A 56,535-nucleotide genomic window follows, 5' to 3' on the forward strand; every position below is an offset into this window, starting at 1 on the left:
CCTTGATGGTTTTTTCTGTCCACTTAAATGTTCAACTTAAATTTTACAATCTGCCTAATACAAATCGGTAAATGTTACTTATTAGGCAAGAATGAACGGACGATTTTAAAAACTATATATAGTACACAAACACCACAAATGGCATTTGTAGAAATCCAGATAATACTTTCAATCAGTGTTAGACTTCTGGGCAACTGGAAAGTCCATACTATTAAAACGACACCAGCGAGTATTCCTTCCCAGTTTTGAGATTTTTTGTGACTGTCATTAATTATTGCTTTTCTAAGATCCTCTATTTTTGAAAGATCTCTAAGCGAAATAAAGTTCGTAACTAAAAAGATCAGAAATAGTAATATTTTAATAGGAGCTTTCATGTCAAGAAAGAAGGTTGCCCCAGCTGACACTATGCCACTAGCTAACAAAAAGAAAATGTATCTTATTGATACGACCATGATTTATATTTCCCACCTCTAAAATGAAAAATACGACCGTACTTAAACTTCTTCTGAACACCTGTAAATACATGACCTAAAACACTTTTTAATCCCTGTTGTACCAATCTTCCAATTGTTCCGCCAATGGCACCTAAGGGTAACAAACAGATTTGAGCCAATACATTAAATCCCTGCTGTTTTGCTTCATTGAGCATCCAAGCGCTAATGTAAACGTCAACGTTTCCTTTTTTAGCCGCACCATGCCATACCAACTTGGTTGTTCCCGATTTTGCTCTCTCCTGGAAAACGCTGGTATTCGGTGCAATTACACTCATGATAGCAGTTTGGGCAACATCATCATCAATACTTACGGTCGTCTCATCACCGTTAACTGTCGTTCTAACGGAGGATGCTACTTTTTGTTGGATAGCCTCTAATTGTTGATCATTTGCTGTAGACAAGTAATCATTAATAATCTCGTCCGCTTTATCTTGAGAAACAAATTTCGGATAGGATTTTACCTGTGAGCCTGAATTTGAAACATTTTCTGTAGAATCCGCATGTGCAACTGTAGTAGCCACACCAGATTCAATAAGTACTGCCCCTGCCATAGCAGTCGCTAGAATAACGGATGTTCCCTTAAGTAGTTTTTTCATTATTTAGAATCCTTGATGTAATAGTTTTCCAATACGTATTGGCTTTAATTCGTTAATAAATGTACAATATTCCTTATCTTTTACCAGGTCAAGCCTGACCGTAAATAGTATTGTTTAGTATTCAATAAGTATAAGGAATGTTTTGGTATATATAATTTACGACGTATAATCCTTTCAAAGGCTGGTTCGTTTCTAGGCAAATGTAGAAAAGAATTCATTTCATCTACACAAATAGGAATTATAGTGTTGAAATATTTTTTGCTTAATAAAAGGTCTTAACGCAAAACATTTTTTCAAAATTGAAAATTTAATTTTATAAATTAGTTGAAACGTTAATCCAGGACCATTTAACCATTCGCATAAAAAAGGCTTAGCATCCCCCAGTAGGGAAAGTGCCAAGTCCTTTGTGTGTCTAATTCAGGTCTTTTAGCGTTAGATGATTGAAAAATCGAACGAAAGCATTGTGCTTCTTTTGATTCTTCTTACCAATTTCTGCTAATTTTTTCTTATCAATTACGTCAGTTAGAATTGGGCCATTCTCTTTTTCTAATTCTTCGGTAATTCTAGCATAAGCTTCATCAAAGGATTTAGTACCCTTGGGAATTGCTTCCTCAATTGCTTTTCTAATTCGAGGAGGCAACTTCAAATAACCATCATCCAATTCTTTTGGGAAGCCATCATGAAAGCCTACTTCACTCATTATTAGAACCTCTTTCATGAAGATCTATTATATATTAGTTAACTCACCTGGCACTCACTGTATTACCAATTAAATGGAATTGTAGTTTGTCTCAAAAACAATTGCTTCTGGTACTTACATATTCGTCATGCAAAAAACACCAATCCCGCGGGATTGGTGTTTTTTATGATGGTTATGACTAGTTGCGACGGCGTTCTGGAATCCGAGCAGCCTTACCATTCCGGTCACGCAAGTAGTAGAGCTTAGCCCGACGTACCCGACCTTGGCGGATAACGTCGATCTTAGCAACTCGTGGGGAGTGTAATGGGAAGATCCGTTCCACACCGACACCGTTACTGATCTTACGTACCGTGTAAGTTGCTTGCACACCGGCACCCTTACGCTTGATAACGACACCCTCGAACAATTGGATCCGTTCGCGAGTCCCTTCAACGATCCGGGCGTGAACCCGAACAGTATCCCCAGCACGGAAGTCTGGTAAGTCGTCACGTAATTGAGCTTGGTTGATCTTGGCAATTAATTGATTTTGGCGCATATTGTATTCTTTCCTTTCGCCAGCATTCATTCTCAGTTTCGACAGCGGAATGTTGTTTTTAGTGGCTAAACAGCCAAAAATAAGTGTAACATACCGGCTAACCTCTGTAAAGGTTATTTTCTTGACTGCTGGTCACGGCGTTCCTCTTCTTCGATCCGCACGTCCGCCAGCAGGTGCTTCTGTTGCGTCGTGAGCTGTTGATGGTCGATCAGGTCCGGCCGGCGCAGGTAGGTCCGGCGCAGGGCCTCCTTTTGCCGCCACTCGTCGATCTTCTGGTGGTTACCGCTGATCAAAACATCGGGCACGGTCATCCCCCGGAACTCGGCCGGCCGCGTGTATTGCGGGTACTCCAGCAGCCCCGTTGAGAACGAATCCCCAGGGGCCGATTCGGCGTTGCCCAAGACCCCGGGCAGTAAGCGCACCGTGGCGTCGATCATCACCATGGTCGGCAGTTCGCCCCCGGTCAGCACGAAGTCGCCCAGCGACACCTCGTCGGTCACCAGGTGACGAATCCGTTCGTCGTAGCCCTCATAGTGGCCACACAGAAACGTCAGGTGCTCCTCGTGGGCGAACGTCTCGGCCACGTGCTGGTCGAAGGTCACGCCGGCCGGATCGGTCAAAATGACCCGCCCCTTGGGGAGACCCTCGGCCGCCGCCTGCTCCTGGGTCGCGGCGAGCGCGTCAAAGATCGGTTGGGGCTGCAACAACATCCCCGCTCCGCCCCCAAAGGGGTAATCGTCGACGTTGCCGTGCTTATTCGTCGAGTAATCCCGAAAGTTCGTGACCGGCATGGTCAGATGCCCGTTTTCGATGGCCTTCCCCACGATGGAATCGTGCATCGGCCCACTGAACATATCGGGAAACAAACTTAAAACATCAATCCGCATTAGTCGAGTCCCTCCATTAATTCCACGATGACCTGGTGGTGCGCCAGGTCGACCTGCTTAATGACCTGGTCGATTTTCGGCAATAACAGGTCGGACTTCCCCGGCCGGGCCACGACCCAGACGTCGTTGGCACCCGGTGACAGGATCTCCTTGATCTGACCCAGCGGTTCCCCGTCCACGGTCACGACGTCCAGGCCAACGATTTGATGGTAATAGTATTCCCCCGGCTGCAGGTCGCTTTGATCGAGTTGGTCATCGGCGATCTTCAGCGTGGCGGTCTTGAGCCCCTCGACGTCGTTGATCGACGGCCGGTCGGGAAAGCTCAGGAGGTAAAAGCTCTTGTGCTTGCGGACCGTGCCCACCTTCAGGGTCACGGGCGTCGTCTGATGGGGTAAAAAGGCATAGAGGGTCGCGCCCACCGCAAACCGCTTGGTCGGAAAGTCGGTCGTTGCGACGACCCGGACTTCTCCACGAATCCCGTGTGTATTGACAATAGTTCCCACCGTATAGTATGCCATGCTGTGCTCCTTTTCATATTGAACGTTATTTTTAGGTTGCTCTTCAAGAACGTGGTTAAAACAAAAAAACTCGAGGAAACGTCGCCGCTTCACTCGAGAGTCTTTGCCGGGTGGTCATCAATGATGAGCCGCACCCGTTTATTTCCCTGTACGCGCACGCTATAGACGATTGTCCGAATAGCTTGTGCAACACGGCCTTGCTTACCGATGACCCGACCAACGTCGTCCGGGTGAACGGCCAACCGATACTCATAGAATCGGTCAGTCTCCGTCATGGAGACGGCTAAATCGTCCGGATGTTCGACGAGCGGGCTGACAATTGCAAGAATTAATGCCTTAAAATCGGTCATGGCTAATCACTACTTTTTAGTGTACTTAGCTTCGTGGTATTGCTTCATGATTCCGGCGTTCGAGAGTAAGTTCTTAACCGTATCTGAAGGTTGAGCACCATTGTTCAACCAGTTCATGATCGATTCTTCGTTTAACTTAACTTGGGCTGGAGTCGTCACTGGGTTGTAAGTCCCAACGTTTTCGATAAACCGGCCATCCCGTGGGCTCCGTGAATCGGCAACCACGATTCGGTAGAATGGGCGCTTCTTAGAACCCATCCGCTTCAGACGAATCTTTACTGACATGTAGACACCTCCTGTATTTCTTTCAACGTGTAATAATATACCAGTTTCTAGATATGATGTAAAGAGTTTTTTCTTTACACCTTAAAATTAATCGAACGGACGGCGTAACCAGGCGATCACATCGGGGGTCAGCGCCGCTTGGTGGGTGCTGATCCACTCGGAGACCGCGCGATAATCCGTGAAGTCTAAGACCGGCGCGTGAAACCCCACCGCCTGCAAATGCGCCACGAACCGGAGATCGGCGATGCTCATCGGCGCCTGGTACAGCGGGTTCTCCTGGGCGTGGCTCCCCCACTCGTCGTTTAAAATCGCCAGGGCGTTACGGTACGCCGGCGTTTGTAAGAGGACCGCGCGAAGTTCGTCGGCCGTTAAAACTGTCTTCATGTCAGATTCCCCCTGATCACTTGAAGTTGTGGGTCTTCGGCCAGGCTGATCACCCGGCCGGGCGCGGGCTGCACCGAAAATTGCGCCACGGGACTGGTCAGTAACCAGATGACGTCGAGGGCCAGCGGACAGGTCACCCGCTCTTCCCCGTAGCCGTCGGTCAACAGAATCGCCAGTTGCCCTGGTTGGCCGGCCATCAACCGGGGCAACGCGTCAAAGACCGCCTGAAACCGCGTCCCGCCCCCACCAACGCGCTGCAGGTCGGGCAGCCGTCCGGTCAGAGTGAAGCTCTGGCGCTCGTGAACCACGGTGTCGAACGGGTAGACCCGGATGCTGGCCGGATAGATCGCCAGTAACCGCGTCAATTGGCCCAGCAGGTAGGCGATCTCCTGGTTGCCCATCGAGCCCGACTCGTCCACGAAGATGCGGATGGTCTGCCAGGTCTGCACCGTTTGACCCGGCAACTCCATGCGTTGCGGTTGCCGGCGGTTGAACCGCCCGTACGCCGGTTGCCGTCCCGCCGGCACCTGGCCTAATTGACGCTGGAGCAGCCCCTGCCAGTTCAACGGGTGGGTCGGCGGCGTCGGGGTCAAGGCCGCCTGGACCTTGCCCGGTAAGGTGCCGCGTTGCTTGGCGCTGAGCGTTTCGGCTGTGGTGGTCAACACTTGCTGACGCCACTGGTCCCTGGCGGCTTGATCCTGTCGTTGGCCGGTTGTCCAGCCCCGGTGACCGTCGCGTTGACCGGGCAGCGGTGTCGCCGTGGCCAGTTGTTCTGTCGGCCGCTTCCCCGTGTGTTGGTTGGGCACCGCGTGGGGGGTGGTCGCTGCTCCGTCCGCCTGCTGGGCCTGCCACTGGCGCAATAGCTGCCAATAGACGGCCGAATCCTGTTTCGCCGCTACCGGTTGATCCAGTAACGTGTGTAACGTGCGGCTGGTCACGGCCCCGGCCGGCAGATCGTCGAGGTAGTCGTTGACCGCCGCGTCGGTGGCCCACCGCACCAGCGGCGCCTGCTGGGGCGATCGTAACGCCGCGGCGTAACGGTCCGGGTGATCCCAGACCAAGTGCAATACCACGTGGCGTAACATCGCCAACCACTGGGCGCCCGTCCAGGCCGTTTGCGCCAGCGCCCCGGGACTGACCACCAATTGCCAATCCGTGGGGCGGGCCCGCAAACCCAGCGGCGTGGGACGGGCCTGTAAGGTCGTGGCCAGCTGACTGAGCACCCGGCCGTAAAACGGGTCGTGTTGGAGCAGGTACATCACGCTGGCTTGCAGGAGCTCCCGCGTCGCTGGGGCCTGCTGGTCGGCCGGCAGGGTCGTTAGCCGGCTTAATCGCGTCGAAAGACTCAACATCGCCTACACCTCGATTTGACTGCCGCGTTGACCGATCTGGGTCAAGTCCGCGTAAAGCTGACTCACGGCCGGCGTGGTCTGGACCTGCTGGTACAAAGCCTCCAAGAGCCCCGGTTGCTGGGCCAGGGTCCGGGCCACCGCGAACTGGCCGTCCGGCGCGCACAGCGTCAGCAGCTGGGTAAACCGTTCGGCGTTGGCCGCACGGGTCAGCGGCCAGGTGTCAACGGCTTGGAGGCACTGGGTCAGCAGGCGTTGCTGCTGGGCCGGGTTCAACGTTTGAAAGGTCGTCACCGCCGCGTCTTGCGTGTAGAGTTGCGGCACGGTCAGCGTGGGCCGCTTGGTCTGCACGTAACCGGCAAAGGCCGTCCCGACCGTGGCCCCCAGGTTTCCCACCAGCAGCTCGCGGACCACGGCGGTCGTACCGAGCAGGTCTTGGTGCTCGAGTTCGCGCAATAACCGTGAGACCCGCGCCCAGGCCCGCGGCGTCGGCTGCAGGTCGGCGTCTTCCTGGTCGCTCGTTGGGGCCGTGAACAGGTCCCCGGGGTTTTCCGTCAGGTAGTCGGTCACCAGCGAACTGATCCGTGCTTGCCCATTGACCGGCGCTTGGGCCCAGGCCAACCAGGTCGGCGAGTCGGCCTGCAGGACCAGGCGGGTGGTCCGGTCGGCGATGGCCGCATCCCCGGGCGTCACGCCGTAGTGGCTACTGGCAAACCCCTGCATGGTGGCGTCCGGGTTTTCCGCTAAGATCAAGTGGACCTGTTGTGGCAAGATAAGGCTATTGATCTGCCGCTGTAAGACCAGGTTCATCAGCTCGCTCTGCACCGCCTGGGTCCCCCGGTTGAACTCGTCGAGAAACCAGATGATCTCCTGGTCGGGATGGGCCTCGGCGTACTGGATCAGACTCACCAGGGTGTGCGAATAGCCGAATTGTACGTCGGCCAAGCGTCCGTAGTGGGCCGTTTGGATAAACGAGTCGCTGGTCAGTGGCGGCACGGGGATCACCAGGTCCCCCTTTTCCACCAGGCTGACCACCGTGGTGAAGAGCTTGGCGTGGCGCTGCTGGGCCACATCGGCCACCAGCGCGGACTTGCCGATGCCGGCTTCCCCCACGAGGGTGGGCACGCTGCCGCTCGCCAGGACCACCTGCACCGCTTGTAAACATTGTTGGTAGGTTAAAGCCACCTTATCCGACTCCTTTCGTCAATTTGTTTCAAATTAAAAGACCTTGTGTTGGTTAGCCGGGATTCCCCTCAAGCACCCCGCCATCCTCCGCTTTTCAACCTGTATCAGTTGCTCTCCCAGCTTACGGCGTCTGATGGCGCTGGCCGCTAATCGGGTTAGTCATCGCAGGTCCGCCCGCTCACAGAACGTCAAAAGACCGGGAAATTAAAGTTATCTCCATCCATTTTACTATACTCGACGCCAAGAAAGGGCGCCCAAAGATCGATAACTGACCAGCCTTTCTCTCAAATAACGCTCCCACCCGCCAAAGCGACCCGCTTCCTGCGCCTTAACGGGCTAAAGTTAACTCGCGACCATGATTACGGCAACTGGCGTGAAGTCCCGTTGCCAGTCCCGATTATACTGGGGTTTGATAAATGGAAACGGTTACAATGAGAAAGAGGCAAGGTTTTATGGCTTTAATGACTTTAAATTATTATTCAAATATTTTAGGCCGGGACACCGACGTGCGCGTCGCCATCCCCGACGAGAAGACGTTGATGCGCTTTTCTTTGGCCGCACACCCCCGGCGCTATCCGGTGCTTTATCTCTTACACGGCGTCGGTGATAACGCCAGCGGTTGGACGCGCCTCACCAACGTGGAGCGCTACGCCAGCGCTGCCCACTTTATTGTGGTCATGCCCACGGCCGAACAAAGTTTTTACCGCAATGCCGTTGATGGTCCCCGCTGGTACGATTACTTTCAAGAGGAACTCCCCTACCGCATGGCCAGTTGGTTGCCCATTGATCCCACCCACCAATATATTGCCGGCATCTCGATGGGGGGTTACGGGGCCTGGTTACTAGGGTTAAGCGAACCGGATAAGTATCGGGGCATCGCCGGCATTTCTAGCGTGTGTTCCCTGGAACACCTGAAGGTCGAAGCCCCCGCCGACATGCGCGGAATGTTTAGCCAAATCTATCGCAACGTTTTTGGCACCGCTGATCCCCAAGACGCGCAATACGGCGTGGCCACCCTGATCACCGACCAGCCCTGTGTCCGGGCCGACCACTTACCCCTCCTCTTACAATACGAGGGGCAACAGGACTTCATGTACGACGATAATCAGGCGTTCAAACGGCTCATGTTGGCCCACCATTTGCCAGTCCATTACGCCGAATGGCCCGGTGCGCACGACTGGCGTTTCTGGGACAGTGCCATTCAGCGAGTTCTTAAAGTTTTTCACGAAAGGGAGCAATGATTATGGACGTCGCTACCAAGCATCCGTTATTTGAAAAGGGCATTCAGTTTATCGCGGCCATTTTTGGCCCGGTCGTGAACGTCCTTTGCGCCGTGGGCCTCTTAAAGGGGGCCCTGACCATCTGTACCACGCTGCACTGGTTAGCCCCCAGTAACAGTACCTACCAGGTGTTGTGGCTGCTGTCAAACGTGTTCTTCAGTTTCCTGCCCATCTTCTTAGCCTTTACGAGTGCCCAGGTGCTCAGGACGAACCCGTTCACCGCCGTGCTCATCGCGGCCTTTCTGGTGCAACCGCAACTCACCACATTGTTGACCCACCAGGCCACCTTATTTGGGGTCACGCTGCCCAACACCCGTTACGACTCAACGGTTCTGCCCATCATCTTTGCGGTCATTTTGCTCCACTTTGTCGAAAGCGCCCTGAAGCGCTACCTCCCAGAAGTGATCCAGTCAATGTTCGTCCCCCTATTGAGTTTATTAATTGTCTTGCCAGTGACGCTGTTTCTACTGGGTCCCATCGGCAACCTGTTGGCGAAAGGCGTTACGCTGGGGTACAACAATACGATGGCCATTAGCCCCATTATCGCCATGGCGATCCTTTCCGGACTGTTTCCGGCCTTTATCATGGTCGAAATCAGTACCGCGTTAGCGCCAGTGGTCATCAACAATATTGCCGTTAAGGGGGATGACACGATTTTGATTTCACTTGGAATATGTCTTTTTTCATTGGCTGGGATGTCGTTAGCCGTCTACTTGCAGGCCCAGCCTGGCAGTAAGACCCGTGCGGCGGCCCTTTCGGGAATCGTGACGGCGTTACTGGGTGTCGGCGAACCCGCGGTCTTCGGCGTGGGTCTGAACCATCGGCGGCAGTTTGCGGGCAGCATGTTAGCGGCGGCCATTGGTGGCCTGATCGTGGGCGCCTTTCAAACCAAAGTCACCGCATTCATCATTCCCAGCATCGTGACGATTCCGGCCTACATTGGCCAACCCGGTTACTTGGGAATCCTGATCGGGGCCCCGGTCGCCTTTTTCCTCAGCCTCGCCTTCAACAGTCTGGCGATTCAGCCGGTGTCCCATGTCAGTGCCTAATTACGAGCGGGTGCGCCTCAACGCCCGGTTCCCCGCCATGTTGCTCCTGCAGAATTTGACCGGTCAGGCCCGCACGATTCCCCTGCATTGGCACCGTAGCCTCGAACTAGATCTCCTGACGGCTGGCAGCTTAGACGTGACGGTCGCTGGCCAGACCACCACGCTGACCGCTCCGGCCGTCCTGGTGATCAATACGGCGACGTTACACGCGATGACGCCCAACACCGCCCGCATTCAGGCCATCACCTTGCTCATCTCTTATGATTTCATCAAACAGGCGCTCCCGGATTATGATGATTTAGCCTTTGACCTCCAGGGACGTTCGGCGACGGCCGCCAGGCTCAAAACTTGCTTGGCGCAAATTGGCGAGTGGTACCGGCAGCGCCCCAACGGCTATCAACTCTTGATTGGGGAGCAAATCGATTACATTCTGTACCTCCTCACCACGCAAGCGGTCGTTCCCCGCCCCATTCAGCCAACCACGCAGTGTGATTACCGGATTCAAGCGACCCTGACCAGCTTGGACACGGCTTACCAGTTTCCGGTCAGCATGCGGCGATACGCCGACCGTTACCATCTGACGCTCACCTATTTCAGTCGCCTGTTTCACCGGGAGACGGGGCAGTCCTTCCGCGAGTATCTCCTCAATCTCCGCGTTGAAATGGCGCAAAAACAACTGAGTCAAACCTCGATGAAGATCATCGATATCGCGCTGGCCAATGGTTTTGGGAGCGCCCAACGGCTGATTGCCGCCTTTGAAAAGCTCTACGGCCTGTCCCCGACCCGTTATCGTCGACAGGAACGCGCGCTGCGTCCTACCAGTTGATTGTCCCGTGATTTGGCTCACGAAAAAGCAGGCAGAAAATTCTCAAAATTTCGAGAATTTTCTGCCTGTTTTTTTATAGAATCCGCGGGAGGCCTCAGCCCCGCCACGGTCGTTAACTCAAAGTATCTGGCTGGTCGCAAGGCTCCCCTTAACGGGTGTTCACTCGTGATAAGACCCGGCGTTGGAAGAACTTGACGATTTCCACGATGACCACCATCAAGATGCCGGCCAACGCGACGATTCCCCACTGGTAAGCGTCCAGGTGCGTCACGTGGAACAGACCGTTCAAGCCCGGTACCAAGATTGTCACGGCCAATAAGAGGAAGGCAATCAGGATCGCCCAATTAAAGAACTTATTGCGCCAGATGCCGATCTTGAACAGCGATCCGTGAATCGACTTGGAGTTGAACGCGTGGAACAGTTGGATGATCCCTAACGTGGCAAAGGCCATGGTCAAGGCATCGGCGTGCGCCAAGCTGGCGGACGCGTGAACCGGGTAGGTAATCGCAAACCAGTACACACCCAGCGTCAGCAGGCCCTCCAAGAGCCCCTGGTAGATGATGCCGCCCAGGACCCCGCCGGAGAAGAAGTTCGACTGGCGGCCCCGTGGTGGGCGTTTCATCAGGTTCTGCTCGAGCGGCTCGATTCCCAGCGCGATGGCCGGCAGCGTGTCGGTCACCAGGTTGATCCACAGGATGTGGACCGGTGCCAGGATCTGCCACCCCAGCATGGTCATCATGAACAGCGTCAAGACTTCCCCCAGGTTCGCGGACAGCAGGTACTGGATGGCCTTTTGAATGTTGGCAAAGACCTTCCGTCCCTCTTCCACGGCGACCACGATGGTGGCGAAGTTATCGTCGGCCAGGACCATGTCACTGGCCCCCTTGGCGACCTCGGTCCCGGTGATCCCCATGCCAATACCGATATCGGCGGCCTTCAGGGCGGGAGCATCGTTGACCCCGTCCCCGGTCATGGCGACGACCTTCCCCTGCTTCTGCCACGCGTTCACGATACGGACCTTATGCTCCGGTGCGACCCGGGCGTAGACCGCGTACTGGGTGACCTGCCGTTGGAAGGTCCGGTCGTCCATGGCGTCCAGCTCGGCGCCGGTCAATACGGCCTGGGTCTCCCCGGCGTCGATGATGCCCAGCCGCGTCGCGATGGCGGCCGCGGTATCCCGGTGGTCCCCCGTGATCATGATGGGCCGAATGCCGGCTTCTTGGGCTTCAGCCACGGCCTGAGCCACCTCCGGCCGTTCGGGGTCGATCATCCCGACCAACCCGGCAAAGGTCAGCGCCTGTTCGGTATTCTCGGTCGTCGGCTGGTCCGGCACCGTGGCCACGATGCGGTAGGCGAAGGCCAGCACCCGAATCGCCTGGGTGGCTAACTGGTGGTTCACGTCCAGCACGTGTTGGCGGGCCGTCGCCGTCAGGGGCGTGACCTGGCCCGCCAGATCAACCTGCGTAACGCGCTTGAGCAGTTCGTCGGGGGCGCCCTTCACGGCGACCAGGTAACGGCCGTCCGCCAAGGGGTGAATCGTGGTCATCAGTTTACGTTCGGAATCAAACGGGATCTCCGCGACTCGCGGCAGGTCGCTCAGCGTCTGGTCGACCGGGAAATCCCGGTCCAGCTGATACTGGACCAGCGCCGTTTCCGTGGGGTCGCCGGCCAACGTCCCGTCCGCTAGCCGTTGCGTGTCGTTACTGAGGATCATCACCCGCGCTAACGGGTCATCGGGCGCCATTGCCGGCTCCCCGGCGGGTGACAACTGACCGTTTTGGTAAACCTGTTCTACGGTCATCTTGTTTTGGGTCAGCGTCCCGGTCTTATCCGAGGCGATAATGTCGGTACTTCCCAGCGTTTCCACGGCGGGCAGCTTCCGCACCAGGGCGTGGCGCTTGGCCATCCGTTGGGTCCCCAGGGCTAAGGTGATGGTCACGATGGCCGGTAAGCCTTCCGGAATCGCGGCCACGGCCAGCGAGATCGCCGTCAACAGCATGTCGATGACGTTGGCCGTGCCCCGCCAGAGGCCCAGGCCAAAGACGATGGCGGCGATGATCAGGATCAAGATGGTCAGGGCCTTCCCCAGTTGGGTCAGGTTGGCCTGCAGCGGCGTGGTCGTCTCGTCGGCGGCTTCAAGCATCCCAGCGATGCGGCCCACCTCCGTCTGCATCCCGGTCGCCACGACCACCCCAACGGCCCGGCCGTAGGTGACATTACTGTTCATGAAGGCCAGGTTGGTCCGGTCCCCAATGCCCAGGTCGGCCGTGGCCAGCGTTTCGCTGGTCTTCTCGACCGGAATCGATTCCCCGGTCAGGGCGGACTCTTCCACTTTTAGCCCGGCCACCTCGACCAGTCGCAGGTCGGCCGGCACCACGTCACCGGCTTCCAAGAGGACCACGTCCCCCACGACCAGTTCATCGCTCTTAACGGTCATGACCTGTCCGTCCCGCCGAACCGTGGCGTTGGGCGCGGCCATCTCCTTCAAGGCGTTGATGGCTTCCTCGGCCTTGGCCTCCTGGAAGACGCCAAATACGGCGTTCAACAGGACCACCAACAAGATGATCACGGCATCGACCACCTCGCCCGTCAGCCCCGCGACCAGCGCGGCGACCAGTAAGACGATGATCATGAAGTCCTTGAATTGACTGATGAACCGTTGTAACAGCGACGTTTTCTTCTGTTGATTCAGTGCGTTGCGCCCGTGTTGGTCGAGCCGCTGGGTCGCCACGGCCGCGGAAAGTCCCTGCGCGGTCGTGTCAAATGCCTGGTAGGTCTGGTCGACGGAGCGTTGATAAGCAAGTCGTTTGGTCATAATTTCCTCCTAAATAGTGTGGCGTGGGCCTCATTTTCCGGAAAAGAAAATGAGACCTACGCGCGTACACAACCTGTGAACACACATAAGTCTCACTATTTAAGACAATACCGGAACGTCTTCTTGCTGACGATATTGTCGCAGTTTTTAGCTGCCAGTTACTCCCTTATGATTGTAAGGTGAGTATACCGGAATTTTTCTGAAAAGTCTATCGAAATTACTTCTTGCGGCGCTTGTTTTTCAGCCGCTTCCGCTTATTCTTCTTCATTTGACGCGACATCCGGTTCATGGCCATCTTCTGCATCCGGCCACCCAGGCCACCGCCCATCCCGGTCTGGCCCATCATCTGTTCCATCCCGGACATGTTGCCCTTGGACATCTGGTTCATCATCTTTTTCATTTGATTGAACTGCTTGATCATCCGGTTGACCTCGTGAATCGGTCGGCCGGCCCCCGCAGCGATCCGCCGGCGCCGCGACGGGTTCAGGATATCGGGATTGGTCCGCTCTTCCGGCGTCATCGAGTAAACAACGGCCTTCAGGTGGCCCATATCCTTAGGATCGACCTGGACGTTCTTCATGGCCGGATTGTTGGCCATCCCCGGAATCATCTTCATCAGGTCTTCCATCGGCCCCATCTTCTGGATCTGGTCGATCTGGTCGATGAAGTCGTTAAAGTCAAAGGAGTTTTCCTGAATCTTTTCGGTCAGTTCCTGGGCCTGCTTCGCGTCATACTCCTGCTGGGTCTTTTCGATCAGCGACAGCATGTCGCCCATTCCCAGGATTCGGGACGCCATCCGGTCGGGGTGGAAGACGTCCAGTTGGGTCATCTTTTCCCCTTGCCCGATGAACTTGATCGGCTTGCCAGTCACGGCCCGAATGGACAGCGCGGCCCCGCCACGGGTATCCCCGTCTAACTTGGTCAGAACGACCCCGGTCACGTCGAGCTTGTCGTCAAACCCTTGGGCCGTCGCCACGGCGTTTTGCCCGGTCATAGCATCGACCGTCAACAGGATTTCGTCCGGGTGCGCCAGGGCCTTGATGTTGGCCAGCTCATCCATCAGCTGTTCGTCGATCTGTAACCGCCCGGCGGTATCGATGATCACGTAGTCGTTATGGTTCTCGGCCGCCTGCGCTAACCCTTGGCGGACAATCTCCACGGGATCCACGTCGGTCCCCAGCTGGAAGACGGGCACGTCGATACCGGCTGCCACCTGGACCAATTGGTCGATCGCGGCGGGCCGGTAAACGTCGGCCGCAATCATTAAGGGGCGGGCCTTTTCTTCATTCTTTAACCGCAGTGCCAGTTTCCCAGCGGTCGTGGTCTTCCCGGCCCCTTGGAGCCCAACCATCATGATAATGGTCGGAATCTTCGCGGACTTGTTCAGGGGAACGGCTTCTTCCCCCATGGTCTTGGTCAGTTCCTCGTCAACGATCTTAACGATCTGTTGGGCGGGATTCAGGCCTTCGAGGACGTCGGCGCCCATGGCCCGTTCACGGACCTGCTTCACAAAGTCCTTGACCACGGTAAAGTTAACGTCGGCCTCCAAAAGGGCCAGGCGAATCTCGCGCATGGTCGCCCGTAAGTCGCTTTCGGAGACCTTGCCCTTCCCCCGCAGCTTCCGCATTGCGTTCTGTAGTCGTTCGGTTAATCCTTCAAACGCCATTAAACTTGCCACCTAACTTTCATTGTTCTTCTAAGTTTTCTAAGCCCGCCACCAGCCGGTTCAACGTCGCGTCGTGGGGATAGTGGTCCCGGACGTACGACTGAATCTCGTCAGCCTGTTGGTTGCGCGCGGTAAATTCCTGATAGAGATGCAGCTTGGCTTCGTACGCCTCCAAGATTTTCTCGGTCCGGCGCAGGTTATCGTAAACGGCCTGCCGGCTGACGTTGAATTCCTCGGCGATCTCACCCAGGGAGTAATCGTCCCCGTAATACAGCTGCATGTAGTTGTTCTGCTTAGCCGTCAATAACGGTTGATAAAAGGCAAAGAGGGAATTGATGCGATAATTTTTTTCAAGCTCCATACTTGACCCTCCCTTTCATGTCACACTCTATTAGAGTACCGATTTTTCGCGGTGGCGTCAATTTTTTTCACACATTCCCGGAGATTCGGTGGTTGCGTAGCCGGCCGGCCCATTAAAAAAGGGCGCATCCTTGATGGGACGCACCCCTTCTGTTAATTGAACGAATACCTCAACGAGTGACAACTACCAATTGCTTCCGCTCAGCTGGGCCGGGCCCACCCCGTTCCAGCCCAATTTTTGTCGGGCCCGGAAGCACCGGGTGAGCCCCAGTAGCCCTGATTTTAAGCTTTCTCCAGCGCCGACACGTCGATCAAGCCCTTGAACAGGCCGTACACGAACTCGTTTGGATCGAACGGCCGTAAGTCGTCGATCTGTTCGCCAAGCCCGATAAACTTCACGGGCACGTGCAGCTCGTTACGAATCGCCAGGACGATCCCCCCACGGGCGGTCCCATCGAGCTTGGTCAGCACGATGCCCGTCACGTCGGTGGATTCCTTAAAGAGCTTGGCCTGGGTCAACGCATTCTGTCCGGTCGTCGCATCCAAAACCAGTAAGACCTCGTGCGGCGCCGCCGGAATCTCCCGGGTGATGATCCGCTTCATCTTCGCCAACTCGTTCATCAAGTTGACCTTGTTCTGGAGCCGGCCGGCGGTGTCTACGAACAAGATGTCGTAGTTCTCCCGCTTGGCCTTCTGAACGGCGTCAAACACCACGGCCGCCGGGTCCGATTGCGGTTGCCCCTTGACGATGTCCACGTGGCCGCGCTTGGCCCAGACGTCCAGTTGTTCGGTCGCCCCGGCCCGGAACGTGTCGGCCGCGGCCAGCAGGACCTTCTTGCCCGCCTGGTGATACCGGTTGGCCATCTTCCCGATGGTCGTGGTCTTGCCGACACCGTTGACCCCGACGAACAGGATCACGGTCGGGCCTTCTGGTGCCATGTTCAGCGCGGTGCTTTCCTCGTCATTACCGGCCTGGTCGTAAATCTCGACCATCTTTTCCACGATGACGTTCTGAACATCCTGTGACCGCTTGGCGTTTTGCAGCTTGACCTCGTCGCGTAGCTCATCGCTGAGCTTGACGGCCATGTCAAAACCGACATCGGCGCCAATCAGGGTCTCTTCTAGATCATCGAAGAAGCCCTCATCGACGTGCCGGAAGTTCGCCAGCAAGGCGTTCAGGCGTTCCCCAAACGTGTGCCGGGTCTTCTCAAGTCCCTGGTCGTAGAGCTGCTCGTCGGTCTTCACACTGGCACTTTCGGACTCTTCCACGGGTTCACTGGTCACCGCCGACGTGCTGGCTTCTGCGCTCGCCGTTGAGATCGAAGCGACGCTCACCGAGGCCGTCGAGGTCAGTGATGAACGGCTCTCCTGGCTAGCAACGGCGGTGACGGAAGCCGTCTCACGAGACGCTGCCTGCGTGACCGAAGCGGGCGCCGCACTGGCCACCGAAGCAACCGGTTGTGCGGACGTCTCCGCCACCGCCGCTGGTTCGGCGCTCACGGAGGCCGTTTCCTCACGGGTGCTTGGCTGTGTGGCCGCCGCGGTGGCGGACGCAGCGGGCGTTGCGGTCTCGGCGCTGTGGGTAGCGGTGGTACTGGTCGTTAAGGACACGCTCGAGGCGGCACTTTCACTCGCCGTGACACTGGCACTCGCACTGGCGTCACTGGTCAGGCTGGTGCTGGTCGTGAGGCTTTCGCTCGTGGGTGTCTCCTGAGCCGACTTCTTCGAACGTCGGCGAAAAATATCAAATAATCCCATTATGATGGCTTCCCTTCCGAAGTGGTTTGCTGGTCAAGATCCACGGTGACCATCTTGGACACCCCGGACTCTTGCATCGTGACCCCGTAGAGCACATCGGCCTGAACCATGGTCTCCTTCCGGTGAGTGATCACGATAAACTGTGTTTGATCCTGGAATTGGTGCATGTAACGGGCAAAGCGCGTCACGTTCGCGGGGTCCAGGGCGGCCTCCACCTCATCGAGGATGCAGAACGGCACCGGTTGGACCTGTAAAATGGCGAACAGTAACGTGATGGCCGTCAAGGCCCGTTCGCCCCCGGACAGCAAGCCCATGTTCTGAAACTTCTTGCCGGGTGGCTGCGCCATGATGTCGATCCCCGTGGTCAGCAGGTCGTGCGGGTCGGTCAGCACCAACTTCGCCGTGCCGCCGCCAAACATCTGCTTAAACGTGGCCGTAAACTTCGTGGCAATCTGCGTAAAGCTTTGTTGGAACCGATCTCTGACCTGGCCATCAAGTTCGGCCATGGTGGCGGTCAGCTGGTTCTTCGCCGTCAACAGGTCGTCTCGTTGCTGGGTCAAGAACTGGTAACGGTCGCGGACCTCCTGGTACTCGTCGATGGCGTTTAAGTTAACCGACCCGATCTCATCCAGTCCCCGCTTCAAGAGCTTCAACTGCATCGCTAACTCGTTGTCCGGCAGGTCACTGACGTCCTGTTCGGCCGTCGCGAGGCTCAGCTGATACTTCTCGGACAGTTGGGTCTGTTGCTGATCGATCAGCGCCGTCAAGCGGGTCTGGTCGACCTGGGCCTGCTTCAGGTCATCGTTGGCGACCTGGAGCAGCCCCGTCGTCCGGTCACTCTCCTGGGTCGCCGCCGCGGCCTGGTCGTTGACCGTCGTGAGCTGTTGGTCCACCTGGGTCAGGTGATCTTGAACCGCCTGGCGGTCAGACTGGGCCGTGGCCAACTGCTGTTGAGCGGCGGCCGGCGTCAACGCCTTCGCGTTGGCCAGGGCCGCTAACTGGGCTTGCACCCGTTGCAGGTCATGGGCCGCCGTATGCTGCGCGGCTTCACGGGCGGTCTGATTCTTTCGTTGTTGCTGCAGGCGTTCCTTCGCACCCGCCAGCCAAGTCTGTTTGGAGGTCAAGACCTCCCGCTGGCTGGCTTGCTGGGTGCTGACCACCTTGATCTGGCTCTGCAATTGCGCGACTTGTTTCTCCTGGTCGGCAATCGCGGCTTCGCCCTGGGTGATCTGGTCGGTCAGCTTCGCCGCTTGGGCGGTCTGATCACTGACCCCCGCCTGCTTGATCTCGAGCTGAGCCGCCTGGAGTTGGCGGGCGGCCTGCTTCGCCGCAGTCTGGGCGGTGGCCAAGTCATCCTTGGCCTGCCGACACTGAGGCTGCAACTGATTGATCGTGGTTTGTAACCGTTGGGTGGTCTGTTCGCTGGCCTGCATGGCATCCCGCTGGGCCTGAACCTTTTTCTCCTGGTCCAGTAATTGGGCGTGCATGGTGGTCAGCGACTCCTGAAGCTGCTGGAGCTCCTGCCGTTGCCGCAACACACTGTTGCGCGCGTGGCGGCTTTGCCCCCCGGTGATGGCCCCACTGGCACTGACCAGGTCGCCAGCTAAGCTGACCACCCGGTAGCGGCGCCGGACCCGCTGGCTGATGACCACGGCCGCATCGAGGTCCGTGGCCAATAACGTGGTGCCCAGCAGATGGTCTAAGATGCCATGCGCCCGGTCCTCGGTGGTGACCAGCTCGTTACCGACCCCCAGGAAACCCGGGAACCCGTTCAGACTATTGCGGGTCGCGGCGTCGAGACGCCGGCCCCGAACGGTGGTCAGCGGCAGGAAGGTCGCCCGTCCGGCATGGTTCTCCCGTAGGAAGGCTACGGCGGCTTTGGCGGCCGCTTCGTCGGTCACCACGACCTGTTGCAGCTGTCCCCCCAGCGCGTATTCGATCGCGGTGGTGTAGCGTTGGGGCACCTGTAGCAGTTCGGAAACGGCGCCGACCAGGCCGCTGAACCGGTCCCGTTGACGCAAGATGGCCTTGGCCCCCTGGCCAAAGCCCCCGTAAGCCGCGGCCGCGGCTTGCTGACTGGCGGCCTTGGTCTGCGCCCGTTGATAGACTTCCAAAGCGGCCTGCCAGTTACGTTGGAGCTGTTGGTACTGGGACTGGTGCGCCTGATACGTGCCCGCCTCGGCGTCGTTAGCCTGTTCGGCGGCGGTCAGCTGTGTCTGGAGTTGCTCGGCCTGTGCTTTGAGCTCGGTAACCCGTTGCTGGGTCGTTTGGGCCGTTTGTTGCAGGTCCGTCAGCTGCGTCGTCAACCGCTGGCTGCGTTGTTGCTGGCGTTCTTGGTCTTGTTGCAGGTACTGCCGTTCGTTTCGCCAGTTGGCCACGGCCTGTTTCTGGTCAAAATAGGCCGTTCGCAGGTGTTCTAGCTGGTCACGCAGGTCGGTGACCCGCTGCTCAGCCGTCTCCTGCCGCAGCTCCTTGATCTCGGCCTGGCAGACCTTGATCTGCTTTTCGAGCTCCGCGATGGACGCCTGGCCCGCCGTCAACTGGTCGGTCAGAGTCTGTTGCTGCTTCGTCAGCGTGGTGACCTGGTCATCCAGCTGTTGTCGTTGGCTTTCCTGGTTTCGCCGCTGTTCGGCCGACAGGTTGACCTGTCCTTGGGACTGTTCCACCCGTTGCGTTGCCGCCACCAGTTGGGCCTGCAGATCGTCTTTTTGAGCCAGTAATTGCGTCTGCTGGGTCTGCAGCTCCGTGACCACCCGTTGCTGGTCCTGTTGGGCCGTCTGGTACCGGGTGACCAGCCGCTGCTTTGCCGTGACCCGCTGGTCAATCGTTTGCTTCTGGTCCAGCTCGGTGTGGAGTTGCCGCACCAGTTGAGTCCGGTCCAGCACGGCAAACTTCTTCTGTTGGTCCAGGTAGTCTTGCGCCAGGTTGCTCTGCTCCTCGAGGGGTTGGAGACGCCCTTCCAGTTCGGCAATGATGTCTTCGACCCGGTGCAGGTCCCCCATGGTCCCGTCGAGTTCGCGCTGCGCGGTCTCCTTGTGCTTGCGGTACTTATAGACCCCGGCGACCTCTTCAACGATGCTGCGCCGATCCTCCGGCTTACTGTTGAAGATGGCCTCGACGCGGCCCTGGGAAATGATGGAGAAGGAGTCCTGACCCATCCCCGAGTCCATTAACAACTCGGTAATGTCCTTTAACCGGCAATTCTGGCCGTTCAGCAGGTACTCACTCTCACCGGACCGGTAGAGGATCCGGCTAATGGTAATTTCCGTATAAGCACTCTTTAAATAGTGGTCACTGTTGTCCAGGGTGATGGCCACCGCCGCCCGGTTCAGGGCGTGCCGGTCGGTCGATCCACCGAAGATCACGTCGGGCATCTTACTGCCCCGCAGGCTCTTGGCGGACTGCTCCCCTAATACCCAACGGACGGCTTCCGCAATGTTGCTCTTGCCGCTACCGTTGGGGCCGACGATGCCAGTCATTCCCGGCAAAAAGTCGATGCGGGTCTTATCCGCAAAGGATTTGAACCCACTAATCTCTAATGTCTTTAACCGCATCGTTCGTCATCCTTACTCTGCTTTCAAATTTTCCAGCGCGTGCCGGGCGGCGTTTTGTTCCGCGTGTTTCTTCGAATGGCCCGTGCCCTCGCCTAACAGCTTGTCGTTCACGTACACGGCCACCTTAAAGGCCAGATCATTGTCCGGGCCCTGTTCGTCCAGCAACCGGTAGTCGATGCTGACGGCCCCGTGTTGTTGGACCAATTCTTGAAGCTCCGTCTTGTGGTCGAAGAATTCGTCGAAGCGACCCTCGTCGAGCTTGGGGAAGACCACCTGCGTCACGAACTTGACCACGGCGTCCAGCCCCTGATCGAGGTACAGGGCCCCGATAAAGGACTCAAAAATATCACATAACAGCGAATCGCGTTGCCGTGCTTGCGCCTTTTCCTCACCCTTGCCCAGTCGGATGTACTGGTCGAAGTGACACTCACGCGCAAAACTAGCAAAACTATTCTCGTTGACCATCGCGGCCCGTAACCGGGTCAAGCGGCCCTGGGGCATCTGGGGGTAACGGCGATAAATGTAGTTGGAGACGACCAACTGCATCACGGCATCCCCTAAGAACTCGATGCGTTCGTAAAATTTCAAGCCCTGGTTCGGGTGTTCATTGACGTATGACGCCTGGGTAAAGGCCTCGTCGAGTAACGATTGGTCCTTGATATGAATCCCAAAGCGATCCGCTAACTCCTGATTTAATCCAGCAATCACGTACGATTCCTCATTTCTGCGTTTAGATTGAAAAAGCCCGGGACGAAAGGTTGCGGCCCGGACTCGCTTCAGTAACTATTTTTGTGCTTGATGGGCGACAATGTAGTCAACCACTTCACCAATGGTGTTCAACTTTTCGGCGTCTTCGTCGGAAATCTCGGCACCAAACGTGTCTTCCAGTTCCAGAACGAATTCAACAAAGTCGATTGAATCGGCGTCCAGGTCCTGCTTAAAATTGAGTTGCTCATTGATCCCCGCGCGGTCGACTTCAAATCGATCGGCGATGATATCAGCAATTTTATCAAAAATTTCTGCTCTCGTCATTTGCTATCCCTCGCTCACAGTATTCAATAGTAAGTTTAGCCGTTTTGCGGGGCCTTGTCTAGCACATTATCATCTGAATCGGGGCCCCCACAGGAATCCCCCGTCCGTGCTTGACACGCTCCCCGTCCTTACTTCAGGGCTTCCTTCAACGCCGCCATTTGATCGGCGTGTTCGCTGAAGTAATCGACCAGTTGCTTGGAACTGTCAGTGGCCAGCAACTCGCGGATCTGGCCGATCGTGTTCTTGACCGTCTCCGCCTTGGTCGAGCCGTGGGTCTTCACGACCGGCGCCTTCAAACCGAGCAGAACCGCTCCGCCATACTGGGAATAGTCCATGGCGTCCCGCACGTTATGGAAGACCGGCCGTAAAAGGCTGGCCCCCAGCTTGCCGCCGAGGCCGCCGCTCATGATCTCACCCTTGATCAGCTTCAGCATGGACAGCGCCGTGCCTTCGATGGCCTTCAGCGTTGCGTTGCCGGTAAAGCCGTCGGTGACCACCACGTCGGCCGCCCCGTTCAAGAGTTCCCGGGACTCCACGTTGCCCACGAAGTTCAGGTCCGGCATCTGGGCCAGCGTATCGTGGATCGCCCGGTGATTCTTATCACCCTTGTCCGCCTCGGTCCCGTTGTTCAGCAGGCCGATGCGGGGATTCTGCACGTGCATCACCGACTGAGCGTAGCGTTGCCCCATGATGGCGTACTGCACCACGTTAAAGGGCTTGGTATCCGCGTTGGCCCCCACGTCGAGCATCACGAAGCTGGACTGGTCCGGCTTGCGCAGGACCGGCAGGGTCGTCGTGAGCCCCGGCCGGTCGATGCCCTTGATGCGGCCCACGATTAGCAGGCCCGCCGTTAAGACGGCCCCGGTATTGCCGGCGGAGAAGAAGGCGTCCGCCTCCCCGTCGCGGACCGCGTTGGCGGCCAAGACGATACTGGACTGCTTCTTGCGGCGGACGGCGCGGACGGGTTCGTCCCCCATCTCGATGACTTCCGTGGCCGGCACCAGGGTGATGCGGGTGGTGTCCTTGAGCAACGGTTGGACCTTCTCCGGTTGTCCGTACAGCAGGAATTCTAGGTCACTGTAAGCGTCGCGAGCCTGTTCGATTCCCTTCACGATCTCGTCGGGGGCGTAGTCGCCACCCATTGCATCGACGGCAATTTTCATAGTAATTTTCTCCTTTGTTAATCCATAGTCGTGGTCTGATGCGCGGTCGTGGTCAAGAAGGCCGCAACCGGCAGGTTCTCGTCCTGGCTGGCCCAGTCATCCTGCGTGACGATCGTCTTAGCCACCTGTTGGGCGGTGCTTAAGATGTTCAGGTCGGCCACCGGGTCCCCGACCTTGAACTCGGGCACCCCGGACTGCTTACGGCCCAAGACGTCCCCGGGACCCCGGAGTTCCAGGTCCTTTTGGGACAGGACGAACCCGTCGGTGGTGCTGGTCATGGTGGTCATCCGCTCAATGGCCAACTGGTTCTTGGGGTCGGCGATCAGGATACACTTGGACGCCTTTTGCCCCCGCCCGACCCGGCCGCGCAGTTGGTGCAGCTGGGCCAAGCCAAAGTGGTCGGCATCGTAGATCATCATCAGGGTGGCGTTGGGCACGTCGACCCCAACTTCGATGACCGTGGTCGCGACCAACACCTGAAATTCGTTGGCCTTGAACGCGTCCATGATGGCGTTTTTCTCGTCGTTTTTCATCCGACCGTGGAGCAAGCCCACCTTGTACTGGGGCTCGAACGTCTCCTGGAAGCGCTGATAGATGGCCTCGGCGTTCTTCATGTCCACCGCCTCGGATTCTTCGATCAGCGGCGTGACCACGTAAGCCTGAGAGCCCGCGGCGAGTTCGGCCTTGACCTCCCGCAGCATGCTGGTCTCCTGGTTGCTGCGAATCCAGGTCGTCTGAATCGGCTGGCGTCCGGCCGGCAACTCGTTGATAATGGACACGTCCATTTCCCCGTACGCGGTGATGGCCAGGGTTCGGGGGATCGGCGTGGCGGTCATCGCCAAGATGTCCGGTTGGGCCCCCTTCTGCCGCAAGGCCTGCCGTTGGTTCACCCCAAAACGGTGTTGCTCGTCAATGACCGCTAAGCCCAGGTGGTGGTAGTGCACGTCCGGCTGAATCAGCGCGTGGGTGCCGACCACCAGGTTGACCTCACCGTTGGCGATTTGGGGCAAGAGGACCTTTCGCGCGGCCGGTTTGGTCGCCCCGGTCAGCAACGCCACGTTGACCGGGAAGTCCGCGAAGAGCTTCGCCAAGTTGTTGGCGTGTTGTTCGGCCAGGATTTCCGTGGGCGCCATCAGGACGGCTTGCGTCCCCGACGTGATGGCCGCGTACATCGCGATGGCCGCTACGACCGTCTTGCCGCTCCCCACGTCCCCCTGCAACAGCCGGTTCATGTGAATCGGTCGCTTCAGGTCGAAGCAGATCTCGTTGACCACCTTTTTCTGGGCGGCCGTCAATTCGTACGGCAGACTGCCAATGAACCGCTTCAGGTCCGGCAAGTCGTAGGTCAGGGCCTGGCCGTGAAGGGTATGGTCTTGCTGCTTCACGATCTGCAACCGTAATTCGAAGAGGAAAAACTCCTCGAACTTGGCCGTGCGCCGGGCCGCCTGGGCCGCCTGCGCATCGGCCGGAAAGTGCATGTCGTGGATCATCTGCCGCCGGTGTAACAGGCGGTATTGGTCCCGCAAGGTCTCCGGAATCAGGTCCACGATGACCGGCTCGTAGGCGTCATACGCCTCCGTCACCAGCTTCTTGATGGTCGCCTGCCGAATCTCCTTATTGGCCGGATAGATCGACCCCATGGACCCGTTGGCACTGGTCAGCAGCTTCATGCCGGCCATGCTCTGGCGCTTGGCGTCGAACCGCCCGTAGACCACCAGTTCCCGGCCGACCTCGATCTGGTCGCGTAACCAGGGTTGGTTGAAGAAGGTCACCGGAATGACGTTGTGATCGGTCAGGACCAGGCGAAAGTTCAGCCGGTTCTTCTTCCGCCCGAACCGCGTCAGGACTGGTTCGGCCGCCACGGTGCCCTTGAGCGTCACCTTGGCCTGGTCGGTCAGTTCCGCCGGGTCCTTGGCCTGGAGATCTTCGTACCGAAAAGGAAAGTACGTCAACAAATCATTGACGTTTTCAATGTCGAGTTCCTTCAAGGCCTGGACCCGTTTGGGACCGACCCCGTTCAGACTCGCGACGGAATCACTTAAACTCGCCATGGACCGTGCCTCCTTTCACCATTTTTGTCCCTGTTCACGGGGATGCTTCCCCCCGCAATCGCAAAAGCGTTTGGGACAAAAGTCTCAGCTACTTTGATTCTCCGAACTTCTGATGTCCCACTCTCGTAATTGCGAAAAAAAGATTGGACGGTTGTCCAATCTTTTCGGGCCTGTGTCATTATTCCACCGAAATCAAGAATGGATAAACCGGTTGGTCTCCTTCGTGAACTTCTGTTTCCAGGTCGGCGTCTAAGGCCGCGACCTGTTGTTGTAACTGATCGGCCACTTCCGCCGTCGTGTCGGCGCCGTAGATGATCGTGACGATTTCACTATCGTCGTCGAGCATCGCCTTGACCGTGGCAACAGCCGTCTGCAGGAGATCCGCGTCGGTCACCTTGATGGTACCGTCCACGATCCCCATGTAGTTGCCTTCTTTAATGTCAAACCCATCCAGCTGGGTATCCCGAATCGCGTGGGTCACCTGACCACTCTTGACCGTGTCCAGGTTGTCTTCCATGGCTTCCTGGTTCTCTTCCAGCTTGGCGTCGGGGTTGTAGCCCAGCATCGCCGTCATCCCTTGCGAAACGGTCTTCGCGTGAACGATGACCGTGGGGATGTCCGCGACCTCAGCCGCTTGTTCGGCCGCCAAGAAGATGTTCTTGTTGTTCGGCAACACGATGGCCCGCTTAGCTTGCGAGTCATTGATCGCGTCAACGATGTCCTGCGTGCTAGGGTTCATGGTTTGGCCCCCGTTGACCACGTGGGTCACACCCAGGCTCTTGAACAGCGTCGCTAAGCCGTCACCCGCGGCGATCGCGATGATGGCCGTGTCAGCGGGTTGTTGTTGCGCTTTCGCTTCGGCCTTTTCGACCGGCGTCTCGGCATTTTCTTCTTCGTCGTGTTCGATGATCGTCTCTTGTTGCATCCGCATGTTGTCGACCTTGACCTTGGCCAAGTCCCCGAATTCTTGTCCCCAGGCAATGACCTTACCGGGGTGTTCGGTATGCACGTGGACCTTCACGATCTCGTCGTCGTTCACGACTAACAGGGAGTCCCCCAGGTCAGCCAGGTAGTTGTAGAAGGTGTCGTAGTCAAACTTGTGATCCACCTGCTTGCCCCGGCCGATCCGGACCATGATTTCGGTACAGTAACCGTACTTGATGCTGTTCGGATCCAGCTTGCCCTGCACGCTTTGGTGGTGGGTCGCATCGATCATTTCGTCCATCTCGGCATCGTCTGGTTGGTAATCCTGGGTCTCGGCGACCCGCCCGTTCAGGGAGTCATCAAAGGCTTCCAGGACAAAGGTCAGTCCCTGACCACCGGAATCGACCACGCCGACCTGCTTCAAAACGGGCAGTAAGTCGGGCGTTGTCGCCAAGGCTTCCTTGGCCGCCGTGTAAACGGCATCCATCACGGCTAAGACGTCATCCGAGTCCTTAGCGGCGTTTAATCCCGCTTGGGCCCCTTCACGCACGACCGTCAAAATGGTCCCTTCCGTGGGCTTCATCACGGCCTTGTAGGCCGTTTCGGCGCCGGCAGCGAACCCGTCGGCCAGGTCTTGGGCCGTCAGCGTCTGCTTGTCCGCCAGCTTGCGGGAGAAGCCCCGAAAAATCTGGGATAGGATGACCCCGGAGTTACCCCGGGCCCCCATCAGCAGACCCTTGGCTAAGGCCGTAGCCAGGGCCCCCACAGCGGTGGTGTCTGCATCCCGCTCATACTTGGCCCCACTCTGCAGTGACAGGCTCATGTTGGTCCCGGTATCCCCATCGGGCACGGGAAACACGTTCAATGAATTAATAAAATCAGCGTTTTGGTTTAGTTTTTGCGAGGCGGCCTGAACCATCTTACCAAACTCAAGATTAGTAATTTCTGTGACTTTCAACTAAGTATCCTCCTTGATTTCAGCACGTCTGGCTAGTCAGCCAACACCCGCACCCCTTGGACAATCACGTTGACCGAGTTGGCCGTGACGCCGAGCATTGTTTCCAGGTTGTATTTCACTTTAGCTTGGACGTTGCGGGAGACTTCGGAAATCTTGGTCCCGTAACTCACGATCACGTAAACGTCGATGGCGACGCCGTTGTCTTCCTGACGAACGACCACCCCGCGCGCGTAGTTTTCGCGGCGGAGAATATCGTTCACGTTATCGCGTAGTTGATTCTTGCTTGCCATGCCCACGACACCATAATTATCAGTCGCGGCACCCCCAACTACGGTCGCAATCACTTCATTGGTAATATCAATTGTTCCGTACTGAGTCTTAATCTTTACGGCCATGGAAATAGCCTCCTTGTCAAAGAATAGAATCTTAACAGAAATTAATCTTACCACAACCCACCCGAAAATAGAAATAGGAACACCGGAAAGCGGGTAGTAGCGGTAATTAAGTGTCAAGGGAAATTACTTGAAAGAAAATATTGCGTTCGGTCAAAGAGTATGGTAAATTAGTCAGGTGAGTAAAAAGCACTGCTTTTTAAACAGTAATGAATCCATGAAGGAGGGTTTACGCCATGGCAAAGGATTTTATCAACGGTAAGCGGACGCGCTTCGGTAACAAGCGTTCCCACGCCTTAAACTCGACTCGTCGTGCTTGGAAGCCGAACTTGCAAAAGGTTCGCATCTTAGTGGACGGTAAGCCAAAGAAGGTTTGGATTTCTACCCGGACCTTGAAATCAGGTAAGGTAACTCGCGTTTAGTCAGTGACTAAATTCGATTGATAAACGAAAAGACGCGCTTTCAGCCAACGGTTGAGGGAGCGTCTTTTTTCGTATGATCAGTCCTCGCTTCACGCCGGCGAGCAAGGTACCCTTGATGTTCTCCGGCACGCGTCCCGCTCGTTAAAATCGACGAAAGTTGCCGATTACTTCCGCTCAGCTGGGCCGTGACGCTAGTGACCACCTTGCCATTTCGTCTCAACTGCCGTCATAGTGGCGTGTCAGCGTTTTTCCACATACTTAGCACGGAAAACATCAGTCGACAAAACGAAAAGACAATGCCAACACCGTTTTCTAATCAACTAGCACTATCCGTACTCAATATCATCCGGTTTTCCAAAGCTGCCCGAAATTTACGGCAATCGCTCATGTCATGGCACCTAGATCAGCGGCACAGAGGCGACTTGCTGGCCGTGGTGAAATTGATGTTGGCGGGCGTTTTTAGCCCACCTACATCAAGGCCGAGCTCTGGAGACTCGTACTTTGAGGCTCCAGAGTCGTGCCCACCTCGGCCGGCTTGCTCGCCGGCGTGAAGCGCTGGTTAGCCTCCTTCTACCCAGCAATCCATTAATCGTCCAACTGAATTTACCTATTAATGAAGCAATCCATCTATCCGCCCAATTCAAAAGGCCGCACAGCCCCCATTTAACGGGGGTGTGCGGCCTTCTTAGGTCACGCTATCTAATTATTCATGCCGGGCTTCGTACGTGTCACAGCTTTGAATGACACACAGTAAGCCGGTGTCGAACTGAAACGTCCCGGTCTCGCCAATAAACTCGTTACTGGCAAAGGAAATCGGGTACGGAATCGGTTCGTCGTGGAGCGGATATTTTTCGTCAAACAGGCTCAGGTGGTCAATCGGCGTCAACGGGATAAACGCCAGGTACTTCTTATCGGCTTCCTTCTGGAGCGTGTAGTGTCCCGGCAGATAGAAGGTGATTGTGTTCTGCCGGTCGATCAGGCGAATCTGGCCCGCGTAGGCCTTGTACCGGGGTTCTAAGACCAGGAACAGGTTGGCCAAGAAGTGGTCCAACCGCCCGCCCGTCGCCCCGTAAATGTCGACCTGCTCGGCGTGGTAGTCCCGAAAGGCCACCATGACCGCCATCTGGGTGTCGGTAAAGTCCTTTTCGGGCTGGGCCTGCCGCACGTCCTTGACGTTTCGGCGCACCGACTGCAGCTCCGGCTCCTGCAGGGAGTCGAAGTCCCCGATCGCCGCGACCGGTTGAATGTTCAGATCGATCAACCGCAGGGTCCCCCGATCGACCCCAATCCAGGGGCCCGTAATCTCATGGGCCGCCAACGATTCGGGCCAGTTGGCCTTAGGACCGCCTACCAGGAGATTAAACGTTCCGCCCCGTGGCATTATTTCGTGGCGTCCTTCAAAGCCTTGATCCGGGCAGCCGGGTCGTCCGCGTTAAAGACGTAGGAACCCGCCACAGCGACCGTCGCACCGGCGTTGGCACATTCAACAACGGTCTGGTCGTTGACCCCACCGTCGACTTCGATGTCAAAGTCGTAGCCCTTGGCCTTCTTGATGGCGTCCAATTGGGCGATCTTCTCGACCGTGCTGTGCAGGAACTTTTGGCCCCCGAAACCAGGGTTAACGGTCATGACCAGCACTTGGCCGACCATGCCCAAGACGGGTTCGATGGCGCTGACCGGCGTCCCTGGGTTGATGACCACTTCCGGCGTGGCACCGGCGTTTTGAATCATCTGTAAGGCCCGGTGAATGTGGGGCGTTGCTTCGACGTGGACCCCGATGATGTCCGCACCGGCCTTGGCAAAGTCGTCGACGTACCGTTCAGGGTTTTGAACCATCATGTGCACGTCTAAGACCATCTTCGTGATGGGCCGAATCGCCTTGACCCAGCCGGGACCGTAGGATAAGGCCGGCACGAATTGACCGTCCATGATGTCGATGTGGAGCACTTCCGCCCCCGCTTGGTCGACCTTTTCGATGTCTGGTTGTAAGTTGACGTAATCCGCACTTAAAATTGATGGCGCTACTTTAATCATAAATTCTCTTCCTCATTTCTTTTTGTTATAAACAGGTTTTTGGTTCTGTAACAACGTGAGTAATTGTAAGTAGTTGTCGTACCGGCTCTGTAAGACGTCACCGGCCGCCAACGCTGCCTTGACCGCACACCCGGGTTCGTTCACGTGAACGCAGCCCCGGAACCGACACTGGCTCGCCAGCGCCCGAAATTCGGGGAAATACTGGCCGAGTTCGCGGTAGTCGATCGTCAGGGTGTCGTAAGACGAGAACCCCGGCGTGTCGGCCACTAGCCCGCCGGCAATCGGCATCAAGCTCACCTTACGGGTCGTGTGCCGCCCCCGGTTCAGGGCCGTCGAGATTTCGCCGGTCGCCAGGTCCAGGTCCGGCACCAGGTGGTTCAGTAACGTGGACTTGCCCGCCCCGGTCTGGCCCATGATGACCGTTTCCTGGTCGGCCAGTAACGTGCGCAGCTGGTCCAAGCCGTCCTGGGCGAACGGTTCACGACTGAGGCACACGGGGTAACCCACCTGCCGGTACGCGGCCGCCAGCGTCACGAACTGCTGATAACGGTCATCCGTGATCAGGTCGGTCTTGGTAAAGTAGATCACCGGCTTGATGTGGCTCACCTCGAGGGCGATCAGCTGCCGGTCCAAGAGGTTCGTCGAGAACTCCGGCGACGCCACCGCGGTCACCACGACCCCCTGGTCAATGTTGGCGACCGGTGGGCGGGTCAGCGCGTTGTCGCGCGGTAGGATCTCGAGGATATAGCCTTCCTTGGGGGATGAACTTTCAAACCGCACCCGATCCCCCACTAAGGGCGTAATTCGCTTCTTTCGAAAGTTTCCGCGTGCCCGGGTCCGGTAGAGCTCGCCGTCGCTGAACACGTCGTAAAAGCCGCTGAGCGACTGACGAATCTGTCCTTCTGCCATGGAGCACCTCCTTTGCAAAATAAAAAAGCTCAGTTCCCTTTTATTATAAAAGAACTGAGCCCTAAATGCCCGCTTTTTCCTTAATTTTTCGTCACATGACTATCTTCACCGATCACGTCTCCGTTCCGCACAATCTTGTACGCCCCGGATTTCCCGTGCGCCACCGTAAACGGCAGGGTCACGGTGGTATCGTTTGTGATGGTCATCTGTTTGTAAACCGAGCTCAATTGGTGATCCTGGTCACGCAGATAAATCTGGACCAGGTTCTCCGTCGCCGCCGAACTGGCACTTTCGTCGTCGCTGTCACTACTGCTGGTGCTCGACGCGCTGCTGTCGAACGGGATCTTGACCTTCACGCTGAACTGGTCGGTCGCGGGTCCGGAACTCTCCGGTCCCCGCGACAGGGTCAGCGTGATCTCGTCCCCCTCCTGGACCACGGCGCCCTCACCCGGCGACTGTCGGATGACCTTGCCCTTGTCCACGTCGTTGGAATAGGCGTAGCTAAAGGCCAGGTTGAGGTTGTGATCGGTCGCATAGCGTTGCGCCTGGGCCTTGGTCTTGTCGGTGAGGTCGCTTAACGTGACCGTCTGCGTCCCCGTCGACACGGTCAACGTCATCGTGGTCTCCTTGGGCACGACCCGTTTGCCCGCCGTCACGTTCTGCTGGATGATGCGGCCGGCCGGGACGCTGGTCGAGTGGACCGACTCCCGGTGAACGGTAAACCCGCTGGCCTGCAGCTTAGCCGCCACGCTCGCGTACGAGTCGCCCTGGTAGTTGGCGACCCGGTACGTCCGGGGTCCCGTGCTGATCCACAGGTCCACCTTGGTATTGCGCTGCAGCTGGGTCCCCGAACGCGGTTCCGTCCGGATCACCCGGTGTAACTTGACCGACGAGCTGGCCGCCTTGTGCACGCGGCCGACCTGCAGGTGCGTCTTGACCAGGGCCGTTTGGGCGTTGGCCTGACGGGCCCCCACCACGTTCGGCACACTGGTCATCCGGGGTTGAAAGATCGCCACGCCCAGGGCCGCTCCCAGCAGCAACATCAAGATGACCAGCCCCGTCAGCATAAACTTGCGCCGCCGTGGGTGCCGATCCCGGTACCGCAGCTTCGTGGGTTTATCCGCTTCACTGGCCGCCTGGGTCGGTTTGGTCGTTACCGGTTGGTGCGTGCTCGCCGCCTGCGCCGTCTTGGTCGGATCGGCGATTGCCGTTAAATCGCTCAAGGCGCTGAGCGGCAAGACCTTGGTCTCCCCGTCATCCCCCTGCGGCGTGAACCGGGCCTCGCCCGCCCGCTTCGGTGAGAGGGCGGTGGCCAGGTCCGTCGCCATGTCGGCAACCGTCGCGTAGCGGTCCTGCGGCCGTTTAGCGGTCGCCCGAAAGACCACGTTCTCCAGTGCCTGGGGAATCCGGGGGTCGGTGTCGCGGACCGCCGGAATGTCCGACTGGTAGTGTTTCAAAGCAATCGAGACCGCCGTCTCCCCCTCGAAGGGCACGGTCCCCGTCAGCATCTCGTAGAGAATGATCCCCAGCGAGTAGATGTCCGACTGCTTGGTCGCCATCCCCCCACGGGCCTGTTCCGGTGACAGGTAGTGGACCGACCCCAAGACCGTGTTGGTCTGGGTCAGGCTGCTTTCCGACAGGGTCACCGCGATGCCAAAGTCCGTGATCTTGGCGGTGCGGTTTTGGTCGATCAAGATGTTTTGGGGCTTCAGGTCCCGGTGAATAATGCCGTGTTCGTGAGCCAGCTTCACGGCGTTGAGGATCTGGGTCATGATCTGGATCACCTCGCCGTATGGAATCGGGAAGTGCTCCTTGATATACGCCTTGAGGTCGGTCCCCTCAACGTACTCCATGACCAGGTACTGCATGCCGTTCTCCTCGCCCACGTCGTAGACCTGCACGATGTTGTCGTGGACCAGTTCGGTCGCGGCCAACGCCTCGCGCTGGAACCGCCGCATGGTACTGGGGTCGTCCCGCAGATCGAGGCGCAGAAGCTTGACGGACACGTCCCGGTCCAAGATCAGGTCGTGGGCCAGGTAAACGTTGGCCATGCCGCCCTCGCCCAGGGCCCGCACGATGCGGTAGCGCCCACTTAATGTGTATCCTGCCCGCATGTCAGCTCGCCACCTTCCGACCGTCGTTGGTGACGATAAGAACCGTAATGTTGTCCAACCCCCCGGCCGCGTTGGCCAGGTCGATCAGTTGGTCGCATTTCTGGGTGGGCGTCTGGTGACTCGCCAAAACGGCGGTGATCTGCTGATCATCCACCATGTTGGTCAGCCCGTCCGTGCATAACAGGAGCTGGTCCTCTAAGACCAGCGGATAGGTATTCAAATCAAAGTTCGCGTCGCGGGAGATTCCCAGTGAGCGAATGATCACGTTCTTTTGGGGATGGTGCCGGGCCGCCTGCCGGCTGATCTCGCCGCGCTTGACCAGCTCATTCACCAGGGAATGGTCCTCGGTCAATTGCCGCAGCTGGCCGTCCCGGAACAGGTACGCCCGGGAGTCGCCGATGCTGGCGATGACGACCTCACTGGTGAAGTACACGGCCGCGACCAGCGTGGTGCCCATCCCGTTCAGGTCCGCAAATTGGTTGGACTTCTCGATGATCGAGCGGTTCTCCGACGTGATCTGCTGGCTGATCCAGGCCCGGGCCTCGCGGGTCGTGGCCCACTCGGTCAGTTCGAAGTCGTGGCCCAGGTGGGAAACGGCCATCGCGCTGGCGACGTCGCCGCCCTGGTGGCCACCGATGCCGTCCGCGATCAGGGCCAGGTGTTGCCCCGCCTGATTGGTGAAGACGTCGACGTAGTCCTGATTATCTTCCCGCTGTTTGCCAATCGCCGTTCGAAAGGCTACTTCCATGGTGTCTCACCTACGCCTTCCGCCGTAGCGCGCTCACAAAGAACCCGTCGGTATCAAAATCGTCCGGATAAATGGACAGCGTGTCCGTGGTCCGGTCGGCCTTTACGTTGCGGGTCGTTGTGACCCGAACGGCCTCGAAGTTCGGGTGCGTCTTTAAGAAGCTGGCCACCACGTCGGCATTTTCCGTGTCGAGGATGGTGCAGGTGCTGTAGACCAGGAGTCCCTGCGGCTTCAACTTCTTGCTGACCGCATCCAGAATCGCCAGTTGGATCTTTTGCAGGTGCTGACTGTCTTCCGGCGTCTTGTCGTAGCGAATCTCCGGTTTCCGCCGGACCAACCCGATTCCGGAACACGGCGCGTCGACCAGAATCTTGTCGAAGGTGTCGTCGGCGAACTCGTCGTCCACCTTCCGGGCATCCAACGCCATGGCGTTCACCCGGTCGGCTACCCGTAACCGCGCCGCGTTCTGGGCGATCAGCTTGACCTTCTTAGCGTGCAGATCGAGGGCCGTGACCTGGCCACCGGCTTGGGGGTCCAAGGCCGCCGCGATTTGGGTGGTCTTTCCCCCGGGCGCCGCACAGGCATCCAAGACCTGGTCGCCCGGTTGGACCTGCAAGGCCTCCACGGGAAGCATCGCACTTTCGTCCTGAATGGTCAGCTGCCCGTTCTCGAACAACTCGCTGTGGTTGGCGGGATGACCGTCCACCCGCAGCCCGTCACCGGAGACCGTGCTGACGTCGACCGTGTAGCCCACGGCTTCTAACGCCTGAATGGCCGCGTCCACGGTGGTTACCGCCGTGTTCACCCGGACGGACTGGGCCGCCGGCTGGTTGATGGTCTTCAGGATGCTTTCCGTCTTCGCTTCTCCCAGTTGTTGCTGCAGGGTCGTCACCAGCCACTGGGGCATCGAATAGGTGACGCTCAACCGTTCCGTGGGGTCGGCGATTTGGCTGACGTCCGGGACACCTTCGCGGTCCACGGCGTGCAAGACCCCCGTCACGAAGCGCCGAATCCCCTCGTGGCCCCGTTCCTTAGCCAATTGAATGGCCTCGTCGAAGATGGCCCAGTTCGGGACCCGGTCCAGATACAGCATCTGGTAGAGGGCGACCAACAGGGTCATCTTGACCCAGGGCTGCAGCTTTTGGTTGGGCTTCACAAAGGCGTCCAGGTAGTATTCCAACGTTAACTGGTGTTGAATCGTACCGTAGACCAAGTTGGTCAATAACCGGCGGTCAGCGTCGTTGAGGCTGCTGCGGTCGATGATCTTTTCTAATTGTAAGTTGGAGTAAGCCCCCCCGGCGACACGCGTTAACGCGTCCACTGCTAGGGACCGGGCCGTTTCATTTTCGCTCATTATTCTACCACCTGCTCGCCCACCTTAAGGGCGTCCATTGATCCGTTCAGGAAGTCCGTGATGCTCATCTTGGGCTTCCCAGCCGGTTGAATCTCATCTAAACTCAAAACTCCCTGGTCGCCGGTCGCAATCGCGAGGTGGTGCTTATCGCGGCTCACCAGTTGACCGGGCTTGAGGTCGGTCTGTTGGTCTAAAATCGTGACGTGCCAGAGCTTGGTCCGGACACCGTTCAGGTACACGTGGGCCGTGGGGAACGGCCGCAAAGCCCGCACCTTGCAATCGACTAAGTGGGCACTCAACGAGATGTCGACCCGTTCCTCGTCCGACTTGATGGTCGGGGCGAAGGTGACCTGCGCGGGGTCCTGCTTAACGGGGGTGATGTCGCCCGCCAACAACTTCGGCAGCGTCTCCAGCAACAGGTCGCGGCCGACCACGCTCAGCTTATCGAACATGCTGCCCACGTCGTCCTGGTCCGTAATCGGGATGGCCCGCTGGGACAAGACGTCCCCCGCGTCCATCTTCTTTTCCATGAACATGATGGACACCCCGGTCTCCTTGTCCCCATTCATGATGGCGTAGTGGACCGGCGCTCCTCCCCGGTACTTCGGCAGTAACGAGGCGTGGACGTTCACGGCAGCGACCTTGGCCGCCTTCAACAACTTGGTCGGCAAGAACTGCCCGAAGGCGGCCGTGACGATCAGGTCCGGGGCCAACGCGATGGCGCGGGCCATCTCGGGACTGCCGCCGATCTTTTCGGGCTGCAGGACCTCGATACCGTTCGCCACCGCCACTTCCTTGACGGGTGAGGCGGTCAACACGTGCTTGCGGCCAACTCGGCGATCCGGTTGGGTCACGACGGCCAGGACGTCATAGTCGTGGTCGATCAAACTTTGTAAGATGGGTGCGGAAAATTTCGGCGTGCCCATAAAAATAACTGATGTCATCGTTGCACCATACTTTCTTTTTTTTAGACTTTTACATAAAGTTCATGGGTTCGGGGTCGATGGTAATGGTCAATCCCCGTTGGGCCTGCTGGGCCCCCTGACGGATCTGTTCCAGAACCGCCTGTAATTGCGGTTCGTGTTTGTATTTAATCACAACTTGATAATAATACTTCCGCTTGACCCGCGCAATCGCCTTGGGCGTTGGGCCCAGGACGATGGCGTTGGGACTCAGCCCCTGCTTGAGGACCGCCACGATCTGGTACATCGCCTTGGCCGCGACCTGCTCGTCCTCGTGACTGGCCGTCAGCTGGGCGGCGAAGTAGTACGGCGGGTAGTTTCCCTGGTGCCGCATATGCATCTCGGTCACGAAGAACCGTTCGTAGTCCTGCCGCTGGGCCAGCTGAATCGCGTAGTGGTCCGGATTAAAGGTCTGGATAAAGACCTCGCCGGGCTTCTCGGCCCGACCGGCCCGGCCGCTGACCTGCGTCAACAGCTGGAAGGTCCGCTCGCTGGCCCGAAAGTCGGGCAGTCCCAGCGCCGTGTCGGCGTTCAACACGCCCACCAGGGTCACGTTCGGAAAGTCGAGGCCCTTGGCGATCATCTGGGTCCCCAAGAGGATGTCGGCCTGATGACTGCCAAATTGCTTTAAGATACGCTCATGGGCGCCCTTGCGCCGCGTCGAGTCGACATCCATGCGGAGGATGCGGGCCGCGGGCAACCGCTCCTGCAGGGCCTTTTCGATCTTTTGGGTCCCGGTCCCGTAGTACCGAATTTTGCGGCTGTGACAGTTCGGGCAGACCCGGGGAATCGCTTCCTCGTGCCCGCAGTAGTGGCACTTCATGCTGTGCGTGTCGACGTGCAGCGTCAGGGAGATGTCACAGTTCGGGCACTTCAGGACGAAGCCGCAGTCCCGACACATCATAAACGACGAGTAGCCCCGCCGGTTGAGCATCAAGACGACCTGTTCCTGCCGGTCGAGGCGCGCCTGAATCGCCGTCAACAAGTCCGGCGAAAAGTCGCCGTCCCCGTTAGCCTTCAGGGCTTCCCGCATGTCGACGATGTGGACCGTGGGTAACGGATGGTCGTTGACCCGGTGCGCCAAGACCAGCCGGGTATAGAGTCCCTTGGCCGCTCTGGCCCGGGTCTCTAACGACGGCGTGGCGCTCCCCAGGACCACCGGACACCCGTGGTAGCGGCCCCGCCAAAGGGCCACGTCCCGTGCATGGTAGCGCGGATTCTCGTCTTGCTTGTAGCTGCTTTCGTGTTCCTCATCCATGATGATGAGGCCCAGGTTATGGAGCGGTGCGAACACCGCCGAGCGCGCGCCGACCACCACGGTGGCCTCGCCCCGGTCGATTCGGCGCCATTCGTCGTACTGCTCGCCCTTGGAAAGGCCACTGTGCAGGACCGCCACGGCGTGTCCGAACCGGGACTTGACCCGGTTCGTCATCTGCGGCGTCAGCGCAATCTCGGGGACCAGCATCAATGCCGTCCGCCCTAATTTCAGGGCCTGGGCGATGCTTTGCAGGTAGACCTCGGTCTTCCCGCTCCCGGTGACCCCTTCGACCAAGAAGGTCTGCGCCCGCTGTGCGGTCACAGCGGCGCTGATGGCGTCGACCGCCACCCGCTGCTCGGCATTGAGCGTCAACGGCTGCGTCGGCTGGACGGGACGTTGGAAGGGGTCGCGGTAGACCTCGAGCGCCTTTTTCGCCGCCCAGCCCTTCGCTACCGCCGTCCGGATGACCTCGGCGCTGACCGCCGCCTCGTGGGCGACCTGCGTCTGCGCGACGGGCTGGTCGCCCATGGTCTGCAGGTAGGTCAACAGCTGTGCCTGCTTGGGGGCGCGCTTGGCCACGGTCGTCGCGATCTCCTGCAACTTGGTCGCGGGCAGGGCCGGCACGATGGCCGCCAGGGTCTTCACGGCCGCCTTATCCTTGACTTGATAAGTCACGGTGACCTTCCCGGCCCGCCGCAGTTTCAGCAGGCCACTGACCGTTGCTTCATCGAGCTTCTCGGTGTCGAACGGCCGGGCGGTCCCGTCCGGAAAGTACGTAGTCCGTTCCGCCGCACTGATCTCGTCGGTCGGCTGAATGAAACGCTCGACCGAGGCCTTCAGCAGGTTCGGCAGCATCGTTTGGATGCAGGTGATGCGAAAGGCAAAGGTCGTGGTCGCCAGCCAGTCGGCCAGCTGCCGCAACTCCCGGTTCAGGACCGGTGCGAGGTCCAATACCGCCTGAATGGGCTTTAACTGCCCGTCATAGTCTGATTCGTCACTGATCCCGACGACGAAGCCGGAGACCATTCGGTGACCAAACGGCACCGTGACCCGCATCCCCGGCTCAACCTGATCCTGTAGCTGGTCCGGGATGGCGTAAGAGTACGGTTCGTTGGTCTGCATGGTTGGCACGTCGACCAAGACCTGTCCAATTTGTGCCATTCACGCTTCCCTCATTTCTGTGCAAAAAGCTGACTAACTTGATCGATCAACAGGCTGGCGATGGTGGTCTTCGGGGCCACCGGCGTCTCATGGGTGTGTCCGTCCGGAAAGAGGAAGGTCACCTGATTGTCGTCGCCGTTGAACCCGATATCACTGCGGGACACGTCGTTCGCCGCCAGCATGTCGAGATGCTTCTTGGTTAATTTTTTCTGCCCGTTGACCAGCAGGTGCTGGGTCTCCGCCGCAAAGCCCACCGTGATCTGGTGGGGCTGCTTCAGACCGGCGACTAGCTGGAGAATGTCGGGCGTCTTCTTTAATTTCAACACGAATTCGTCGTTTTCCGGCGACTTCTTGATCTTCTGATTGGCCTGGGTGAGCGGCTGAAAGTCCGCCACCGCGGCCGCCATGATCAATCCGTCGACCGTCGGGAAACGCTGAGTCACCGCCGTGGCCAGGTCCTGGGTACTTTCAATCGGCACCACGGTCACCCCCGCGGGCGCGACCAGGGCCGTGGGCGCGGTGATCAACGTCACCTGGGCCCCGGCGCGCTGGGCGGCGGCCGCCACGGCGTACCCCATCTTACCGGAAGAATCGTTCGTCAGGAAGCGCACGGGATCCAGGCGCTCACGCGTTCCGCCCGCCGTGACCAGCAGCTTTTTCCCCGTCAGGTCCCCGGTTGGCACGGCCGTGGCCAAGAGTCCCTGCAGTTGTTGCACGATATCGGCGGGCTCCAGGAACCGGCCCTGACCACTATACCCTTCGGCCAAGGCACCGGTTGCCGGCGTCAGCACTGTCACCCCATCTTGCTGCAGGGTCTGGCGGTTCCGCTGGGTCGCGGAGGCCTGCCACATGTGGCTATTCATTGCCGGGACCAGGACCTTGGGCGCCGCCGTGGCTAACCAGGTGGCACTCGCGGCATCGTTCGCCAACCCGTTGGCCAGCTGGGCCATCAGGTTCGCCGAGGCCGGCGCGGCCAACGCTAGTTCCGTCCAATCGGCCAATTCGATGTGTTCAATCTGGCCATCGGCGCGCCACCAGCCCGCATCGGTCAAGACCGGCTGCTTGGTCAAGGCCGCAAAGGTCGCCGGCGTTACGAACCGGCTGGCCGCCGCGGTCAAGACGACCCGTACCTGTGCACCCGCTCGCTGTAGCTCACGGGCTAATGTAGCGGCCTTGTAGCTGGCGACACTGCCGCTGACCGTTAAAGTGACATGTTTATCTTGAAGCATCCCGGAACCTCCTATCCTGACTAAAAAGGCCAGATCACCTACCGGCAACCTGGTCTTTTCCGTGCACCCAACTTAGGCGTTCAAATCTTTTTCGTCCGGATCAATCATCAAAGCACCGGCCGCGATTTCTTCCAAAGCCCGGCCAATCGTCTTTGGCGATTTGTAATCCGTTAAGAGTGGCTTAGCACCGGCGTCCAACTCGTGGGCGCGCTTGCTGGCCAACATAATCAATGAGTAACGTGAATCCACTTGGGCTAATAAATCATCAACTGAGGGATAAAGTAGCATAGTTAGTCGTCTCCAATCATTTGTTCGTAATCCGGCATGACCCGGGTTACCCGTAAACGTTCACTGCGAATGATCATCTGGATGCGTTCCACGGCCTTGCTGACCTCGTCATTGACGACGGCGTAGTCGTAGTTGCGCATCATGCGAATCTCACCAACGGCTTTTTTGATCCGCTTGTTGATCACGTCCATGGCATCCGTGCCCCGACCAATCAAGCGGTGCTTTAGTTCCATTAAATCTGGGGGCGTCAGGAAAACGAAGACGGCGTCGGGGCAATTGGCCCGAACCTGCATGGCACCGTTCACTTCGATCTCCAAAAAGACGTCCTTCCCCTGATCCAGGGTCTCATTAACATATTTTAACGGGGTACCGTAGTAGTTGTCAACATACTTGGCATACTCCAACATTTCCCCGTTCCGAATATTCTCTTCGAACTCTTCCTTCGATACGAAGTAGTAATCGACACCGTTCACTTCACCCTTACGGGGTTTCCGGGTCGTCATTGAGATGGAGTAGGAAAAATCCGTGGCTCCCGTCTCAAAGAGTGCCTTCCGTACCGTTCCCTTACCGACTCCCGAAGGACCCGAGAGCACAATGAGCATTCCACGTTTCGCCATTGTCTAAAAATCCCTTCATTAATTAAATTCTGGCCGAGCGCCAAACCCGACGTTCACTAATCTATAGGTTACTATATTACCACTCTTTGGGGGTGAATGGCGATTCCAGCTCCGAAAAGTTCGGAAAAAACCAATGTTCAGAAAAAGCTTGCAATCTTGAACGTGTGTTCGTATAATAAAAATACAAACAAATGTTCGAGGTGATCAGCATGCAAAACTCAACTGCCAGTCGGCTAGACAAATTAACCAATCAAGTAGCCACCATTTATCAAGAATTCTTTGGCGACCTCCCCATTGTCGAAGGTCAGATCGTGTATCCACAGATGCCGGCCTTCCAATTAGATTACTTTTTACAGCAAGCAGAGACGCGCCATTACCGCGTCCAGCTTCAATTCAAAGCGGCCCCACAAGTGGCGCCCATGACGGTCAGTGGTCACTTACAAAGTGACGATGCCGGCCACCTGATCTTACGTTCCCCGCAACTGACCACCATTGTGACCCCCGCTTTACTGCGGTCGGTCCAACGAGTCCACGCGCACTAAAACTTGGGTTTAAACCAATACGCGTTAACCAGTCTCCCCTAATTCAGGCTGATTAACGCGTATTTTTTATGTCATGCTTGCCTAATCGCGCCGGCGCCACGCTTGATAGCTCAACGCCCCACCTAGGACTAGGATTCCTAGGACGAAGGCGCTCACCCGTTGCTGTTCGCTGGTCTGGGGGAGTCGGCTGATATCCCTTGCCGTCCCAGACGTTTGCGGTCGATTGATTTTAACCACTGCCGTCATCTTCCCCTGATTCTTTGTCGGGGGAACGACCTTAGTCTTTTTCGTAACTGAGGACGGTGTTACCTGAGCAATTCCCGTTGCCCCACCGTTCGCACCATTATCGGTCACTGGCCGACTGGAACTGCCAGTTGACCCTGTAGAACTCGATGGTACCAGCACCGTTACCTGCGATTGATTGGAGCCAACCGACGAGTCAGAATTGCTGGAAAGGCTCGGGTTACTCGAAATCATTGGCGTCGATGACGCACTAAAGCTGCTAGAAATACTTGAGACACTCGGTTCGCTCGGGGTACTCGAGTCATTCGAAAAGCTAGAATCACTGGAAGTGCTTGGCGTACTAGAAGTGCCGGAAGTATTTGGTTCACTTGGTTCACTCGATGTATCGGAATCACTCGAAATAATCGGTTCACTGGATGTATCGGGCTCACTGGAAGTACTCGATTCCGATAAAATATCATCGTTTTGACTCACTGAAACGACACTGTTCTGATTCGACCGGTCGACTGTAAAGGAGACTTCAGAGCTGTTCACATCATATCCACTTGGCGCACTAGACTCTTTAAAGTAATACTTCCCGGCTTGTAGACCCGAAACGGTTATGTACCCATCTCCGTTCGTTTTACGCGTGAGCAATAATTTCCCCGTCTCCTGATCAAAAAGATTATAAAAAGCATCCGCTAACCCCAGAGTAGTCCCCGTCTGGAACTTAAAGAACGAGACTGCCCCGTAATAGGTGCCGCCAATGACCGGGTCCATCCCCCAACCACGACTCGCATGCACGGTCTTCGAGGTAATGAGGGCATGCTGACTATCCGTCTGGTCCGGAAAAGCGTTGTCCGTCTTCAGGACCGCATCGTTATACAGCTTGCCAAACCCCGTGGGTGTGTCGATCTTTACCTGGAAGGTAAAACCAATCTTCTTTGTCACATTGGTAAACTTAAAGGTTAATTCGGAACCTTGTTGGGTGACCGTTCCACCGGCACCCGCACTGTTGCCGTCCAAAGCAAACGACCCCGGAATGTAAGTCTGGTAGGGGCCCAAATCATCGGTAACCGTGGTGTCACCATAATTTTCATTATGACCATTGATTACAATGTTCCAATACATCGTCGTTGGGGCGGACTCTGCCGAACTGCCACTCCCAATCATACTCGAGTCAGCTTCCCAACCGACCTTATTGATGTCGAAATTCTCGTTGGTCACCGTGCCCGAGCCAGAATCAGTACCGGTTCCAGTACCGCCGCTTCCATCACCCGACGTGCTCTGCCCCGTTCCAGTCACAAAGAACTGCAACGACGCATCACGGTTCGTATTGTAGCCCTGCATGTTTTCGTTAAATGTGATGGTTCCCTGATGGGCATTCTCGGCCAGCTCAACTCTGCCGACAACAATTTTTTGCTGGTTGTCCGTCGTCAGCCACAACGGGTTCGAATATGCGCCATGTATCCAGGCCGAACTCGGCAATTCAAACGTCGCCGTATCACCGTTTTCCACTGAGACACCATCGGCGATTTTCCACTTGTAGGCCACTGTATATTGTTGCCCTTTTTCTAATACGTCACCGTCCTTAACTACGAGTCCATCAGAACGGGTCACGGTGGCATCGCTAGCCGAAAGTCCCTGAACATCGTTGCCAATGTCCTTAGCTTGCGCCATCCGATAGGCACCGCAGATTCCCACCACGAGAATCAGTACCCCTAGCAGACACCGTCCAATCTTTTTGCGCATAACAGTCGCCTCTTTTAATATTATGTAACACCCTCACAATCCCATACTATCGCAATAGAACTAAGTGTTAAATGCATGATTCATTCATCACGTACACTTTAACGATACATCATAGAATCATCGATAAATTATTCATCAATTTTTAATTGGGCAAACAAAAAGTCGGCAAGCTACACCGACTTTTGGGATATCTCTATTTTTTCTTCGCTTCATCCGCCAGCGTCAACAGCTCCTGGGCGTGTTCCAACGCGAGCTTGGTGACCTCGGTCCCGGCGGACATCCGGGCCAACTCGGCGACCCGTTTGTGGGCGTTGAGCCGCGTCAGCTTGGTCTCCGTGCGCTCGCCCACGATGTGCTTGGCGATGAAGTAATGGTGGTCGGCCATGGCCGCCACCTGCGGCAGGTGGGTGATACACAGGACCTGCGAATCGTGGGCGATCCCACTGATCTTCTCCGCAATGGCCTGCGCCACCCGGCCGCTGACTCCGGTATCGACCTCGTCGAAGATGATCGAGGTGACGCCTTGCGATTCGGAGAAGATGGTCTTGAGGGCCAACATGATCCGGGAAAGCTCCCCACCGGAGGCCACCTTGGCCAACGGCAGCATCGCCTCACCGGGATTGGTCCGCAGGTAGAATTCGACGTGGTCCAGCCCCGTGCTTAACAGGGTCTTGGACCGGTCGAAATGGACCTCAAAGACCGTCTTGTCCATGTACAGGTCGGCCAATTCCCCATGAATCGCCTTCTCCAGGTGCTTCGCGGCCTGCTGGCGGGCCTGGCTCAGCTGTTCGCCGAGTTGCCGGAGTGCCGACTCCTGAGCGGTGACCTGGTCTTCCAGGTCATCGGCCGTCTCATCGGTCGCCCGCATCTGCTTCAGCTCCGCAGCAATCTGATCGTAGTACTTCAGCACCTGTTCCTCGGAATCTCCGTACTTGTACTTCAACTGGTTGATGACTTCCAGGCGGCGTTCGATCTCGTCCAGCCGACCCTCGTCCCAGTCCTGCAGGTCCAACTGCGACGAGACGTCCCCCACCGCGTCCGTCAGGGCGTAGTAGGCCGTTTCCAGCCCACTGGTGATCTGCTGGAAGGCCGGGTCGAAGTCGGCAATGCCCTGCATGGCCTGCAAGGCGTCGCTCAATTGGTCGTTGACCCCCGGCGTGGTTTCCTCACCAGTCAGGATCACCTGTGTTTTCTGTAGGGCATCGTTGATTTTTTGATAGTTGTCCAGCCGGTCCCGTTCGGCGGTCAGCTGGGCCTCCTCGCCGGCCTGTAACTGGGCGGACTCGATCTCGTTGACCTGAAACGTCAGCATGTCTAAGTGCTGCGCCCATTCCTTCTCGTTCGCCCGGCGACTTTCCAGCGTCGAACGCAACTTGGTGTAGGCCTGGTAGGTCGTCCGGTACTGGTCGACCAGGGGCGCGACGGTCGCCCCCGCGAATTCATCGAGCATCCCCAGGTGCTTCTCGGGCCGCATCAGTTCCTGGTGCTCATTTTGCCCGTGAATGTCCACGGCGGTCTCCCCGATACGCTTCAAGGTACTGGTGTTGACCATCATGCCGTTGACCCGGCACACGTTGCGCCCGTTCGCGTGGATCTCCCGCTGCAGGATCACGCTGCCATCGTCGTGGTCGATGCCCAGGTCGTCTAGGACCTGATACGTCGTCCCGTTATCGGGAAAGACGAAGCTTCCCTGGATGACGGCCTTCGCGGTCCCGGTCCGCACAAAGCTCGCCGATCCCCGGCCACCGGCCAGCAGCCCCACGGCGTCGATAATGATGGACTTCCCCGCCCCGGTCTCCCCGGTCAGCACGGTCATTCCGTTTTTAAACGTCACATCCAAGTGATCGATGATGGCAAAGTTCTTAATTGACAGCTCCTGTAACACGCTCAGGCCTCCTAAAATAAACGACCACAACTCCAGCGTCAGCGCAGAGCTGGGCGGAACGTGGTCGTCTGATCAATCCGCAAGCATGCGGTCAATCGTCTTTTCTAATTGTAAAGCACCCTGGTGGGAAACACAAATCGTCAGAATCTTGCTGTCATCACCGACGGTCCCGAACACGAAGTCGTAGCGCATCTGATCAATCAGTGACGCCACCACCGGTCCGTTACCGGGAAGCACCTTTAAAAATCCAAACTGGTCCTGCACCGCAAAGGAGACGTAGGCATCCCGCAGGGTCCGCTGCAGCTTCTTCTGCGTATCGATCTTCTTTTGAACGGGTAGACTGTACCGATACCCGCCCGATTCGGACGGGAGTTTCACCAGTTGCATTTCCTTGATGTCCCGTGAGATGGTCGCTTGCGTGACGTGAATCCCGTCCGCGGCCAATAAATCCACAAAATCTTCCTGACGCTCAATTTCCCGGGTGGTCAATAATCGCTTCAGCAATTGCTGACGTTCCTGCTTTTTCATTCCTAGCCCCCCTCATGTGGTAAAAATGCATAAACCTATCATATACCAGAGCTTAGGAATTGGAAAGGAAATTCTAATAATTTTCTCATAATCTACTGTTTCAGGCTCTCATAGGCCGCATCTAACGTCTTTTCAACTGATACGGTATGCGCACAAACTGCATGTTTATCAACCGACTGCAAGTGAATCAGGAATTCGATGTTCCCTTCGCCACCCTTGATCGGTGAAAAATCAAGGCCGAGCACGCTGTAGCCGTTCGCCAACGCAAAGTCGACGATGCCCTGGACCACGGCCCGGTGAACGGCCGGGTCCCGAACGATGCCGTGACTGCCAACGTCCTCACGGTCCGCCTCAAATTGGGGCTTGATCAACGCCACGACCTCGCCGTCGACCGGCAGGATGCCCTTTAACGGCGGTAAGATCAGCTTCAACGAGATGAAGGACACGTCGATCGACGCAAAGACCGGCTGGCCGTGCGTGAAGTCGGCCAACTGGCTGTAGCGAAAGTTGGTGTGCTCCATGACGATGACCCGCGGGTCCTGTCGGAGCTTCCAGACCAGTTGGTTGCTCCCAACGTCGAGGGCGTAGCTGAGCTGCGCGCCATTCTGCAACATGACGTCCGTGAAGCCCCCCGTGGAGGAACCGATGTCCAAGACGACCTTGTCTGTCAGATCGATCTGGAAGACCTCCAGGGCCTTGGCCAGCTTGAAGCCGCCCCGCGAGACGTACGGCAGCGGGTGACCCTTGCGGTGCAGTTCGGTATCAATCGGGATCAGCTCGCCCGGTTTGTCCAAGCGCTCCTCGTTGGTCCCCAGGATCTCACCGGCCATGACCGCCCGTTTCGCCTCGTCCAGCGATGGATACAAGCCCTGTTCAACTAACAGCTCGGCAACGTGTTTTTTCTTCATGCTTTCACCCGTTTCGTATCAAAGTAACTAAAGAACGCCGCCAAGAGGCTGGTATCTCGGCCGTCGCCGACCCGCTTCAGAGCCGCCTGACCGCTCGCAATCGTCTCGATCAGGGCCTGGTTCGCCCCGACCAAGCCTAGCTTGCCCGGATAGGTGTTCTTCGCCTCGCCGGCGTCCTTGTGGGTGGCCTTGCCCAGTTCGGCGGGCGTGGCGACCACGTCTAAGATGTCGTCGTAGATCTGAAAGGCCAAGCCAAATGCGTCCGCAAAGTCCAGGTACGGGGCCCGCTGCTCCGTCGGCACGTCCCCCAGGATCAACCCGGCCAAGACGGCATAATGCAACAACGCCCCGGTCTTCTCCCGGTGTAACCGGCGCAACTGGTCAAAGGGCAAGTCGACGTGTTCGGACTGAACGTCCTTGGCCTGACCGGCGACCATGCCGTTGGGCCCCGCCGCGTGGGCGAGTCCCTGGACCAAGGCGACCTGCTTGTCTGCCGGCAGGTCGGTTGCCGTCAGCCATTGAAAGGCCAGCGTCAACAGGCCGTCCCCGGCCAGGGTGGCCATCCCCGCCCCGAACTTCATGTGGTTGGTGGGCTCGCCCCGCCGCAGCGGATCGTTGTCCATCGCCGGCAGGTCGTCATGGATCAGCGAGTAGGTGTGTAACAGCTCCAAGGCCATCACGGGCCGCCAGTCTCGCTCGGCCGTATAGGTCCCGCCGACCGTGGTCAACGTGGCCACTGTCAACAACGGCCGCAAGCGTTTGCCCCCCGCGGTGAGCGAATAGGTCATCGCTTCCGCGAGGCGGTCGTCGGTCGTATCGGCCGCCACCGCCGCTGACAAGGGGGCGTTCAACTGGTCCAACCAGGTCTGCTCAAAGGCCGTTAACTGTTCTCGTGCCTTACTTGGCATCCCCGTTGCCTCCCTGTGGCGTCTCGAAGGCCACTTCTTGGTCGTCATCGTTCATCATCGTCGTCAGCGTCTTTTCGGCGTTCTGCAGGGTCGCCTGCAGGTCCTTACTCAACGCCACCCCCTTTTGAAATTGGTCCAGGGCCTGTTCCAACGGCACGTCGCCTTTTTCGAGTTGGGCCACGATGCCTTCCAGGGTGCTCAAGTTCTCTTCAAACGTTGGTTTTTGTTCTTCACTCATGATTGATCCTCCGTTGCTGGTGTGATTTTCGTAATTTGCGCGGCGGCCGTCCCGTCACTCAAGTGAATCGTCGCCGGTGCCGGTTTCATGTCGGCGACCTTGCGAACGATGTGATCCTCTTGGGTCACGTAGCTGTACCCGCGGCTCATGATTTTCAGGGGACTGAGGTAGTCCAGCCCACTCATCAATTGGTGAACGTGGTCCTCTTGGGCTGTCAGGTACCGCCGCATCTCGGCCTGCAGCCGTTGCTGGTCCTGGGTCACGGTCTGCTGGGCCTGATGCACCCGGTTAGCCGGCGACTGGGCCAACAACCGTTGCTGGGTCAGCTGGACCCGTTGCTGCCAATTCTGGAACTGGACCTGCATCTGCTGAGTCAATCCCTGCTGGGCGCGGTCCAGTCGTTGAACGTAGGTCTCGTACAGCCGCTGGGGCTGCTGGAACACGTAGGCGCCCAGCGAGCGGTTCAACCGCTGTTGCTGGAACCTGATACGGTTGGTCATCGCGTTGAATAACCGGGTACGGGCCTGCTGGAGCTTCAAGAGCTCGTCGCTCAAGACTGGCACGGCCAGTTCGGCCGCGGCCGTGGGCGTGGCCGCCCGCACGTCGGCCACCAGGTCGGCAATCGTGGTATCGGTCTCGTGACCGACCGACGAGATGACCGGTAACCGGCTCGCGGCGATGGCCCGGGCCACCTTTTCCTCGTTAAACGGCCAGAGGTCTTCGATCGATCCCCCGCCCCGTCCAATGATCAGGGTGTCAAAGGTCCCGTTGGCGTTCGCCCGTTGAATCTGCCGGACGATGTCGGCGGCCGCCGCATCCCCCTGGACCACCGCCGGGTACAGCACGATCTGGGCGATGGGGTAGCGTCGCCGTGCGGTGGTAATGATGTCGCGGATGACCGCCCCACTGGGACTGGTCACCACGGCGATGCGCTTAGGAAACCGCGGTAAGGGCCGCTTCGGGGCCGCAAACAGGCCCTCCTGGGCGAGTTGGTTCTTCAACTGCTCGTAGGCCTGATACAGGGCCCCCACGCCATCTGGCTCCATCCGCTCGACGTAGATCTGGTAGCTACCACTGGGCTCATACAGGGAGATGCGTCCCGTGACCAGCACCTTCATCCCCGTTTCCGGGACGAACTTCAGCTTCTCAAACGCCGACCGAAACATGATGGCGTTGATCTTCGCGTGATCGTCCTTCAGGCTAAAGTACTGGTGGGCGTGCGGCCGTAACCGGAAGTTAGAGATTTCGCCGGTCAGGTACACCTTCCCCAGGTAGGGGTCCACGTCGAATTTACGTTTAATATACTGGGTCAGCGCACTGACCGTTAAATAATCGTTATTGGTTGGCACGTTGCTCACTCCACTCACAAAGATCGACCGTCTGCCGCATCAACGTCGCGATGGTCATGGGACCGACACCCCCGGGAACCGGGCTGATGGCTGCGGCGCGGTCCTTGACCCGGTCAAAGTCCACGTCACCGGTCAGATGGCCCTGTTCGTCACGGTCCATCCCGACGTCGATCACGATGGCCCCCGGCTTGACGTCTTCCGCCTTGATCAGATGGGTCACCCCGGTCGCCACGACTAAAACGTCGGCGGCGATGGCCAGGTCGTGCAGGTTGGCCCCGCACTTATGGGTAATGGTCACGGTCATATCGGCGTTCAATAGAAGCGCCGCCATTGGCCGGCCCACGATGTTACTGCGGCCCACGACCAACGCGTGCTTGCCCCGTAACGGGACGTTGAGGCTCTCCAGCATGGTCATGATGCCCCGCGGGGTGCAGGAGACCGGATAGTGACCGGGAACGTTGGCGAACATCTTCCCCACGTTCAACGGGTGAAAGCCATCCACGTCCTTGTCCGGGGCGATGGCGTTGATGACCGCCGCTTCGTCCAGGCCCTGGGGGAGCGGCGATTGGACCAGGATGCCGTGAATCGTGGCGTCCTGGTTATAGTCCGCCACGACGGCTAAGAGGTCGGCTTGGGTAATGGTCGCGGGGAGCCGCCGAACCACCGACTTGATGCCCAGTTGTTCCGCCTTCCGGTGCTTGTTGCGCACGTAGATGGCGCTCGCTGGGTCATCGCCCACGATGATTACGGCGAGTCCGGGGACGATTCCCTGGTTTCTTAAAGTTGCGACGCGGGCCTTGGTCTGGTCATTCAGGTTCTGTGCCAGTTTTTTCCCGTCAATGATGGTCGTCATAAAAGTGAATCCCCCCGTATCAATTTTAAAGTCTCTACTGGGTTTTCGGGGACGCTTCCGTCGCCAAAAACCAGGTCAGTCAGGTTCAATTCTAGCATATTTCCCCCGAAAACGGGGCCTTCTCCCCCAACAAAAACGGTCCCCGTCCCCGCCACCGCCCGCCAAGCCGACACGTGTGACCGCTATAGCCAGTTCCGACAAATTGTTGTGATTTTTTGTTTAAAAAAACGACGCTCCGGTCCAAGACCGAAACGTCGTCCATCATCCCAATTTAAGCTTGAGCATCCGAGGTGTCGTCGTCATCCAACGTATGGGCCAAGACCCCGTTGATGAACCGCCGGGACCGGTCGTCACTGAAGTTCTTGGCAAGTTCCAAGGCTTCATTGACGGCGACCCGGTTCGGGACGTCACTCACGTGTTCAATTTCGAAAAAGGCGATGCGCATAATCACTAAATCAGTTTTCGCGATTCGTTGTAACTGCCAACCGGTGCTCAGGTACTGACTGATCTGGGCATCCAGTTCGCTTTGGTGGGCCAACACGCCCGTAACCAACGTCTTCAGGTACTCGGGTACCGGAACGATCTGGTCGGGGTCATCGGTCAACACTCGTTGGTACAACGCATCTTGATCGGCGTCAGCGTTAGCATTAAGGGCGAACAGCATCTGAAATGCTCGCTCCCGAATTTGATGTCGTGTAAGTGTCACGATTGTTCACTGTCTCCTTCATCTGGCTGGTTGAACAGGTGATCAGGATCGACCTGCTGCGCCGTCTTTTCGGGAATGACGCCTTCCACGTGAACGTTGACTTCACGCAAGTCAAGGTCTGTCATGAACAACAATTGTTGCTTCACGCTGTCTTGAATGGCCAAAGCAACCTTAGGAACCGCAACGCCGTAGTTCAGGTACACGTAGACATCAACGGCGAGTTCGTCACCGTCAAACGTCAGCTTCACGCCCTTACCGTGTTCCTTACGACCGAAGAGTTCGTTCACGCTGTTGGCCAAAGAACCACGCATCCGTGCAACACCATCGGTTTGGCTAGCCGCAATGCCCACGATAATCTCGAGGACTTGTGGTGCCACCTCAATCTTCCCCAGTGCGGGTTCCTTTGATTCTAAAATGATATTTGTATCTTCTGCCATTCGTAGACCCTCCCTTACGAGTTGAACTTCAGGTAATGTCTGTAATTCGCGACCCTAGGCCCGTGAAATGTACGTGGAGTCTTGAGTGTTGATGGACAGCTTGTCGCCTTCGTTAACGAAGAATGGCACTTGAACGACCAAGCCCGTCGTCATGGTTGCTGGCTTGGAACCGCCGGAAGCGGTGTTCCCCTTGATACTTGGTTCCGTAGAAGCCACTTCCAAGACAACGGTGTTCGGCACTTCAATGCCCAACACTTCGGAGTTGTATTGAACCAAATCAACGTTCATGTTTTCTTGCAAGAATGGGAGTTGATCCTTGATGGAATCATCCGGAACTTCGATTTGTTCGTAGTTGTCCGTGTCCATGAAGACCCGGCTGTCGCCGTCTTCGTACAGGTACTGCATGGAACGGGTCTGAATGTCCGCTTGTTCCATCTTAGCACCGGCACGGAACGTCTTTTCTTGAACGGCACCCGTCCGTAAGTTCTTCAGCTTCGTCCGAACGAACGCGCCACCCTTACCTGGTTTAACGTGTTGGAATTCCAAGATCCGCCAGATTGCGTGATCCACTTCGATGGTTAAACCGTTTTTAAAATTAGCAGTAGAAATTGCCATAATGTCAGCCTCCTAAAAGATGTCCTCTTTATAATATCAATTCTACCCCCTAAAAAGCAAGACAAGGGGTGAGCTTACAAGATAATTAAATTTCGGGGGACCGTCGTCAAGACGGTGTGCCCCGTGGCGGTCACCTGCAAATCGTCTTCAATGCGGATGCCGCCCTGTTCTGGGAAATAGACGCCGGGTTCAACGGTGATCACTTGGTCAGTTGCCAAACGATCCGGCCACCCCCGACCGATGTTCGGCCCCTCGTGAATGTCGAGGCCGATGCCGTGACCGGTCCCGTGGATGAACGCCGCCCCGTAACCCTGTTCGGTCAGGTAATCCCGACCGATGCGGTCTAAGGTGTCGCCCGTCACGCCGGGACGCACGGCGGCCATGATCTGCTCCTGAGCCGTCTGAACGGCCTGGTAGGCCCGTTTTAACGGCTCACCGGGGTCGCCCAGGGCCACGGTCCGGGTCAGGTCCGACGTGTACCCATCGACGTAAAACCCGCAGTCGATGGTCACCAGCTCGTGCGCCGCCAGCGGCTTATCGCTGGCCTGCCCGTGGGGCCACGCCGAGCGGGGACCACTGGCCACGATGGTGGGAAAACTCACCCCCGTGGCGCCATGATCCTGCATCCAGCGCGTCAACCACAGGGCCGCGGCCCGTTCGGTCATGCCGGGGTGCAGCACGTCCAAGAGGGCCGTCACGCCGTCGCTGGTCAGCGCCGTCGCCTTCTGCAGGGCCGCCAGCTCGGCGGGCTCCTTCACCTGACGCAGGTCGTCGACCACGTGACTTAATGGCACCGGATCGGCCACGAGGTGCTCATCCAGCCAGGTAAACGTCTGCAATGGCAGCGTGTCTTCCAACCCCATGACGGTGGCCCCGTCGGCCGCTAAGACCTGGTTAACGGCTTCCAGGTAGTTCCGGGTGATGACCCGGTCAATCGTGGGGATTGTGTGCTTCAGTTCCGTTTCGTAGCGGGCATCGGTGATGAAGACCACCCGTTTTTCCGTGACCAGCACGTACCCGTCGCCGGGTTCCACGCTGGTGCCGACCAGGTAGGCTTGATTGCTCGCCGCCTGGACCAAGAAACTATCAATGCTCAACGCTGAAAACCGTGCCCGTAACCGGGCAATCCGACTCGTCGTCATGATCATCCCTCCCAGAGTTTGGAACAAAAGAAGAGCTCAAAGCGAATTGGTCTCGCCTCAAGCTCTTCAGTCGTACGAGGAAAACCTCGTGTTATTTAGCTGCTTCTTCGGCAACTGGGTAAACGGATACTTGGCGCTTGTCGCGACCTAAGCGTTCGAATTTAACCACACCAGCAACCTTGGCAAATAACGTATCGTCACCACCGCGACCAACGTTAACACCTGGGTAGATGTGCGTCCCGCGTTGACGGTAAAGGATAGAACCACCGGTTACAGTCGAACCGTCGGCAGCCTTCGTCCCAAGACGACGACCAGCAGAGTCCCGACCGTTGGCAGTGGACCCACCACCTTTATGGTGAGAGAAGAATTGTAAGTTCATGTTCATCAGCATATTGTTTCACCCCCGTGAAGTTAGTTGGTGACCTTGTGATAAGTCACAAAGTCGGTATAATTCGTGGCGACATCCCGTAATCCATCCGCAAAACTCTGGAGGATTGCTTGTCCCTTCAATTCGGTCGTTGCTTCCAGCTTTGGTGGCAGGTGCACTTCCAGAAAGCCCCCTGCCTGATCACGATTCTCAACGTCTATTGGAATCTGTGCGACCCGTTGTAGCCCGTTGACCGTCGTAATCGCAAGCACCGAAACCGCAGCACAAACAATATCTTGGCCATATTCGCCGGAATCGGCATGACCCGTGATTTGGAATGAATCGATCCGTTGAGATTCATCATAGTGAACCGTCGCTTGAATCATGGGCGTCGCTCCTTTAATCTTTACGCGTTGATAGCGTCAATGACAACCTTGGTGTATGGTTGACGGTGACCCTTCTTCGTGTGTTGGCCCTTCTTAGGCTTGTACTTGAACGTCACAACCTTCTTTTCCAGACCCTGCTTTTCAACAGTTCCAGTAACAGTTGCGCCATCAACAGTTGGCGTACCAATCTTTGGCGTATCGCCGCCTACGAAGACAACTTGGTCAAAAGTGACCTTTGCGCCGGCCTCAACGTTTAACTTTTCGACGTAAACAGCTTGGCCTGCTTCGACCTTGTACTGCTTACCACCCGTTACGATAATTGCGTACATCTATGTGCACCTCCTTGTGATTTAAGACTTAGACTCGCCGAAAGCAAGTGACCCGTAGGTACTTAAAGCTTGCCCCGAGCGGTTGCAGCTGTGGAAGTCCACAAATACAACATGAAAATTGTACCGGAAGTGCCCCCTTCTGTCAAGGAGTTTCGGTTGACAATGCTCAAAAACTTTGCGGCAGGTCTGCGGGCCGCCACAATCGCGGCCAAACAAAACTGCCACCCCAACGCCCATCCGGACGTTTAGGCGGCAGCCGTGCTCGGTTCGTTTAATAGTTATGCGCTTGCCGGTCTAAGTTGACCTGCCGCTTCGCTTCGTATGCGGCCTGAATCTCGTCTTGGCTGAAGCCAAAGTCGACGAAGCCCCACTTGAGAAACAGCCGCCACGCGTGGCGGAAGTCTTCTTGGCGGTGCTCGAAGTGGCTGTTAAAGACCATCCGCTTCAAGATCAGGTACTGCTGATCCGGGTCCTTGGCCGGGCGGCTAGTCGCCAGCGCGGTCAGGTCCTCTTCCGTCAGCATGATCAGGTGCGTCCAGGTCTTCTTCGCCGCGACCAGGAAAAAGAAGTCCATCGCGTCGGTGTACTCGGTGAGCAGCGTCTGCCGGGGCGTCTGTCCGGCATCGGCCTTCCCCCGGTGCGTCTTCCAGACCTTGAACCACTCCGAGGTGTTGGCCACCTCGGCCAGTTCAACGTCCAGCGCCACGTAGGCGTTCTCAATCTGATGCGGCCGGGACATCTCGATATCGCGGTCCGCCGTGATCTGCTCGTCCAACGCAATCGATTGCTGGACCAATTTTGCCAGTTCTAACACTTCCAGGCCTCCTAACCGAAGATCAAGGGATCGGAGACAATCTCCAGATCCATCAGGTTCTCTAGGTACCAGTCCCGGATGAACGGGTATTTCAGCAGCACGTCGAACCAGGAGATCTTCTGCTCGTTGTCGTGGACCGTCAGGACCCATTCCGGTTGGCCCTCCAGCTGGTTGTTGAAGATGTCGACCACGACGTCCTTATCCAGCGCAATCCGGGCGCCGTTCCCGTTGGCCCCGTTGGTCAGCATGTAGTCGTTCTTCGCCGCCGAGACAAACAGACGGTCGACCACGCCGGCGGGCAGGTCCGCCGAATGGACCTGGTAATTCTGCCGGTTAGCAGCATCCAAAATGTTGAAGTCCACGGAGTACCCGTAGTCTTCTTTTAAGTAGCGCGCAAAGTCGACCAGGATCTGCACGGAGGTCTTCACCGTTTCGGCGGGCACCGTGTCGTGCAGGTCAATGATGAACAGTTGCGTTAAGGCGTGACTGTTGAAACGGAACATTTTCCGCTCCAAGTTTAAGTAGAACAGGGACTGACCCGTGGCCCGTTCCCGGTAGAAGACACCCCCATTTTCGGAAGTCTCGACGCGGAAGTTGAAGGTCCCCCGGTCGCCCAGCGGCGTCAACTCCTGGGTCAGTTCCTCGTGGTGGTCGTGGGACTGCAGGATGACCTGGTTCCCCTGGTCGTGCAGTTCCAGCATCCGCGACATGAACAACAGGTAATAGTCCGCGTTGGTGTACTGGTGCGGGAAGGTCACAAAGTCGGAATCCAGCTGGAAGTCCGCCAGCTGAGTGGCGGCCGCGACCAGCTTATCGGGATCGGACGTCTTGATCAATTGGTCCATCAGTTGCGTGAACTTTAATCCGGTCTGTAACCCCGCCTTGATGGCCTCGTTATAGTTCAGTAACCGGCCGCTCGTCGTCAGCGTTGAGGGATCGTTTTCGTTAATCATCGACGTTCACCTCGCCCTCACTTTGGCCCTGGCCGACTAAGCTGTTCAGGTAATCGGCGTACAGGCTTTGGTTGTGTGCCTCAAAATGTTCGAAGTCATCGAAGGCGTCCCGAATACTCTGCTTCTCGTAATTCAGGATGGTGTCTTCCTTCGACAGCACCAGAATCTTGTCGTCGTTGGCCTTGATGGTCTTGTGGGCGTTTAACGCCTGTTCGTCCTCGTCGGCTAACTTGGTCAATTGGTCAATGATGCCCTGACGTTCGTCCTTGATCTTCCCGGATTCCCACGGCATACTGCTCTTTTGACTGTTCTCTTTCAGTTGTTCCCGTAATTTCGTTTTTTCGTTGTCCCGGACCGACTGCGCGTCCATCAGCTTCTGCAGTTGCTCGCTTTCGGCGGAAATGGCCTCGATCTTGGCCGTGTTCAGCCGTTGGTGTCGGCCTTCCAACTCGAAGGACGTCCGCAACTTGTCGTACTCGCCCTGATCGAATTGGAAACGGACATCCACGACGTCCAGTTCCCCGAACAAGCGCCGGTCCCACCAGTTCCCAAAGTAGATGTGGAAGCGACCGGTCGTGTATTCTTCGTAGTAGAAGAACGGGTAGATGTGCCCTAAGTAGTCGATCAACTTATCGCTCAAATAGTGACTGATCTGGGGATGGATGTTGTCGACTAACTCGGCCAGGTGGTCCACACTCCGCTTGGCGCGGGTCTTCTTCACTTCTTCACTGTAGCGCGCTTGGTCTAACAGTTCGTAAACTTTGCGGTCATCACCATGCTGAACCGCCGCCTGTAATGTGCTCAAGTAATCGAGTTTATTGGCAATTGCCTGGGTTAAGACGTCGGCAGCACTTGCATGCTGTTCTTGATTTTCCATGAATTATCCCTCATTCTCATGTTCTTAGGCATTGCCGTGAACATTGGTTATACGTTCATGTTACCAAAAAATGCCGGAGAATAAAGCAGTTTAGCCCATTTTTAGGAGAAAACAAAAATTTTTTTATAATCACGATTATGGGGACCACCGAAACTTAACCGGACCTTTACACGGCAAAAAAAGAGCTTGGGACAAAAGTCCCAGGCTCTTAAGTGTCTCTGAATAGTTGGTGTCGAAACGTGCGCCAAAAGGCAGCTGGTTCCGCTCTCTTTACGTTTTAGTACAATTCTAGGTACTGATCGCGTTCCCACTGGGAAACCTGCGTCCGGTAGGAATTGTATTCCAAGTTCTTGGCTTCGATGAAGCTCTGGTAGAGGTGGTCCCCCATGGCATTGCGCATGGTCTCGTCCGCCGCCAGGTCCTTCAACGCGTTGTGCAACGTGTCTGGTAAGTTCGTGATGTGGTTTTCCTGACGCTCTTCGGCATCCATCCGGTAGATGTTCCGGTCAACGGCTTC

The 56,535-nt window shown here is 57.2% G+C and carries 56 protein-coding genes and 1 other annotated feature (1 of these 57 only partly in view); of the genes, 5 read left to right on the plus strand and 51 right to left on the minus strand.

The features are described 5' to 3' along the window. Positions 1 to 436: 436 nt before the first annotated feature. From FD37_RS11550 to FD37_RS11595, 10 genes are all read right to left on the minus strand, one after another. Positions 437 to 1,090 (minus strand): hypothetical protein, encoded by a 654-nt coding sequence (locus FD37_RS11550; protein ID WP_056965392.1) that lies wholly within the window; start codon positions 1,088 to 1,090, stop codon positions 437 to 439. A gap of 412 nt (positions 1,091 to 1,502) precedes the next feature. Further along, positions 1,503 to 1,790, minus strand: coding sequence for a DUF302 domain-containing protein (locus FD37_RS11555; RefSeq protein WP_056965393.1), 288 nt, complete (start codon positions 1,788 to 1,790; stop codon positions 1,503 to 1,505). Positions 1,791 to 1,968: 178 nt separating this feature from the next. After that, positions 1,969 to 2,325, minus strand: coding sequence for a 50S ribosomal protein L19 (rplS, locus tag FD37_RS11560; RefSeq protein WP_045806678.1), 357 nt, complete (start codon positions 2,323 to 2,325; stop codon positions 1,969 to 1,971). Between the two features lie 113 nt (positions 2,326 to 2,438). Next, entirely contained in the window at positions 2,439 to 3,212 is a 774-nt protein-coding gene (gene trmD / locus FD37_RS11565; protein ID WP_056965394.1) for a tRNA (guanosine(37)-N1)-methyltransferase TrmD, read from the minus strand. Beyond that, complete coding sequence (gene rimM, locus FD37_RS11570; protein WP_045806680.1) at positions 3,212 to 3,730, minus strand: ribosome maturation factor RimM; 519 nt, start codon at positions 3,728 to 3,730, stop codon at positions 3,212 to 3,214. The genes trmD and rimM overlap by 1 nt, the downstream gene beginning before the upstream one ends. An 89-nt stretch (positions 3,731 to 3,819) precedes the next feature. Beyond that, positions 3,820 to 4,080: a KH domain-containing protein gene (locus FD37_RS11575; RefSeq protein WP_045806681.1), complete on the minus strand. Its 261-nt coding sequence runs from the start codon at positions 4,078 to 4,080 to the stop codon at positions 3,820 to 3,822. 9 nt (positions 4,081 to 4,089) lie between these two features. Continuing rightward, positions 4,090 to 4,365, minus strand: a complete 276-nt coding sequence (gene rpsP / locus FD37_RS11580; protein WP_045806682.1) for a 30S ribosomal protein S16 — start codon at positions 4,363 to 4,365, stop codon at positions 4,090 to 4,092. Between the two features lie 87 nt (positions 4,366 to 4,452). After that, positions 4,453 to 4,749, minus strand: coding sequence for a hypothetical protein (locus FD37_RS11585; RefSeq protein WP_056965395.1), 297 nt, complete (start codon positions 4,747 to 4,749; stop codon positions 4,453 to 4,455). Then, the gene (locus FD37_RS11590) at positions 4,746 to 6,101 is read right to left on the minus strand and encodes a vWA domain-containing protein (protein WP_056965396.1); all 1,356 of its coding nucleotides are present in this window, start codon (positions 6,099 to 6,101) and stop codon (positions 4,746 to 4,748) included. Before FD37_RS11590 ends, FD37_RS11585 begins: the two co-directional genes overlap by 4 nt. A 3-nt stretch (positions 6,102 to 6,104) precedes the next feature. After that, entirely contained in the window at positions 6,105 to 7,283 is a 1,179-nt protein-coding gene (locus FD37_RS11595) for an ATP-binding protein (protein WP_045806685.1), read from the minus strand. Positions 7,284 to 7,735: 452 nt separating this feature from the next. Here FD37_RS11595 and FD37_RS11600 point away from each other — a divergent pair, with 452 nt between their 5' ends. Genes FD37_RS11600 through FD37_RS11610 form a run of 3 tightly spaced genes read left to right on the plus strand, consistent with a single transcriptional unit; the run spans position 7,736 to position 10,438 of the window. Next, complete coding sequence (locus FD37_RS11600; protein ID WP_056965397.1) at positions 7,736 to 8,524, plus strand: alpha/beta hydrolase; 789 nt, start codon at positions 7,736 to 7,738, stop codon at positions 8,522 to 8,524. A gap of 2 nt (positions 8,525 to 8,526) precedes the next feature. Continuing rightward, complete coding sequence (locus tag FD37_RS11605) at positions 8,527 to 9,612, plus strand: PTS sugar transporter subunit IIC (RefSeq protein WP_056965398.1); 1,086 nt, start codon at positions 8,527 to 8,529, stop codon at positions 9,610 to 9,612. Further along, positions 9,599 to 10,438: an AraC family transcriptional regulator gene (locus FD37_RS11610; protein WP_082605194.1), complete on the plus strand. Its 840-nt coding sequence runs from the start codon at positions 9,599 to 9,601 to the stop codon at positions 10,436 to 10,438. Before FD37_RS11605 ends, FD37_RS11610 begins: the two co-directional genes overlap by 14 nt. Positions 10,439 to 10,586: 148 nt before the next feature. On the opposite strand, the gene FD37_RS11615 is transcribed toward FD37_RS11610, so the two are convergent. The 11 genes from FD37_RS11615 to FD37_RS11665 form a co-directional block, all read right to left on the minus strand. Next, on the minus strand, positions 10,587 to 13,253 hold the full coding sequence (locus tag FD37_RS11615) for a cation-translocating P-type ATPase (RefSeq protein WP_056965400.1): 2,667 nt from the start codon (positions 13,251 to 13,253) through the stop codon (positions 10,587 to 10,589). 217 nt (positions 13,254 to 13,470) lie between these two features. Further along, positions 13,471 to 14,919, minus strand: a complete 1,449-nt coding sequence (gene ffh / locus FD37_RS11620; protein WP_056965401.1) for a signal recognition particle protein — start codon at positions 14,917 to 14,919, stop codon at positions 13,471 to 13,473. A gap of 19 nt (positions 14,920 to 14,938) precedes the next feature. Then, positions 14,939 to 15,280, minus strand: coding sequence for a putative DNA-binding protein (locus tag FD37_RS11625; protein ID WP_056965402.1), 342 nt, complete (start codon positions 15,278 to 15,280; stop codon positions 14,939 to 14,941). 281 nt (positions 15,281 to 15,561) lie between these two features. Then, positions 15,562 to 17,037 carry a signal recognition particle-docking protein FtsY gene (ftsY, locus tag FD37_RS11630; RefSeq protein WP_056965403.1) on the minus strand — a complete coding sequence of 492 codons (1,476 nt, stop codon included), beginning with the start codon at positions 17,035 to 17,037 and terminating at the stop codon, positions 15,562 to 15,564. Continuing rightward, the gene (gene smc / locus FD37_RS11635; protein ID WP_056965404.1) at positions 17,037 to 20,591 is read right to left on the minus strand and encodes a chromosome segregation protein SMC; all 3,555 of its coding nucleotides are present in this window, start codon (positions 20,589 to 20,591) and stop codon (positions 17,037 to 17,039) included. Before smc ends, ftsY begins: the two co-directional genes overlap by 1 nt. 12 nt (positions 20,592 to 20,603) lie before the next feature. Further along, the gene (gene rnc, locus FD37_RS11640) at positions 20,604 to 21,299 is read right to left on the minus strand and encodes a ribonuclease III (protein WP_045806694.1); all 696 of its coding nucleotides are present in this window, start codon (positions 21,297 to 21,299) and stop codon (positions 20,604 to 20,606) included. 75 nt (positions 21,300 to 21,374) lie between these two features. Next, positions 21,375 to 21,623: an acyl carrier protein gene (gene acpP / locus FD37_RS11645; protein WP_045806695.1), complete on the minus strand. Its 249-nt coding sequence runs from the start codon at positions 21,621 to 21,623 to the stop codon at positions 21,375 to 21,377. Between the two features lie 128 nt (positions 21,624 to 21,751). Then, positions 21,752 to 22,786: a phosphate acyltransferase PlsX gene (gene plsX / locus FD37_RS11650; protein ID WP_056965405.1), complete on the minus strand. Its 1,035-nt coding sequence runs from the start codon at positions 22,784 to 22,786 to the stop codon at positions 21,752 to 21,754. A 17-nt stretch (positions 22,787 to 22,803) separates the two neighbouring features. After that, positions 22,804 to 24,837, minus strand: a complete 2,034-nt coding sequence (gene recG, locus FD37_RS11655) for an ATP-dependent DNA helicase RecG (protein ID WP_056965406.1) — start codon at positions 24,835 to 24,837, stop codon at positions 22,804 to 22,806. Positions 24,838 to 25,015: 178 nt separating this feature from the next. Next, positions 25,016 to 26,719 carry a DAK2 domain-containing protein gene (locus FD37_RS11660; protein ID WP_056965407.1) on the minus strand — a complete coding sequence of 568 codons (1,704 nt, stop codon included), beginning with the start codon at positions 26,717 to 26,719 and terminating at the stop codon, positions 25,016 to 25,018. Positions 26,720 to 26,751: 32 nt separating this feature from the next. After that, a complete protein-coding gene (locus FD37_RS11665; protein ID WP_045806699.1) occupies positions 26,752 to 27,114 on the minus strand; it encodes an Asp23/Gls24 family envelope stress response protein in 363 nt (120 codons plus the stop codon). 233 nt (positions 27,115 to 27,347) lie between these two features. Between FD37_RS11665 and rpmB the strand changes: the two genes are divergently transcribed. Continuing rightward, the gene (gene rpmB / locus FD37_RS11670) at positions 27,348 to 27,533 is read left to right on the plus strand and encodes a 50S ribosomal protein L28 (protein ID WP_045806700.1); all 186 of its coding nucleotides are present in this window, start codon (positions 27,348 to 27,350) and stop codon (positions 27,531 to 27,533) included. A gap of 703 nt (positions 27,534 to 28,236) precedes the next feature. Here the strand turns inward: rpmB and FD37_RS11675 are convergent. The 11 genes from FD37_RS11675 to gmk form a co-directional block, all read right to left on the minus strand. Further along, entirely contained in the window at positions 28,237 to 28,914 is a 678-nt protein-coding gene (locus FD37_RS11675) for a thiamine diphosphokinase (protein WP_045806701.1), read from the minus strand. After that, positions 28,914 to 29,567: a ribulose-phosphate 3-epimerase gene (rpe, locus tag FD37_RS11680; protein WP_045806702.1), complete on the minus strand. Its 654-nt coding sequence runs from the start codon at positions 29,565 to 29,567 to the stop codon at positions 28,914 to 28,916. Before rpe ends, FD37_RS11675 begins: the two co-directional genes overlap by 1 nt. A 12-nt stretch (positions 29,568 to 29,579) precedes the next feature. Next, positions 29,580 to 30,476 (minus strand): ribosome small subunit-dependent GTPase A, encoded by an 897-nt coding sequence (gene rsgA / locus FD37_RS11685; protein ID WP_056965408.1) that lies wholly within the window; start codon positions 30,474 to 30,476, stop codon positions 29,580 to 29,582. A gap of 80 nt (positions 30,477 to 30,556) precedes the next feature. Further along, positions 30,557 to 32,590: a Stk1 family PASTA domain-containing Ser/Thr kinase gene (gene pknB, locus FD37_RS11690; protein ID WP_056965409.1), complete on the minus strand. Its 2,034-nt coding sequence runs from the start codon at positions 32,588 to 32,590 to the stop codon at positions 30,557 to 30,559. Between the two features lies 1 nt (position 32,591). Next, positions 32,592 to 33,338 (minus strand): Stp1/IreP family PP2C-type Ser/Thr phosphatase, encoded by a 747-nt coding sequence (locus FD37_RS11695; protein ID WP_045806705.1) that lies wholly within the window; start codon positions 33,336 to 33,338, stop codon positions 32,592 to 32,594. A 10-nt stretch (positions 33,339 to 33,348) separates the two neighbouring features. After that, on the minus strand, positions 33,349 to 34,692 hold the full coding sequence (gene rsmB / locus FD37_RS11700; RefSeq protein WP_056965410.1) for a 16S rRNA (cytosine(967)-C(5))-methyltransferase RsmB: 1,344 nt from the start codon (positions 34,690 to 34,692) through the stop codon (positions 33,349 to 33,351). After that, on the minus strand, positions 34,692 to 35,636 hold the full coding sequence (fmt, locus tag FD37_RS11705) for a methionyl-tRNA formyltransferase (protein WP_056965411.1): 945 nt from the start codon (positions 35,634 to 35,636) through the stop codon (positions 34,692 to 34,694). The genes rsmB and fmt overlap by 1 nt, the downstream gene beginning before the upstream one ends. A gap of 31 nt (positions 35,637 to 35,667) precedes the next feature. Continuing rightward, the gene (priA, locus tag FD37_RS11710) at positions 35,668 to 38,073 is read right to left on the minus strand and encodes a primosomal protein N' (protein ID WP_056965412.1); all 2,406 of its coding nucleotides are present in this window, start codon (positions 38,071 to 38,073) and stop codon (positions 35,668 to 35,670) included. A gap of 11 nt (positions 38,074 to 38,084) precedes the next feature. Continuing rightward, positions 38,085 to 39,302, minus strand: a complete 1,218-nt coding sequence (coaBC, locus tag FD37_RS11715; RefSeq protein ID WP_056965413.1) for a bifunctional phosphopantothenoylcysteine decarboxylase/phosphopantothenate--cysteine ligase CoaBC — start codon at positions 39,300 to 39,302, stop codon at positions 38,085 to 38,087. Positions 39,303 to 39,374: 72 nt separating this feature from the next. Beyond that, the gene (gene rpoZ / locus FD37_RS11720; RefSeq protein WP_020089007.1) at positions 39,375 to 39,590 is read right to left on the minus strand and encodes a DNA-directed RNA polymerase subunit omega; all 216 of its coding nucleotides are present in this window, start codon (positions 39,588 to 39,590) and stop codon (positions 39,375 to 39,377) included. Between the two features lie 2 nt (positions 39,591 to 39,592). Continuing rightward, positions 39,593 to 40,207 (minus strand): guanylate kinase, encoded by a 615-nt coding sequence (gene gmk, locus FD37_RS11725; RefSeq protein ID WP_045806710.1) that lies wholly within the window; start codon positions 40,205 to 40,207, stop codon positions 39,593 to 39,595. A gap of 209 nt (positions 40,208 to 40,416) precedes the next feature. On the opposite strand from gmk, the gene FD37_RS11730 reads away from it, so the two are divergent. Continuing rightward, positions 40,417 to 40,749 (plus strand): hypothetical protein, encoded by a 333-nt coding sequence (locus FD37_RS11730; RefSeq protein WP_056965458.1) that lies wholly within the window; start codon positions 40,417 to 40,419, stop codon positions 40,747 to 40,749. Between the two features lie 81 nt (positions 40,750 to 40,830). Here the strand turns inward: FD37_RS11730 and FD37_RS11735 are convergent, their stop codons facing one another. From FD37_RS11735 to glnA, 19 genes are all read right to left on the minus strand, one after another. Beyond that, on the minus strand, positions 40,831 to 42,723 hold the full coding sequence (locus FD37_RS11735; protein WP_056965414.1) for a SpaA isopeptide-forming pilin-related protein: 1,893 nt from the start codon (positions 42,721 to 42,723) through the stop codon (positions 40,831 to 40,833). Between the two features lie 193 nt (positions 42,724 to 42,916). Then, positions 42,917 to 44,608, minus strand: coding sequence for a DNA repair protein RecN (gene recN, locus FD37_RS11740; RefSeq protein WP_045806712.1), 1,692 nt, complete (start codon positions 44,606 to 44,608; stop codon positions 42,917 to 42,919). Positions 44,609 to 44,680: 72 nt separating this feature from the next. Further along, entirely contained in the window at positions 44,681 to 45,136 is a 456-nt protein-coding gene (locus FD37_RS11745) for an arginine repressor (protein WP_045806713.1), read from the minus strand. Between the two features lie 92 nt (positions 45,137 to 45,228). Further along, a complete protein-coding gene (locus tag FD37_RS11750; protein WP_045806714.1) occupies positions 45,229 to 46,044 on the minus strand; it encodes a TlyA family RNA methyltransferase in 816 nt (271 codons plus the stop codon). Next, positions 46,041 to 46,952, minus strand: a complete 912-nt coding sequence (locus tag FD37_RS11755; protein ID WP_056965415.1) for a polyprenyl synthetase family protein — start codon at positions 46,950 to 46,952, stop codon at positions 46,041 to 46,043. The genes FD37_RS11750 and FD37_RS11755 overlap by 4 nt, the downstream gene beginning before the upstream one ends. Next, positions 46,942 to 47,190, minus strand: a complete 249-nt coding sequence (locus FD37_RS11760) for an exodeoxyribonuclease VII small subunit (RefSeq protein WP_045806716.1) — start codon at positions 47,188 to 47,190, stop codon at positions 46,942 to 46,944. The genes FD37_RS11755 and FD37_RS11760 overlap by 11 nt, the downstream gene beginning before the upstream one ends. Then, positions 47,187 to 48,539, minus strand: a complete 1,353-nt coding sequence (gene xseA / locus FD37_RS11765) for an exodeoxyribonuclease VII large subunit (RefSeq protein WP_056965416.1) — start codon at positions 48,537 to 48,539, stop codon at positions 47,187 to 47,189. The genes FD37_RS11760 and xseA overlap by 4 nt, the downstream gene beginning before the upstream one ends. After that, on the minus strand, positions 48,526 to 49,392 hold the full coding sequence (locus FD37_RS11770) for a bifunctional 5,10-methylenetetrahydrofolate dehydrogenase/5,10-methenyltetrahydrofolate cyclohydrolase (protein ID WP_045806718.1): 867 nt from the start codon (positions 49,390 to 49,392) through the stop codon (positions 48,526 to 48,528). Before FD37_RS11770 ends, xseA begins: the two co-directional genes overlap by 14 nt. A 271-nt stretch (positions 49,393 to 49,663) precedes the next feature. Next, the gene (gene nusB / locus FD37_RS11775) at positions 49,664 to 50,098 is read right to left on the minus strand and encodes a transcription antitermination factor NusB (protein ID WP_045806719.1); all 435 of its coding nucleotides are present in this window, start codon (positions 50,096 to 50,098) and stop codon (positions 49,664 to 49,666) included. After that, positions 50,095 to 50,535 carry an Asp23/Gls24 family envelope stress response protein gene (locus tag FD37_RS11780; protein ID WP_045806720.1) on the minus strand — a complete coding sequence of 147 codons (441 nt, stop codon included), beginning with the start codon at positions 50,533 to 50,535 and terminating at the stop codon, positions 50,095 to 50,097. Before FD37_RS11780 ends, nusB begins: the two co-directional genes overlap by 4 nt. Before the next feature lie 54 nt (positions 50,536 to 50,589). Beyond that, positions 50,590 to 51,150 (minus strand): elongation factor P, encoded by a 561-nt coding sequence (efp, locus tag FD37_RS11785; protein WP_056965417.1) that lies wholly within the window; start codon positions 51,148 to 51,150, stop codon positions 50,590 to 50,592. A 74-nt stretch (positions 51,151 to 51,224) separates the two neighbouring features. Beyond that, the gene (locus FD37_RS11790; protein WP_056965418.1) at positions 51,225 to 52,292 is read right to left on the minus strand and encodes a M24 family metallopeptidase; all 1,068 of its coding nucleotides are present in this window, start codon (positions 52,290 to 52,292) and stop codon (positions 51,225 to 51,227) included. A 91-nt stretch (positions 52,293 to 52,383) separates the two neighbouring features. Continuing rightward, entirely contained in the window at positions 52,384 to 52,683 is a 300-nt protein-coding gene (gene rpmA, locus FD37_RS11795; RefSeq protein WP_011667706.1) for a 50S ribosomal protein L27, read from the minus strand. 20 nt (positions 52,684 to 52,703) lie between these two features. Continuing rightward, positions 52,704 to 53,045 (minus strand): ribosomal-processing cysteine protease Prp, encoded by a 342-nt coding sequence (locus FD37_RS11800; RefSeq protein ID WP_056965419.1) that lies wholly within the window; start codon positions 53,043 to 53,045, stop codon positions 52,704 to 52,706. A 20-nt stretch (positions 53,046 to 53,065) separates the two neighbouring features. Further along, a complete protein-coding gene (gene rplU / locus FD37_RS11805) occupies positions 53,066 to 53,374 on the minus strand; it encodes a 50S ribosomal protein L21 (protein ID WP_045806724.1) in 309 nt (102 codons plus the stop codon). Positions 53,375 to 53,394: 20 nt separating this feature from the next. Then, positions 53,395 to 53,468 (minus strand) — a sequence feature (ribosomal protein L21 leader region). A gap of 177 nt (positions 53,469 to 53,645) precedes the next feature. Then, positions 53,646 to 54,188, minus strand: a complete 543-nt coding sequence (locus FD37_RS11810; protein ID WP_056965420.1) for a dUTPase — start codon at positions 54,186 to 54,188, stop codon at positions 53,646 to 53,648. Positions 54,189 to 54,199: 11 nt separating this feature from the next. Further along, positions 54,200 to 55,141 (minus strand): hypothetical protein, encoded by a 942-nt coding sequence (locus FD37_RS11815; protein ID WP_056965421.1) that lies wholly within the window; start codon positions 55,139 to 55,141, stop codon positions 54,200 to 54,202. Next, entirely contained in the window at positions 55,134 to 56,018 is an 885-nt protein-coding gene (locus tag FD37_RS11820; RefSeq protein WP_045806727.1) for a hypothetical protein, read from the minus strand. The genes FD37_RS11815 and FD37_RS11820 overlap by 8 nt, the downstream gene beginning before the upstream one ends. Positions 56,019 to 56,295: 277 nt before the next feature. Next, positions 56,296 to 56,535, minus strand: the end of a protein-coding gene (gene glnA, locus FD37_RS11825) for a type I glutamate--ammonia ligase (protein ID WP_045806728.1). It continues 1,101 nt past the right edge of the window; 240 of the gene's 1,341 nt are visible here — the last part of the coding sequence; its start codon lies off the right edge, out of view; the stop codon is at positions 56,296 to 56,298.

Origin of the sequence: Levilactobacillus spicheri DSM 15429 (assembly GCF_001435095.1) — a bacterium.
Taxonomy (GTDB): Bacteria; Bacillota; Bacilli; order Lactobacillales; family Lactobacillaceae; genus Levilactobacillus; species Levilactobacillus spicheri.

What these genes read in the sequence shown, in the direction of transcription:
- FD37_RS11675 (WP_045806701.1), bottom strand. Translation starts at nt 28,914, where the DNA reads ATGCCACGGGGCGGAACGTTTAATCTCCTGGTAGGCGGTCCTAAGGCC.
- acpP (WP_045806695.1), bottom strand. Translation starts at nt 21,623, where the DNA reads ATGACGAGAGCAGAAATTTTTGATAAAATTGCTGATATCATCGCCGAT.
- FD37_RS11600 (WP_056965397.1), top strand. Translation starts at nt 7,736, where the DNA reads ATGGCTTTAATGACTTTAAATTATTATTCAAATATTTTAGGCCGGGAC.
- FD37_RS11730 (WP_056965458.1), top strand. Translation starts at nt 40,417, where the DNA reads ATGCAAAACTCAACTGCCAGTCGGCTAGACAAATTAACCAATCAAGTA.
- FD37_RS11800 (WP_056965419.1), bottom strand. Translation starts at nt 53,045, where the DNA reads ATGATTCAAGCGACGGTTCACTATGATGAATCTCAACGGATCGATTCA.
- coaBC (WP_056965413.1), bottom strand. Translation starts at nt 39,302, where the DNA reads ATGCTTCAAGATAAACATGTCACTTTAACGGTCAGCGGCAGTGTCGCC.
- rpoZ (WP_020089007.1), bottom strand. Translation starts at nt 39,590, where the DNA reads ATGCTACTTTATCCCTCAGTTGATGATTTATTAGCCCAAGTGGATTCA.
- rimM (WP_045806680.1), bottom strand. Translation starts at nt 3,730, where the DNA reads ATGGCATACTATACGGTGGGAACTATTGTCAATACACACGGGATTCGT.
- rplU (WP_045806724.1), bottom strand. Translation starts at nt 53,374, where the DNA reads ATGTACGCAATTATCGTAACGGGTGGTAAGCAGTACAAGGTCGAAGCA.
- FD37_RS11695 (WP_045806705.1), bottom strand. Translation starts at nt 33,338, where the DNA reads ATGGAAGTAGCCTTTCGAACGGCGATTGGCAAACAGCGGGAAGATAAT.
- recG (WP_056965406.1), bottom strand. Translation starts at nt 24,837, where the DNA reads ATGGCGAGTTTAAGTGATTCCGTCGCGAGTCTGAACGGGGTCGGTCCC.
- FD37_RS11585 (WP_056965395.1), bottom strand. Translation starts at nt 4,749, where the DNA reads ATGAAGACAGTTTTAACGGCCGACGAACTTCGCGCGGTCCTCTTACAA.
- rsgA (WP_056965408.1), bottom strand. Translation starts at nt 30,476, where the DNA reads ATGGCAGAAGGACAGATTCGTCAGTCGCTCAGCGGCTTTTACGACGTG.
- FD37_RS11615 (WP_056965400.1), bottom strand. Translation starts at nt 13,253, where the DNA reads ATGACCAAACGACTTGCTTATCAACGCTCCGTCGACCAGACCTACCAG.
- rpsP (WP_045806682.1), bottom strand. Translation starts at nt 4,365, where the DNA reads ATGTCAGTAAAGATTCGTCTGAAGCGGATGGGTTCTAAGAAGCGCCCA.
- FD37_RS11550 (WP_056965392.1), bottom strand. Translation starts at nt 1,090, where the DNA reads ATGAAAAAACTACTTAAGGGAACATCCGTTATTCTAGCGACTGCTATG.
- FD37_RS11760 (WP_045806716.1), bottom strand. Translation starts at nt 47,190, where the DNA reads ATGAGTGAAGAACAAAAACCAACGTTTGAAGAGAACTTGAGCACCCTG.
- FD37_RS11820 (WP_045806727.1), bottom strand. Translation starts at nt 56,018, where the DNA reads ATGGAAAATCAAGAACAGCATGCAAGTGCTGCCGACGTCTTAACCCAG.
- FD37_RS11555 (WP_056965393.1), bottom strand. Translation starts at nt 1,790, where the DNA reads ATGAGTGAAGTAGGCTTTCATGATGGCTTCCCAAAAGAATTGGATGAT.
- FD37_RS11605 (WP_056965398.1), top strand. Translation starts at nt 8,527, where the DNA reads ATGGACGTCGCTACCAAGCATCCGTTATTTGAAAAGGGCATTCAGTTT.
- FD37_RS11755 (WP_056965415.1), bottom strand. Translation starts at nt 46,952, where the DNA reads ATGCCAAGTAAGGCACGAGAACAGTTAACGGCCTTTGAGCAGACCTGG.
- rpmA (WP_011667706.1), bottom strand. Translation starts at nt 52,683, where the DNA reads ATGCTGATGAACATGAACTTACAATTCTTCTCTCACCATAAAGGTGGT.
- rsmB (WP_056965410.1), bottom strand. Translation starts at nt 34,692, where the DNA reads ATGAGCGAAAATGAAACGGCCCGGTCCCTAGCAGTGGACGCGTTAACG.
- gmk (WP_045806710.1), bottom strand. Translation starts at nt 40,207, where the DNA reads ATGGCGAAACGTGGAATGCTCATTGTGCTCTCGGGTCCTTCGGGAGTC.
- FD37_RS11780 (WP_045806720.1), bottom strand. Translation starts at nt 50,535, where the DNA reads ATGGCAGAAGATACAAATATCATTTTAGAATCAAAGGAACCCGCACTG.
- FD37_RS11745 (WP_045806713.1), bottom strand. Translation starts at nt 45,136, where the DNA reads ATGAAAAAGCAGGAACGTCAGCAATTGCTGAAGCGATTATTGACCACC.
- smc (WP_056965404.1), bottom strand. Translation starts at nt 20,591, where the DNA reads ATGCGGTTAAAGACATTAGAGATTAGTGGGTTCAAATCCTTTGCGGAT.
- rplS (WP_045806678.1), bottom strand. Translation starts at nt 2,325, where the DNA reads ATGCGCCAAAATCAATTAATTGCCAAGATCAACCAAGCTCAATTACGT.
- FD37_RS11770 (WP_045806718.1), bottom strand. Translation starts at nt 49,392, where the DNA reads ATGACGACCATCATTGACGGGAAAAAACTGGCACAGAACCTGAATGAC.
- FD37_RS11625 (WP_056965402.1), bottom strand. Translation starts at nt 15,280, where the DNA reads ATGGAGCTTGAAAAAAATTATCGCATCAATTCCCTCTTTGCCTTTTAT.
- rpmB (WP_045806700.1), top strand. Translation starts at nt 27,348, where the DNA reads ATGGCAAAGGATTTTATCAACGGTAAGCGGACGCGCTTCGGTAACAAG.
- plsX (WP_056965405.1), bottom strand. Translation starts at nt 22,786, where the DNA reads ATGAAAATTGCCGTCGATGCAATGGGTGGCGACTACGCCCCCGACGAG.
- FD37_RS11750 (WP_045806714.1), bottom strand. Translation starts at nt 46,044, where the DNA reads ATGAAGAAAAAACACGTTGCCGAGCTGTTAGTTGAACAGGGCTTGTAT.
- FD37_RS11575 (WP_045806681.1), bottom strand. Translation starts at nt 4,080, where the DNA reads ATGACCGATTTTAAGGCATTAATTCTTGCAATTGTCAGCCCGCTCGTC.
- trmD (WP_056965394.1), bottom strand. Translation starts at nt 3,212, where the DNA reads ATGCGGATTGATGTTTTAAGTTTGTTTCCCGATATGTTCAGTGGGCCG.
- FD37_RS11610 (WP_082605194.1), top strand. Translation starts at nt 9,599, where the DNA reads ATGTCAGTGCCTAATTACGAGCGGGTGCGCCTCAACGCCCGGTTCCCC.
- FD37_RS11735 (WP_056965414.1), bottom strand. Translation starts at nt 42,723, where the DNA reads ATGCGCAAAAAGATTGGACGGTGTCTGCTAGGGGTACTGATTCTCGTG.
- FD37_RS11590 (WP_056965396.1), bottom strand. Translation starts at nt 6,101, where the DNA reads ATGTTGAGTCTTTCGACGCGATTAAGCCGGCTAACGACCCTGCCGGCC.
- pknB (WP_056965409.1), bottom strand. Translation starts at nt 32,590, where the DNA reads ATGCGGGCAGGATACACATTAAGTGGGCGCTACCGCATCGTGCGGGCC.
- FD37_RS11815 (WP_056965421.1), bottom strand. Translation starts at nt 55,141, where the DNA reads ATGATTAACGAAAACGATCCCTCAACGCTGACGACGAGCGGCCGGTTA.
- ftsY (WP_056965403.1), bottom strand. Translation starts at nt 17,037, where the DNA reads ATGGGATTATTTGATATTTTTCGCCGACGTTCGAAGAAGTCGGCTCAG.
- FD37_RS11665 (WP_045806699.1), bottom strand. Translation starts at nt 27,114, where the DNA reads ATGGCCGTAAAGATTAAGACTCAGTACGGAACAATTGATATTACCAAT.
- FD37_RS11790 (WP_056965418.1), bottom strand. Translation starts at nt 52,292, where the DNA reads ATGACGACGAGTCGGATTGCCCGGTTACGGGCACGGTTTTCAGCGTTG.
- priA (WP_056965412.1), bottom strand. Translation starts at nt 38,073, where the DNA reads ATGGCACAAATTGGACAGGTCTTGGTCGACGTGCCAACCATGCAGACC.
- efp (WP_056965417.1), bottom strand. Translation starts at nt 51,150, where the DNA reads ATGGCAATTTCTACTGCTAATTTTAAAAACGGTTTAACCATCGAAGTG.
- fmt (WP_056965411.1), bottom strand. Translation starts at nt 35,636, where the DNA reads ATGACATCAGTTATTTTTATGGGCACGCCGAAATTTTCCGCACCCATC.
- ffh (WP_056965401.1), bottom strand. Translation starts at nt 14,919, where the DNA reads ATGGCGTTTGAAGGATTAACCGAACGACTACAGAACGCAATGCGGAAG.
- rpe (WP_045806702.1), bottom strand. Translation starts at nt 29,567, where the DNA reads ATGATTAAAGTAGCGCCATCAATTTTAAGTGCGGATTACGTCAACTTA.